General features: G+C 39.6%; 60 protein-coding genes and 2 tRNA genes (2 of these 62 running past the window's edge). 6 read left to right on the top strand and 56 right to left on the bottom strand.

Annotated elements, in window-relative coordinates; all coding sequences use genetic code 11:
• From atpB to ACXYSN_RS01725, 6 genes are all read right to left on the bottom strand, one after another.
• Positions 1 to 293, bottom strand: partial view of a F0F1 ATP synthase subunit A gene (gene atpB, locus ACXYSN_RS01750; protein WP_178894902.1) — the 5' portion only. Its footprint begins 424 nt before the window's first position; the window shows 293 of its 717 coding nt (coding positions 1-293); the start codon lies at positions 291 to 293; its stop codon lies beyond the left edge, outside the window.
• Between the two features lie 32 nt (positions 294 to 325).
• Positions 326 to 526, bottom strand: a complete 201-nt coding sequence (locus ACXYSN_RS01745) for a F0F1 ATP synthase subunit C (protein WP_001054551.1) — start codon at positions 524 to 526, stop codon at positions 326 to 328.
• 229 nt (positions 527 to 755) lie between these two features.
• A complete protein-coding gene (locus ACXYSN_RS01740) occupies positions 756 to 1067 on the bottom strand; it encodes a CHY zinc finger protein (RefSeq protein WP_458635944.1) in 312 nt (103 codons plus the stop codon).
• A 14-nt stretch (positions 1068 to 1081) separates the two neighbouring features.
• The gene (locus ACXYSN_RS01735; RefSeq protein ID WP_006150948.1) at positions 1082 to 2368 is read right to left on the bottom strand and encodes a peptidase U32 family protein; all 1287 of its coding nucleotides are present in this window, start codon (positions 2366 to 2368) and stop codon (positions 1082 to 1084) included.
• Positions 2369 to 2491: 123 nt separating this feature from the next.
• Entirely contained in the window at positions 2492 to 4702 is a 2211-nt protein-coding gene (locus ACXYSN_RS01730) for a ComEC/Rec2 family competence protein (protein ID WP_458635943.1), read from the bottom strand.
• Positions 4686 to 5327: a helix-hairpin-helix domain-containing protein gene (locus ACXYSN_RS01725; protein ID WP_458635942.1), complete on the bottom strand. Its 642-nt coding sequence runs from the start codon at positions 5325 to 5327 to the stop codon at positions 4686 to 4688. The genes ACXYSN_RS01730 and ACXYSN_RS01725 overlap by 17 nt, the downstream gene beginning before the upstream one ends.
• 225 nt (positions 5328 to 5552) lie before the next feature.
• Between ACXYSN_RS01725 and ald the strand changes: the two genes are divergently transcribed.
• Positions 5553 to 6665: an alanine dehydrogenase gene (ald, locus tag ACXYSN_RS01720; RefSeq protein ID WP_458635941.1), complete on the top strand. Its 1113-nt coding sequence runs from the start codon at positions 5553 to 5555 to the stop codon at positions 6663 to 6665.
• 51 nt (positions 6666 to 6716) lie between these two features.
• Here ald and ACXYSN_RS01715 read toward each other — a convergent pair whose 3' ends face one another.
• The 13 genes from ACXYSN_RS01715 to ACXYSN_RS01655 form a co-directional block, all read right to left on the bottom strand.
• A complete protein-coding gene (locus ACXYSN_RS01715; protein WP_458635940.1) occupies positions 6717 to 7703 on the bottom strand; it encodes a PhoH family protein in 987 nt (328 codons plus the stop codon).
• Positions 7704 to 7787: 84 nt separating this feature from the next.
• Positions 7788 to 8003 (bottom strand): YozE family protein, encoded by a 216-nt coding sequence (locus ACXYSN_RS01710; protein ID WP_001232087.1) that lies wholly within the window; start codon positions 8001 to 8003, stop codon positions 7788 to 7790.
• Between the two features lie 8 nt (positions 8004 to 8011).
• Positions 8012 to 8866: an RNA-binding virulence regulatory protein CvfB gene (gene cvfB / locus ACXYSN_RS01705; protein WP_458635939.1), complete on the bottom strand. Its 855-nt coding sequence runs from the start codon at positions 8864 to 8866 to the stop codon at positions 8012 to 8014.
• 60 nt (positions 8867 to 8926) lie between these two features.
• Entirely contained in the window at positions 8927 to 9484 is a 558-nt protein-coding gene (gene frr / locus ACXYSN_RS01700; RefSeq protein WP_006152642.1) for a ribosome recycling factor, read from the bottom strand.
• An 8-nt stretch (positions 9485 to 9492) separates the two neighbouring features.
• Positions 9493 to 10230 carry a UMP kinase gene (gene pyrH, locus ACXYSN_RS01695; protein ID WP_254725695.1) on the bottom strand — a complete coding sequence of 246 codons (738 nt, stop codon included), beginning with the start codon at positions 10228 to 10230 and terminating at the stop codon, positions 9493 to 9495.
• A gap of 83 nt (positions 10231 to 10313) precedes the next feature.
• Positions 10314 to 11648 (bottom strand): methylenetetrahydrofolate--tRNA-(uracil(54)-C(5))-methyltransferase (FADH(2)-oxidizing) TrmFO, encoded by a 1335-nt coding sequence (gene trmFO / locus ACXYSN_RS01690; RefSeq protein WP_458635938.1) that lies wholly within the window; start codon positions 11646 to 11648, stop codon positions 10314 to 10316.
• A 157-nt stretch (positions 11649 to 11805) separates the two neighbouring features.
• On the bottom strand, positions 11806 to 12762 hold the full coding sequence (locus ACXYSN_RS01685; RefSeq protein ID WP_458635937.1) for a hypothetical protein: 957 nt from the start codon (positions 12760 to 12762) through the stop codon (positions 11806 to 11808).
• Between the two features lie 78 nt (positions 12763 to 12840).
• Positions 12841 to 13719 carry a 16S rRNA (cytidine(1402)-2'-O)-methyltransferase gene (rsmI, locus tag ACXYSN_RS01680; protein ID WP_458635936.1) on the bottom strand — a complete coding sequence of 293 codons (879 nt, stop codon included), beginning with the start codon at positions 13717 to 13719 and terminating at the stop codon, positions 12841 to 12843.
• Between the two features lie 2 nt (positions 13720 to 13721).
• Positions 13722 to 14039 (bottom strand): DNA replication initiation control protein YabA, encoded by a 318-nt coding sequence (gene yabA / locus ACXYSN_RS01675; RefSeq protein ID WP_016465702.1) that lies wholly within the window; start codon positions 14037 to 14039, stop codon positions 13722 to 13724.
• Positions 14040 to 14074: 35 nt separating this feature from the next.
• A complete protein-coding gene (locus ACXYSN_RS01670; RefSeq protein ID WP_458635935.1) occupies positions 14075 to 14959 on the bottom strand; it encodes a DNA polymerase III subunit delta' in 885 nt (294 codons plus the stop codon).
• The gene (gene tmk, locus ACXYSN_RS01665) at positions 14956 to 15594 is read right to left on the bottom strand and encodes a dTMP kinase (protein WP_458635934.1); all 639 of its coding nucleotides are present in this window, start codon (positions 15592 to 15594) and stop codon (positions 14956 to 14958) included. Before tmk ends, ACXYSN_RS01670 begins: the two co-directional genes overlap by 4 nt.
• 270 nt (positions 15595 to 15864) lie before the next feature.
• Positions 15865 to 17061, bottom strand: a complete 1197-nt coding sequence (tuf, locus tag ACXYSN_RS01660) for an elongation factor Tu (RefSeq protein ID WP_458635933.1) — start codon at positions 17059 to 17061, stop codon at positions 15865 to 15867.
• A gap of 204 nt (positions 17062 to 17265) precedes the next feature.
• On the bottom strand, positions 17266 to 18366 hold the full coding sequence (locus tag ACXYSN_RS01655; protein ID WP_458635932.1) for an AI-2E family transporter: 1101 nt from the start codon (positions 18364 to 18366) through the stop codon (positions 17266 to 17268).
• A gap of 105 nt (positions 18367 to 18471) precedes the next feature.
• Between ACXYSN_RS01655 and pbp3 the strand changes: the two genes are divergently transcribed.
• Positions 18472 to 19713 (top strand): D-alanyl-D-alanine carboxypeptidase PBP3, encoded by a 1242-nt coding sequence (gene pbp3 / locus ACXYSN_RS01650; RefSeq protein ID WP_458635931.1) that lies wholly within the window; start codon positions 18472 to 18474, stop codon positions 19711 to 19713.
• 27 nt (positions 19714 to 19740) lie between these two features.
• On the opposite strand, the gene ACXYSN_RS01645 is transcribed toward pbp3, so the two are convergent.
• The 26 genes from ACXYSN_RS01645 to ACXYSN_RS01520 all read right to left on the bottom strand — a co-directional run bounded on the left by ACXYSN_RS01645 (position 19741) and on the right by ACXYSN_RS01520 (position 45364).
• Positions 19741 to 21138, bottom strand: a complete 1398-nt coding sequence (locus tag ACXYSN_RS01645; RefSeq protein WP_458635930.1) for an APC family permease — start codon at positions 21136 to 21138, stop codon at positions 19741 to 19743.
• Positions 21139 to 21276: 138 nt separating this feature from the next.
• Positions 21277 to 21846, bottom strand: coding sequence for a hypothetical protein (locus ACXYSN_RS01640; protein WP_458635929.1), 570 nt, complete (start codon positions 21844 to 21846; stop codon positions 21277 to 21279).
• Between the two features lie 19 nt (positions 21847 to 21865).
• Positions 21866 to 23278: a Fe-S cluster assembly protein SufB gene (gene sufB, locus ACXYSN_RS01635; protein ID WP_458635928.1), complete on the bottom strand. Its 1413-nt coding sequence runs from the start codon at positions 23276 to 23278 to the stop codon at positions 21866 to 21868.
• A 53-nt stretch (positions 23279 to 23331) separates the two neighbouring features.
• Complete coding sequence (gene sufU / locus ACXYSN_RS01630) at positions 23332 to 23772, bottom strand: Fe-S cluster assembly sulfur transfer protein SufU (protein ID WP_458635927.1); 441 nt, start codon at positions 23770 to 23772, stop codon at positions 23332 to 23334.
• The gene (locus ACXYSN_RS01625; RefSeq protein WP_458635926.1) at positions 23759 to 24985 is read right to left on the bottom strand and encodes a cysteine desulfurase; all 1227 of its coding nucleotides are present in this window, start codon (positions 24983 to 24985) and stop codon (positions 23759 to 23761) included. The genes sufU and ACXYSN_RS01625 overlap by 14 nt, the downstream gene beginning before the upstream one ends.
• Before the next feature lie 10 nt (positions 24986 to 24995).
• The gene (sufD, locus tag ACXYSN_RS01620; protein WP_458635925.1) at positions 24996 to 26258 is read right to left on the bottom strand and encodes a Fe-S cluster assembly protein SufD; all 1263 of its coding nucleotides are present in this window, start codon (positions 26256 to 26258) and stop codon (positions 24996 to 24998) included.
• Positions 26259 to 26285: 27 nt separating this feature from the next.
• Positions 26286 to 27056 (bottom strand): Fe-S cluster assembly ATPase SufC, encoded by a 771-nt coding sequence (gene sufC, locus ACXYSN_RS01615; protein ID WP_000114489.1) that lies wholly within the window; start codon positions 27054 to 27056, stop codon positions 26286 to 26288.
• A gap of 151 nt (positions 27057 to 27207) precedes the next feature.
• A complete protein-coding gene (locus ACXYSN_RS01610) occupies positions 27208 to 27402 on the bottom strand; it encodes a DUF3272 family protein (RefSeq protein ID WP_006153320.1) in 195 nt (64 codons plus the stop codon).
• Positions 27403 to 27424: 22 nt separating this feature from the next.
• Entirely contained in the window at positions 27425 to 29089 is a 1665-nt protein-coding gene (gene dnaX / locus ACXYSN_RS01605; protein WP_458635924.1) for a DNA polymerase III subunit gamma/tau, read from the bottom strand.
• Positions 29089 to 29586 (bottom strand): GAF domain-containing protein, encoded by a 498-nt coding sequence (locus tag ACXYSN_RS01600; RefSeq protein WP_458635923.1) that lies wholly within the window; start codon positions 29584 to 29586, stop codon positions 29089 to 29091. Before ACXYSN_RS01600 ends, dnaX begins: the two co-directional genes overlap by 1 nt.
• An 84-nt stretch (positions 29587 to 29670) precedes the next feature.
• Positions 29671 to 30873 (bottom strand): 30S ribosomal protein S1, encoded by a 1203-nt coding sequence (rpsA, locus tag ACXYSN_RS01595; RefSeq protein WP_458635922.1) that lies wholly within the window; start codon positions 30871 to 30873, stop codon positions 29671 to 29673.
• A gap of 158 nt (positions 30874 to 31031) precedes the next feature.
• Positions 31032 to 31103: transfer RNA gene (locus ACXYSN_RS01590), tRNA-Gln, on the bottom strand.
• Between the two features lie 9 nt (positions 31104 to 31112).
• Positions 31113 to 31193 (bottom strand) — tRNA-Tyr (locus ACXYSN_RS01585).
• A 49-nt stretch (positions 31194 to 31242) separates the two neighbouring features.
• Positions 31243 to 31473 carry a DUF2969 domain-containing protein gene (locus tag ACXYSN_RS01580; protein ID WP_178894876.1) on the bottom strand — a complete coding sequence of 77 codons (231 nt, stop codon included), beginning with the start codon at positions 31471 to 31473 and terminating at the stop codon, positions 31243 to 31245.
• A gap of 134 nt (positions 31474 to 31607) precedes the next feature.
• Positions 31608 to 32252 carry a pyroglutamyl-peptidase I gene (gene pcp / locus ACXYSN_RS01575; RefSeq protein WP_458635921.1) on the bottom strand — a complete coding sequence of 215 codons (645 nt, stop codon included), beginning with the start codon at positions 32250 to 32252 and terminating at the stop codon, positions 31608 to 31610.
• A 13-nt stretch (positions 32253 to 32265) separates the two neighbouring features.
• Positions 32266 to 33189 carry a DUF979 domain-containing protein gene (locus ACXYSN_RS01570; RefSeq protein ID WP_458635920.1) on the bottom strand — a complete coding sequence of 308 codons (924 nt, stop codon included), beginning with the start codon at positions 33187 to 33189 and terminating at the stop codon, positions 32266 to 32268.
• Positions 33186 to 33875 carry a 5-oxoproline transporter, DUF969 family subunit gene (locus tag ACXYSN_RS01565; RefSeq protein WP_458635919.1) on the bottom strand — a complete coding sequence of 230 codons (690 nt, stop codon included), beginning with the start codon at positions 33873 to 33875 and terminating at the stop codon, positions 33186 to 33188. Before ACXYSN_RS01565 ends, ACXYSN_RS01570 begins: the two co-directional genes overlap by 4 nt.
• 31 nt (positions 33876 to 33906) lie before the next feature.
• Positions 33907 to 35874: a peptide ABC transporter substrate-binding protein gene (locus ACXYSN_RS01560; protein ID WP_458635918.1), complete on the bottom strand. Its 1968-nt coding sequence runs from the start codon at positions 35872 to 35874 to the stop codon at positions 33907 to 33909.
• Between the two features lie 21 nt (positions 35875 to 35895).
• On the bottom strand, positions 35896 to 36918 hold the full coding sequence (locus ACXYSN_RS01555; RefSeq protein ID WP_458635917.1) for a branched-chain amino acid aminotransferase: 1023 nt from the start codon (positions 36916 to 36918) through the stop codon (positions 35896 to 35898).
• 124 nt (positions 36919 to 37042) lie between these two features.
• Complete coding sequence (gene parC / locus ACXYSN_RS01550) at positions 37043 to 39520, bottom strand: DNA topoisomerase IV subunit A (protein WP_458635916.1); 2478 nt, start codon at positions 39518 to 39520, stop codon at positions 37043 to 37045.
• A 221-nt stretch (positions 39521 to 39741) separates the two neighbouring features.
• Positions 39742 to 40560, bottom strand: coding sequence for an aminoglycoside 6-adenylyltransferase (locus tag ACXYSN_RS01545; protein ID WP_458635915.1), 819 nt, complete (start codon positions 40558 to 40560; stop codon positions 39742 to 39744).
• A complete protein-coding gene (locus tag ACXYSN_RS01540) occupies positions 40550 to 41092 on the bottom strand; it encodes a hypothetical protein (protein ID WP_458635914.1) in 543 nt (180 codons plus the stop codon). The genes ACXYSN_RS01545 and ACXYSN_RS01540 overlap by 11 nt, the downstream gene beginning before the upstream one ends.
• 49 nt (positions 41093 to 41141) lie before the next feature.
• Entirely contained in the window at positions 41142 to 43085 is a 1944-nt protein-coding gene (gene parE, locus ACXYSN_RS01535) for a DNA topoisomerase IV subunit B (RefSeq protein ID WP_458635913.1), read from the bottom strand.
• Positions 43086 to 43230: 145 nt separating this feature from the next.
• Entirely contained in the window at positions 43231 to 44073 is an 843-nt protein-coding gene (locus ACXYSN_RS01530; RefSeq protein ID WP_458635912.1) for an amino acid ABC transporter substrate-binding protein, read from the bottom strand.
• A 9-nt stretch (positions 44074 to 44082) separates the two neighbouring features.
• Positions 44083 to 44712, bottom strand: coding sequence for an amino acid ABC transporter ATP-binding protein (locus tag ACXYSN_RS01525; RefSeq protein WP_254725635.1), 630 nt, complete (start codon positions 44710 to 44712; stop codon positions 44083 to 44085).
• A 10-nt stretch (positions 44713 to 44722) separates the two neighbouring features.
• Positions 44723 to 45364 (bottom strand): amino acid ABC transporter permease, encoded by a 642-nt coding sequence (locus tag ACXYSN_RS01520; protein WP_458635911.1) that lies wholly within the window; start codon positions 45362 to 45364, stop codon positions 44723 to 44725.
• A 217-nt stretch (positions 45365 to 45581) separates the two neighbouring features.
• Between ACXYSN_RS01520 and plsY the strand changes: the two genes are divergently transcribed.
• Entirely contained in the window at positions 45582 to 46223 is a 642-nt protein-coding gene (gene plsY / locus ACXYSN_RS01515; RefSeq protein ID WP_458635910.1) for a glycerol-3-phosphate 1-O-acyltransferase PlsY, read from the top strand.
• A gap of 30 nt (positions 46224 to 46253) precedes the next feature.
• On the opposite strand, the gene ACXYSN_RS01510 is transcribed toward plsY, so the two are convergent.
• The 9 genes from ACXYSN_RS01510 to ACXYSN_RS01470 form a co-directional block, all read right to left on the bottom strand.
• Positions 46254 to 47210 carry an ABC transporter permease gene (locus ACXYSN_RS01510; RefSeq protein ID WP_458635909.1) on the bottom strand — a complete coding sequence of 319 codons (957 nt, stop codon included), beginning with the start codon at positions 47208 to 47210 and terminating at the stop codon, positions 46254 to 46256.
• A gap of 2 nt (positions 47211 to 47212) precedes the next feature.
• Complete coding sequence (locus ACXYSN_RS01505) at positions 47213 to 48271, bottom strand: ABC transporter permease (protein ID WP_458635908.1); 1059 nt, start codon at positions 48269 to 48271, stop codon at positions 47213 to 47215.
• Positions 48264 to 49799 carry an ABC transporter ATP-binding protein gene (locus ACXYSN_RS01500; RefSeq protein ID WP_458635907.1) on the bottom strand — a complete coding sequence of 512 codons (1536 nt, stop codon included), beginning with the start codon at positions 49797 to 49799 and terminating at the stop codon, positions 48264 to 48266. The genes ACXYSN_RS01505 and ACXYSN_RS01500 overlap by 8 nt, the downstream gene beginning before the upstream one ends.
• Positions 49800 to 49939: 140 nt before the next feature.
• Positions 49940 to 50995 carry a BMP family lipoprotein gene (locus tag ACXYSN_RS01495; RefSeq protein ID WP_458635906.1) on the bottom strand — a complete coding sequence of 352 codons (1056 nt, stop codon included), beginning with the start codon at positions 50993 to 50995 and terminating at the stop codon, positions 49940 to 49942.
• Positions 50996 to 51085: 90 nt separating this feature from the next.
• Positions 51086 to 51475: a cytidine deaminase gene (locus tag ACXYSN_RS01490; RefSeq protein WP_004253174.1), complete on the bottom strand. Its 390-nt coding sequence runs from the start codon at positions 51473 to 51475 to the stop codon at positions 51086 to 51088.
• Positions 51462 to 52124 (bottom strand): deoxyribose-phosphate aldolase, encoded by a 663-nt coding sequence (gene deoC, locus ACXYSN_RS01485; protein ID WP_458635905.1) that lies wholly within the window; start codon positions 52122 to 52124, stop codon positions 51462 to 51464. Before deoC ends, ACXYSN_RS01490 begins: the two co-directional genes overlap by 14 nt.
• A gap of 17 nt (positions 52125 to 52141) precedes the next feature.
• A complete protein-coding gene (locus ACXYSN_RS01480) occupies positions 52142 to 53425 on the bottom strand; it encodes a pyrimidine-nucleoside phosphorylase (protein ID WP_458635904.1) in 1284 nt (427 codons plus the stop codon).
• Entirely contained in the window at positions 53422 to 54012 is a 591-nt protein-coding gene (locus ACXYSN_RS01475) for a class I SAM-dependent methyltransferase (RefSeq protein WP_458635903.1), read from the bottom strand. Before ACXYSN_RS01475 ends, ACXYSN_RS01480 begins: the two co-directional genes overlap by 4 nt.
• 57 nt (positions 54013 to 54069) lie before the next feature.
• Positions 54070 to 54348 (bottom strand): 1,4-dihydroxy-2-naphthoate prenyltransferase, encoded by a 279-nt coding sequence (locus ACXYSN_RS01470; RefSeq protein WP_373113171.1) that lies wholly within the window; start codon positions 54346 to 54348, stop codon positions 54070 to 54072.
• 126 nt (positions 54349 to 54474) lie between these two features.
• Here ACXYSN_RS01470 and coaA point away from each other — a divergent pair, with 126 nt between their 5' ends.
• The 3 genes from coaA to ACXYSN_RS01455 all read left to right on the top strand — a co-directional run bounded on the left by coaA (position 54475) and on the right by ACXYSN_RS01455 (position 56267).
• Positions 54475 to 55395, top strand: a complete 921-nt coding sequence (coaA, locus tag ACXYSN_RS01465) for a type I pantothenate kinase (protein WP_441348073.1) — start codon at positions 54475 to 54477, stop codon at positions 55393 to 55395.
• Positions 55396 to 55447: 52 nt separating this feature from the next.
• Positions 55448 to 55696 carry a 30S ribosomal protein S20 gene (gene rpsT, locus ACXYSN_RS01460; RefSeq protein WP_458635902.1) on the top strand — a complete coding sequence of 83 codons (249 nt, stop codon included), beginning with the start codon at positions 55448 to 55450 and terminating at the stop codon, positions 55694 to 55696.
• 64 nt (positions 55697 to 55760) lie between these two features.
• A complete protein-coding gene (locus ACXYSN_RS01455; protein WP_006151234.1) occupies positions 55761 to 56267 on the top strand; it encodes a DNA topology modulation protein in 507 nt (168 codons plus the stop codon).
• A 45-nt stretch (positions 56268 to 56312) separates the two neighbouring features.
• On the opposite strand, the gene ACXYSN_RS01450 is transcribed toward ACXYSN_RS01455, so the two are convergent.
• On the bottom strand, positions 56313 to 57044 hold the full coding sequence (locus ACXYSN_RS01450) for an NAD-dependent protein deacylase (RefSeq protein ID WP_458635901.1): 732 nt from the start codon (positions 57042 to 57044) through the stop codon (positions 56313 to 56315).
• A 151-nt stretch (positions 57045 to 57195) separates the two neighbouring features.
• A protein-coding gene (deoD, locus tag ACXYSN_RS01445) for a purine-nucleoside phosphorylase (protein WP_458635900.1) crosses the window boundary here: on the bottom strand, positions 57196 to 57671 show its 3' portion. 235 nt of this gene lie beyond the right edge of the window; only the last 476 of its 711 coding nucleotides appear in the window; the start codon falls outside the window, past its right edge; its stop codon occupies positions 57196 to 57198.

Raw genomic sequence — 57671 nt, 5'->3', positions numbered from 1 at the left:
TTTGCCATTAAGCCAATATTATTGGCAACCAAGATAAACAGAAATAGAGAAAACAGAAACAAGGAATAATCCTTAATGTATGATTCTCCAATGTTTGGTTTGGTAAAACCAATCACAAAGTCATAAATCATCTCAAGAGCATTTTGTTTGCCCTTTGGACGGATGGTCATTTCACGACTTGCCCAGTAGACAAAGGCAAAAACCATCAAAACAGTTACAAGAGACATGGCAAGCAGGGTCAAATCAAAGGATATTGGTCCAATATTAACGGTTGGATTCAAACTTTCTTCCATGGTTTGACACCTCCATTTCTAAATAGAGTTGTCTATTTAATGACAAATGACATCGCCAAGGTTACAAAGAATGTTCCTTCGATAAAGGCAATCCCCATGATCATCAAACTACGCAATTGTGGGATGATATCTGGTTGGCGTGCTGCAGATTTGAACAAACCGTTCATCAAAAATCCTTCTGCAAGAGATACACCCATACAGGCAAGACAAAGTCCGAAAAATGTTAAATTCATGACGAATTCTCCTTTTTTAAATTAAATTTACCTCCCTAGTTTAGTCCTAAAATTTGCTTTTGTCAACTTTTTACTAGGAATGGAAGCGTTTTGAATCATTTATTTCCAATTTTACGATTTTCAAGACAATTATATAGAAAATTTCATTCCCATTTCATGACCCTTTCACCATCTTTCTTTGTTTTCTGAAAACAAAAATCCGAGCTTTACAACTCGGATGTATCATTTTTTATCTGAAATAAATTAAGTGATGATTTTGACAAGCTGGATTAAATGCAGCTTTACAAAATGGACAAGTTCCTTTCTCGGTATACTCGACATACGTTAGTGTATTCCCGCAGGATCCACATAAGATGGGTCTATCCTCTTTCAGATTTAAAGGATAAGGACAAAATGTATGTGCTTCTATAGCATTGTGACACTGATAACAGGCGTAGTATTTCTTACAATCATAGCACTGAAGTGCTACGATATCTTTGTCACTATGGTAATGAACACATCTGCTTTCATCATCAACTAGTAAGCCCTGAGTTTGAACCATTATCTAATCCTTTTCTAGGCACGAACTGTGACGCTTGTCCCATCTTCTTTGTATAGATTAATCAGACCTTCTTTCAAAGCACGGACCATATCGCCAGCTTGTACTGGTTGAGGAACCTTGATGGTCAAAAGTTCCATTGGGTTTGGTGCACGGTCGATTTTATTTCCTTTTGAGTCATGAAGGTCTTCGATGTAGGTTTCAAAATGACGGAAACCTGGACCGTAAAATTCGACTTGGTCACCTTCATTGATAACATTACGTTGACGAATAGTTGCTGTTTGAGTCGCATCATCATAAGCTACTACTTCAGCAACAAACTTGTATTCTGGAATCTTACGGCGTGCTCCGAATAGTTGTTCGTTTTCAGATGGTGTTCCATAGTAGAAACCTGTAGCCAATTCACGTTGGGCAACCTTCCACATTTCATCAATCAAGTCTTGCTTGATTGCTTCAAACTTTTCAGGGCTCTCAAGGTAAGCATCGACTGCAGCCTTGTAGCAGTTTGTTACTGTTGAAACGTAATGAATAGACTTCATACGACCTTCAATCTTCAAACTGTCCACTCCGTTTTCAATCATATCTGGAATATGGTCAATCATAGACATATCAACCGCAGACATGGAGAATTCTTCAGGAATTTCTCCCTTGAGGCTCTTACGTTCTTTACCAAATGGCATATCATAAAGGTCATATTTCCAACGACAAGACTGTGAACATCCACCACGGTTGGCATCGCGCATACTCATATGGTTTGAAAGAGTACAACGACCAGAGTAAGAAATACACATCGCACCATGTACAAACGCTTCGATTTCTACATCTGTACGTTTGCGGATTTCTGCCAACTCTTCCATAGAAACCTCACGCGCCAAAACGACACGCGTCAATCCAAGTTCTTTCCAGAATTCTAGTGTTTCATAGTTAGTCGCACTAGCTTGTGTCGAAAGGTGGATTTCAAGACCTGGTGCTTCAGTTGCCGCAATCATAATCAAGGCTGGGTCAGATACGATGACCGCTGCAATTCCGATATCACGCAATTTACGGAACCATTCTCCAGCACCTTCTTCATTTCCCTCGTGCATAACCATATTAGCCGCTACATAAACCTTAGCGCCATACTTAGCCGCAAACTGAACTCCTTCTTCCATTTGTTCGAAAGTAAAGTTCCCTGCACGGCTACGAAGACCATAGGCCTGACCACCGATAAAGACAGCATCTGCTCCGTATTGAACAGCTACTTTTAGTTTTTCTAGTGTTCCTGCAGGTGATAGAACCTCAGGACGTTTCAAAGTTTTTGTCATGTTTTCTCCTATTTGCAATATAAAAGTTTGACACTAATCTTTACCATTTTATAGCAAAAAGGTTCTAAAATCAAGTTTTGATTGATTGTTTAGACAATTTTAATGTTATTCTCGTTCATGAGTTCAGCGAACTGTTTCTATTCGCCAAGAACTCCAACCTTTGAAACGAATGGCACCCTTTTGGTCCGTTTTATAAATCGAATTCCCAAGTTCTTGGTTACTTTCCTCATTTTTTTCTTTGAATTTTTTCTTCTTGTCTACCGACATGACAGTGATTTTAGGTTGTAAGGTTTTGAGGATTTCTACATCTGTCTTTTTATTTGATGCTTGCTGATGAGTTATCACAATATCTGCTTGGAGTTTTGGATAAGACTTGGTTAAGAACTTATCCTCTATATCTCCAGTAACTAGAAAAGTTTGGTTTAGTAGCTTTCCATACAAGACCATTGAATCCTTTTTATCGCTATTTTGGCTAGTGATTACTTCCAAACCACTCCCAAAAATAAACAACTGCTGTCCTGTTTTGATAGCAGCTACCTTGACTTTGCTTTTCTTCAGCTTATCCATAAATTCTCTTTTAGATAAAGTTTCTTCAGTTACTAGAATCTCTTCAAGCTCGAAGGCTTTACTGATTTCTAACACATGATCTAACTGCTTAGTATCACTAGTCGTTAGCACAAGCTGATCAATCTTTGCAACTCCTCGACTTTTTAGATAAGGGATTAAACTCCGTTCGGCATTACTAGAGGAAATCCTCTCCTGCCAGGCTTCTTTCTTGTCACGTTCAGATTTTTCTCCGACATCCAGTAGTATGGTCTTTCCTGTCATGTCTCTTAGGAAAATGCTCCGCCCCTGTTCCATATCTAGGACTGTGATTTCATTCTCCAGTGGATGTTTGGTTACTAAAAAGAGCGAGATAGCAACTATGACAAGCATAGATATTTTTTTCAAATTCTTTCGATAATCGTAGATGAGAACTAAAGTAATCAAAAGAAGGATTAAAATCCAAAGACTCGGCTGACCAAAAACAAGAGGCCTCGTAGATAGCTGAGAAATATAGCGAATGATGTTTTCAAGCCATTCAAAGAGAAAGTTGAACTGGGTGATAGGATATATAAATGACAGACAGAAGAGAATCGATAAGAGCGGTAACAGGACCATATCAAATAAGAATGAAAAGAAAAATGTCAAGAGAATGGACCACGGTTGAAATTCTGAAAAATAAAATGATAAAATTGGCAGAATTCCCAAGGAAATAATACAACTCTCTCTAACCAGACCTTTTATCCCTGCTACTTCCTCACCAGTCATAGTCAGGATAAAGGCATAAGCACAGGAAAGAACTCCCCCAGCAGTTAAGAAAAAGTTCGGCATGATAAGAAATAGAATAAGAATCGTTAAAGCAAAATTATCCAGTGACTTAAAGCCATGCTGAGCCAATAGCTTTTGTAGAAGACTACGAATAACAGAGGCTGAAAATCCTGTCAAACCTGCATAGACTAAGGAGAAGGGGTAGGCTAGCCATTTGAACTTCTCTTGCGTCAAACCCAAACGCAAAAGTAACTTCTTGAAAGCATTCATGAAAAATCCGACTTGCATTCCAGATAAAGCAAAAAGGTGAATAATCCCCAGACTCGAGTAGAGTTCATTCATTTCCTCAAAATCTGTGTCCAAATGCCCCAATAAAAGACCGGTCATATAGCTGCGCATGGGATCGGGAAAATTCCTTTTTATCCAGACAACTGCTTTTCTCCTCAAGCTTGATAGATTTTCTCCGATATCCCAACTACTTGTTTGCTTTAGCCCAACAATTTCGGATATAGTTAATGTCTGATAAATTCCTTGCGTTTTGAGATAGTTTCGATAATCAAAACCAGCAAAATTGTTTGCCCCTTGAGGACTAGCTAACTTGCCTTTCACAGCCATTTCATGTAGTTCAGACAACTCTTGAAATTTTTCCTTTTCAGCTTCTGACTGGAGTTTATAATAGATCTGAAAGAGTCTACCATCAGCCTTGCCACGAAAAGTCAAGCTATCACCATTAACCTTGATGGTATCAGGCAAGATTCGAACTGTATCAACCGTGTTGACTAGATGTTGACTCGCTTCTTCTTGCTGCCATTTTTGAAATACAAACCAACTCCCAAATAGGCTGCAAACCAATAGGACTTTGGTCACAGTCTTCCATGGAAATTGGAAAAAAAGGCAGACTAGTAAAAAGACAAAGCCAAAAAGTGCTAAGAAATTTGCTGAAAAGATTGCATAGTAGAGCCATAGCAAAAGAAAACTAAGATAGATTTTTGGGATGGGAAAACGATTAATCCACTGTGACATATTCTTTTAACTTTTCTATCGTTTTTGCACCAATACCAGAAACCTTTTTGAGATCATCAACTGACTTGAACTTACCGTTGGACTCACGATGGTCAATAATATCTTGCGCACGTTTCGCACCTAAACCTTTGACTTGTTTAAGTTCCTCTACACTGGCTTTATTGAGATTGACTTTCTTATTTTCCTTGTTGTTAGAAGCACTTGATGGCATTTCTTGACTGGTAGCTTCTTCCTTAGTTGGAACATAGACAAGCGCTTCGTCACTAATTCTCTGGGCAAGATTGATAGACTTACTATCAGCATTATCTGTCAGTCCACCAGCTTTTTGAACAGCATCATTGATACGACTTCCAACTGGCAAATCGTAAATCCCTGGCGATTTAACAGCCCCTTTGACATCGACAGTAATTAGATCTTGCTCTACCACTTCTTCCTTCTGATTCCCATCCTCCTTTTCATCCGTCGAATTCTTCGAAACAGTTGTAAATTCTGTCTGCAAATTACTTTCTTTAGCAGGTGTTTGAGCGACTGGTTTTAAGAGGAAAAATCCACCCAGGATCAAACCCAAACTAACACAGATGACGATGATTTTATATTCTTTTATTTTATCGATAAATACTTCCATATTTTCTCCTCTCTTAGCTTATTCGTAAGAGAAAGAAAAAACAGTCGAAAAATCTTTTCAACTGCTTACTTATTTGCAAAATAGTCTTCCTTGTCAAGATTTCTGAAAATAAGTTTACATGTTTTTCTTGCAATTTAAAGCGGTTTCATATACAATAAAATCATCACAAAAACTCAAAAATGTGATATCTAAACTGAATCGTCTGATAGAAAGTGAGTTATATCTATGTTAATTGGAATTCCTAAGGAAATTAAAAATAATGAAAATCGTGTTGCTTTGACACCTGCTGGTGTACAGAGTCTTGTTGGTCGTGGTCACCGTGTCCTTATCGAAACAAATGCTGGGCTTGGTTCAGGATTTACAGATGCCAACTATGAAAAACAAGGTGCTGAGATTGTCGCTACAGCTGCTGAAGCCTGGGCTGCAGATTTGGTTGTTAAAGTGAAAGAACCACTTGCTACTGAATATCAATACTTGCGTGAGGATTTGCTTCTTTTCACCTACTTGCACATGGCTACTGCTCCTGAATTGGCAGATGCTATGTTAGCAGCGAAAACAACTGGTGTCGCTTATGAAACTGTTCGTGATACTGAAGGACAACTACCTCTTCTCGTTCCAATGAGTGAGGTTGCAGGACGTATGGCAGTACAAATCGGAGCGCATTTCTTAACGAAACAAGCGGGTGGTTCAGGGGTCTTACTCGGTGGTGTTCCTGGTGTTCCTAAAGGAAAAGTAACCATCATCGGTGGTGGTGTGGTTGGTACACACGCTGCTCGTATTGCTCTTGGTTTGGGAGCTCAAGTAACTATTCTTGATATCAGCGCCAAACGTCTAGCATTCCTAGAAGACGTCTTTGGTCACCAAATCCAAACTTTGATGTCTAACCCATTTAATATTGAAGCAAGTGTGCGTGAAGCAGACGTTGTTATCGGTGCAGTCCTAATTCCTGGTGCTAAAGCTCCAAAATTAGTGACAGATGACATGGTTCAACAAATGCGTCCTGGTTCTGTCATCGTAGACGTTGCTGTAGACCAAGGTGGTGTTATTGCAACAGCTGACCGTGTGACAACCCACGATGAGCCTGTCTATGAAAAACATGGGGTTCTTCACTATGCCGTTGCCAACATTCCTGGTGCAGTTGCCCGTACATCTACCATCGCCCTCACAAATGTGACACTTCCTTATATTGAAGCCTTGGCAGGAAAAGGCTTCAAGAAAGCGATTCTTGAAGATGATGGTTTACGTGAAGGTGTTACAACTTATCAAGGTCAATTGACTAGTCAACCAGTTGCGGAAGGCTTAGATCGTGACTACACTTCAATCAGTGAACTTATTTAATCAGAAATTTTATAAAAAAATTAAGAGCAGTTTTTCAACTGCTCTTTTTCTTTATTCTGTTTCTTCTTGATTTTCTTCAGCTTTGACAGGTCGAGGTTCATAGGCTCTGATAATTTGAGCTACAACTGGGTGACGAACCACATCCTTGGCTGAGAAATGTACAAAGTCAATCTGGTGAATGTTCTTGAGTTTTTCCTGGGCATCAATCAAACCTGACTTAACATTCCGCGGCAAATCAATCTGACTGATATCCCCATTGACAATCATTTTAGAATTGAATCCTAAACGTGTCAAAAACATTTTCATCTGCATGATGGTCGTATTTTGCGCTTCGTCCAAGATGACAAAGGCATCATCCAAAGTACGCCCACGCATATAGGCAAGTGGGGCGATTTCAATGATTTCACGTTCCATGAGACGAGTCGTTTGGTCTTTTCCTAGAATCTGGTACAAGGCATCGTAAACAGGACGAAGGTAAGGATCTACCTTTTCCTTCAAATCACCTGGAAGAAATCCTAGACTCTCGCCCGCTTCCACTGCTGGTCGAGTCAAGATAATACGTTTAACTTGTCCACGTTTCAGAGCTGTTACGGCTAAAGTCACTGCTAGGAAGGTCTTACCTGTACCTGCCGGGCCAATCCCAAAGGTTACATCATGGTGCTTCACACTATCGACATATAGTTTTTGCCCCAAAGTCTTTACACGAATTGGTTTACCTGTATTATCCTTGATAATTTCTTCTTCGTAAAGGGCGACAAATTTATCAATTTCATGATTTCGAACCATATTGATAGCTGTCACAACGTCAGGAGTTCCGACAGTCATCCCACGATTCACCAAAACCATCAAGGCTTGAATTACTTGCCGTGCTTCCTCACAAGCAGACTCCTCTCCCAAGACTTGAACAATCTCTGTACGGGCATGGATGATGACATCTAACTCATTCTCCATCAAGCGAAGATGGCGTTCATTAGAACCAAAAAGGTGAAACAAGTCATCTGGATGACTCAGCTGAATATCTATTGAATGTTCCTTCAAATAGAGAACCTCTCTCATACTTTAATTTCTTTTTATTATAACAAAGGCTTTTAGAAATTGCTATCCCTAACATCCCTAACAAGATTAATGTTCTAAATATTCCTGCCAGATGCGATCGAAGTCTCCCATATTAAAAGAAAAACTGGCATGTTCTTCTAAAAATCGACTCACCTGATCGAAATCATCCGTATGTTTTGGGAAGGCTGACTCCTCAAAGGCAAGATCCGCTAAAATGGCTTTGGGACTATTACTTTTAGGATTTCGTTCTGTCATAAGCCAGGTATAAAATGATTTTCTCATAGGCCTCCCTAAATCAACTCTGTACCAAACTGGTCTTGTTTAACTTTGCCAGCTTTCATTAATCCGCCGAGAGCTTTTTTAAACTGCCCTTTTGAAATACCAAAAGTAGCCTTGATATCGTCAGGTGATGACTTATCGTTCAAGGTCATGAAGCCACCATTACTTTCCAAGTAAGTCAAGATCATCTGGGCATCATTTTCTAACATCTCAAAAGATCGTGGTTTTAAAGAGAGATTAAGCGTTCGATCAACCTCACGGAAACCAATAACTCGCGCATCTAACACTTGTCCCAAACGTGGTTCTGCATAGCGCTCACTTGGATGGATAAATCCAAGCATGTTGTTCTCTGGTAGATAGACAAAAGTTCCTGATAGCTTAAGACGATAAACGATTGCGGGCCAGTTCTGATTTTGCATGTTGTTGTATGCTGGACGTGCCAAACGTTGGAAGTCTTCCTGATAAGCTAAGATTCCCCAGATACGGTCTTTCTTATCGACTTCTAAACGAATATAAAGTTTATCGCCCTTTTTAGGCCATAGCTCTTTCAGTTCAGGCAGGATATCAAGTGACACAACGATTTCCTTGTCAGGTAATCCTGTATCAACAAAAACACCCAAGTCCTTACGCACTTCTGTGACAGTTCCCCAACCAAATTGATCCTGAGTTGCAGTCACTTCTTGAGTTGTCAAGCGAAGTTTTTGCTTCATATCTGTGTAGGCAAAACCTTTAACAGTATCACCAACTGTATGCTGACCTTCTTCCTTAGCAAGAGCGTATGTTTGACCATCCTTTTGAACGAAGTAAAAACGGTCATTTTCATCGATGATAAGTCCAACGATAAAACTTGCAAGATTTGTATTCATGTTTCCTTCTTTCGAATAAAACTCAGCCAGCAATGCCAACTGAGTTTTTCTGTTTATTTCTTAGACTTCCAAGATTTCTTTTTCTTTATTGGCAGTCATGTCGTCGATGTGTTTAACAGCATCGTCTGTCGCTTTTTGAATATCTTTTTCAAGAGTCTTCAATTCATCTTCAGTTATTTCTTTAGCTTTTTCTTGTTTCTTAGCTTCATCCATAGCGTCACGACGGATATTACGGATAGCTACTTTAGCATTTTCACCAACTTTTTTCACTTCTTTAGCGAGGTCGCGACGAGTTTCTTCTGTAAGAGCTGGGATTACCAAACGAATAACAGATCCGTCGTTAGCTGGTGTAATACCAAGATCTGAAGCGTTCAAGGCACGTTCGATATCCTTCAATGATGATTTATCAAACGGTGTTACCAACAAAACACGCGCTTCAGGAATTGTAATTGAAGCGATTTGATTCAGAGGTGTTTCGACACCATAGTATTCAACAGTAATACGGTCCAGCAAGCTTGCATTTGCACGACCTGCGCGGATACCACCAAATTCACGAGCAAGAGAGTGGTGAGATTGAGTCATTCTCTCTTTAGCTTTTTCTACAATTGCGTTAGCCATAATTTTTCCTATTCCTTTTCTTCGATATTGTTTGAAACTGTTGTACCGATATTTTCACCAAATACAACACGTTTGATATTACCAGGTTGGTTCATATTAAAGACTACCAAGTCGATGTCATTATCCATTGACAGTGTTGAAGCCGTTGAGTCCATGATACGAAGACCTTTATTGATGACATCACGGTGAGTCAATTCTTCAAATTTAACAGCAGTCTTATCTTTCTTAGGATCAGCATTGTAGACACCGTCTACACCATTCTTAGCCATCAAAATAGCGTCTGCTTCAATTTCAGCTGCACGAAGAGCTGCTGTAGTATCTGTTGAGAAATATGGTGAACCGATTCCTGCACCAAAGATAACAATACGATCTTTTTCAAGGTGACGAAGGGCACGTCCACGAATATAAGGTTCTGCCACTTGTTGCATAGCAATAGCTGTTTGTACACGAGTATCAACCCCTACTTGTTGCAATGAGTCTGCCATCACAAGTGCATTCATAACTGTCCCAAGCATTCCAGTATAATCCGCTTGTACACGATCCATACCAGCTTCTGCTGCAGGTTCTCCACGCCAAAGGTTTCCACCTCCGATAACCAAGGCAATTTCAATTCCTAGTTCGTGAACTTCCTTGATTTCTTGGGCCATACTTTGGACAGTTTTGATATCAATCCCGACACCACGTTCGCCAGCAAGGGCTTCACCAGATAGCTTGATTAAGATACGTTTATACTTAGGTTCTACCATTTTCTCTCTCCTTTTTTTATCCTACCTATTTTATCACAATTTCAAAGATTTTTATAGTATCATGAGCAATTCTTTCAAAAAAATCAGACAGATAAAAATTTCTCTAAATCAGACAAGGCACGTTCCGCAATTTTTTCATAACGAGTCTTCTTATCACGGATTCGTTCACCTTCTAATTCTTTGATAATGCCGAAATTGACATTCATAGGTTGGAAGTGTTTGCTATCAGCATGGGTGATATAATGAGCTAAACTACCAATAGCTGTAGTCTCTGGGAAAATAGCTTCGCTTTCTCCCTTGAAAAGACGAGCTGCGTTTATACCTGCTACTAACCCTGATGCTGCTGATTCAACATATCCTTCTACACCTGTCATTTGCCCGGAAAAGAATAGATTTGGCTGTTTCTTCGAACGGTAGGTCTGCTCAAGAAGATTTGGAGAGTCCATGTAGGAATTACGGTGCATGACTCCATAGCGAACAAACTCAGCGTTTTCAAGGCCTGGAATCATTTGGAAGACACGCTTCTGCTCTCCCCATTTGAGGTGAGTCTGGAAACCGACGATATTATAGAGACTTCCAGCCGCATTATCTTGACGAAGCTGAACGACTGCATAAGGAGTTTTAAAGTCTCCATCACGAAGCCCCTTGTAATCTTCTGGATATTCTAGTCCAACTGGTTTCATAGGACCATAGAGCATAGTTTTAATGCCACGTTTGGCCATGACTTCAATTGGCATACAGCCTTCAAAGTACTTTTCTTTTTCAAAAGAGTTAAGAGGTGCTTCTTCTGCATTGACCAAGGCTTCATGGAAATCCATAAATTCTTGTTTGGTCATCGGAGCATTGAGATAAGCTGCTTCTCCCTTATCATATCGAGATTTGAGATAAACCTTGTTCATATCGATTGTATTGACATCCACAATAGGCGCTGCAGCATCGTAGAAATAAAAACCATCTCCTCCATTAAGTGCATGAATTTTCTCAGCAAGAGCATCACTTGTCAAAGGACCAGTTGCTACAACTGTGATGGCATCTGTTGGCAATTCGGTGATTTCGTCACGAACGACCTCAATCAAAGGATGATTGGCAATCTTTTCAGTGACCATTTGAGAGAAACCATCACGGTCAACCGCGAGAGCACCACCAGCAGGAACACGCGTTGCTTCTGCTGATTCCAAGATAAGAGAACCTAAGCGACGCATTTCTTCCTTGAGGAGACCTACAGCATTTGTAAGAGCATCTCCACGCAAGGAGTTTGAGCAAACCAACTCAGCAAAATTGTCTGTTTTATGCTGAGGTGTTGATTTGATACCACGCATTTCATAAAGTTTAACAGGAATACCTCGTTCTGCGATTTGGTAGGCTGCTTCCGAACCTGCTAAACCCGCACCAATAACATTGATATAAGATTGAGACATGACACTAATACCTCTTTGGGTGCAAACTAAGTCCAAATCAAAACAAGCTACTAGATTGTTTGACACCCACAAATCTTTCTAAATTAATACTTGGTCCATTATACCAAAAAGCGTAGTAAAAAGACAAACAGGAGGACTCCTGAATGTCTTTCCAAAATTATTGTTTATGGAAACTGAAAGATTTAAAAGCATACCGATTACTTTTGTCTTTGTAAGTTATGCCAAAACCTACTTCTGTATTTCTAGGCAAGTTTTCAATTTCAACTATTTGAGCAAGTAAATATTGAAAATCAGAATCAGTCCAATTGTCAATATCCTCATTAGCTAATTGAAGGTTTTGTCTTCGTACCTGCTCTATGTCAATATCTATGTCAATACTAAAGGTCGAACGATTGTCTGCAACCCTTTTTAACAGTAAATCTCGATTGCGAACAAGCGTCTCTTCATCAAGATTGTTGACTCTACTTGGGTCTAGGTGCTCAATTAAGGGAGTGAGTTCTTCTACATCCGTCTTCAAAATTGCTTCTCTTTTCTCTCTCTCTTCAAGACGGGTTTTGGGGTTGCCACTATATTCTTCTTTCGGTTCCAAAGAATAATAGGATTCAAAGGAGTCCAATTCAACTGATTTTTTAATATAAAGCTCCCTAAGCTTATTATCCTTTAAATATGTTGAAGTCAAACTACCACTTTGAAGTATCGTATTGTAAGCTTCTTTAAGTCGGTCATAGTTCCTATCTTCAGAAACATACTCCATTTCTAAACGGTAAACTGTTTTTTTGGAAAAACCAAAGAAAATTTTCTTTTCAACTTCTTTAAGCTTCGGATTGTATTTAAGGACTGGAGTTTTCTCAACATAATCTTTTTCAAAATCTACATAAACATCAACAAATTTCTTATTTCCTTTTATGTAAAATGGAAAACCATAGTATCCAAAAGTATCAGCAGTCGAGTATCCTTCTGCTTCTAACCCTGCAGCTTCTACTACGGAACGAATGTTTGAAATAGCTGTTTTAGCTAAATCACGATCGACTCTATTGTTACTTGCTGACAATATAAATAATGTGAGAATAGGCAACAGTAGGCCAATTACTTTCTTCAACACTTTGCTTTTCATCACCCCTCCAATTAAGCATTCGTAGTAAAATGCTTATGATTGTTAGATTCACTTCAGGAAGAAGGAAAACTTCCCTGTTTAGTCATTAGATTGATTCTCTTCCCACTCATGGTAGGCAGCGTAGAGCTGGCTTTTGTTCCACTGATAAATTTTAGCGACTTCCTTAATGGCTTGATTTTTCTTCATGCCTTGCTGGATCCAATTTTGTATTTCAGAGAATAAATCTTCTTCATCCTTATCTTCTACTTCTTGACTAGCACCCTCTACAATGAGAAGACACTCGCCCTTGAGAGGTGTTTGAGAAATGCTTTCTAGTAACTCTGTAATCTGACCCCGTTGATATTCTTCATAAATCTTGGTCAATTCTCGAACCAAGACCACCGAACGATTTCCGTATACTTCTAGCATATTTTCTAGCGTATCGGCCACACGATGGGGCGATTCGTAGAAAATCTGCGTTTCAGGATAACCTTTCTTCGATTCGAAAAATTGCTTTTGTTGACCTGATTTTCTTGGTAAGAAACCATAAAAAGTATGAGGTTGTGGTGCCAACCCGCTAGCTATTAAGGCAGAAATTCCTGCACTAGCCCCTGGAACTGTGATAACTGCGATATCCTCTTCAATTGCAGCCTTAACCAAATCGTGACCTGGATCTGAAATACTAGGAAGTCCTGCATCGGAAACTTGAGCAATACTTTGACCGTCTTTTAAAAGTCGAATCAAATCAGGAATCTTTTCCTTAGCGTTGTGCTCATGAAAACTGATTTGTTTGGTCGGAATATCAAAATGCTTGAGTAAAAGCCCAGTATTTCGAGTATCCTCAGCAGCAATCCAGTCCACTTCTTTCAAAGTCTGAATGGCACGATAGGTCATATCCTCAAGATTTCCAATCGGCGTTGCAACAAGATATAGCTTACCATAAGGTGACTGACCTTTAAAACTTTTTTGAATTTGCATGCTTACTCCCTAAACAACAACTCATCACAGAACATACATTCCGCATCTTGTTCACGACGCTGTCCATAAAAATCGCGACACACATGAAAACCATCTTCGTAGATTCGACGAACATTTTCTCGAACATGCTTGGTCTTTGCAGGAGCAGAATCCTCTTCTTCTCCTAAGCGCTCTCTCAGTTTATCATTTTCCAAACGAAGAGCTGTATTCTCTTCTACTACACTTTTGAGATTTTTTTTGATGGCTTCGACATCTGCTAAGGTTGCCAACAACTGTTGAGAAAAATCGTCTAAAGCATCAAATAATTCTTTTTTGTTCATAGACAGCCCTTTCTTTTTCTGTTTTCATCTTCATATTATTGTAAAACGAGGTTTTCCAAAGCATTTTGGAAGGAAACATTTGCCTTCCACATTCTTCTAGCTTCGACGAGATTTTGCAAGATTCTACGAGCAGAATTTTTTAGAATCTCTTGTCCCGCGATTACTTCTAGAATTCTAAATACCTGGTCTTGCTTTTCTTTGTCGTCTGCTAAACTAGCTAATTTTGCCACCTGCAAATACGCTTCCTTTTTCCCAGTTTCTAACCATGCAAAGAAACGCTCACTTTCTTCTACCAAAGTCCAAAAACTAGGTTGATTGATCAGTTTTTCGGCTTCTGCTTGCGATTGGCTGAACTCGGCTAAGAGTCTTGCTTTATTTTTGACCAATCCTGCTTTTTCGAGTTCAACCATTAGATTTGCCACTTGTTTCTTAAATTGGAAAATCTGCGTGCGACTTCGAATGGTTGGTAAAATCTGCTCTTGATCATTGGTTAAGAAGAAAATATAGATTTCACTTTGAGGTTCTTCGATAACCTTAAGAAGTGAATTAGCAGCATTAACATGCATTTTTTCAGCTTGTTCAATGATAAAAACCTGACGTTGATTTTCAATCCCTGATTGAGAAAACTGACTAACTAGTTCTCTAATTCTTTCTGTTTTTATAATCTGATTAATGGGGCGAATAATTGTGACATCAGGAAATTCTTCTTGGTCAATCAACTTACAATTTCGACAAGACTCGCAGGGTAAGACCCCCTGTTTTTCAGTACAAAACAAACTCTTAGACAGAAATAAAGCCATCTCCATACTTCCAAAAAAGCCTGAAAAGAGATAAGCATGATTGAGCTGTTTTTGTTCTAAGATATGAACAAAACGTTCAAATTGTTGTGGTTGACAAGCTTTTAATTGCTCTTGATTCATTCTTGCAGCCCCATTCTGTCAAATAAGACTTTCTTAGTATTCTCAACAACTTGATCTAGTGGTAAGCTGGCATCAATCTTAACAATGCGATCACCTTCTTTTTCAAGAAGGGAGAGATATCCTTGACGGACTTTGCGATGCAAGTCTAAACCTTCCAAGTCTAAACGATTCACTTCACGATTACTATTTGCTGCGATTCGTTCAAGACCTTTCTCAACATCAATATCAAAATAAAGTGTCAAGTCAGGCTTTAACCCATCTGTAGCATATTGGTTGAGCCATTCAATAGCATCGATGTCCAAACCACGACCAAAGCCTTGATAAGCAACCGAGCTATCAATAAAACGATCCATAATAACCAGTTTACCGGCTACAAGGGCTGGCAATACTTTTTCCACTAAATGCTGTCTACGACTAGCAATATAAAGAAGAAGCTCTGTCTTGGCATCCATTTGAGTATGACTTGGGTCTAGAATAACTTCACGAATCTTTTCACCAATCAACACGCCACCTGGTTCACGTGTCGTTAAGACCCCAATATTTTTTTCTTCTAACACAGGAAGGATAGCTTCAAGTACACTCGTTTTACCAGCTCCCTCTGGCCCCTCAAGAGAGACTAAAAATCCTTTTGACATGACTAACTCATTTCTTTTTTTCTTCCTTCTATTTTATCAAAAAAAGAGGCATTTGTGAAAAGCTTTTTAACCTAATAAAAATTTATTCTGAAAAACTAGGATATACATTCTTTAATAAAGTAGATAATTATTTAATTAACTTTCTATATTCGTAATCAACTACCATACTGTCTTATTTTGTCTTTGTATAGCTAGAAAAAAAGAACCTTGCATAACAAGATTCTTTTAATGTCTGACTTAAATAATTGTTCTTCTGGGAACTAAATCGAATTAAGCTTCGATTTCTGTAACCATACCTGAACCAACAGTACGTCCACCCTCACGGATAGAGAATGTAGTACCTTGTTCTACGGCGATTGGGTGGATCAACTCAACGTCGATTGTCACGTTATCACCTGGCATTACCATTTCAGTACCTGCTGGAAGTTCGATTGAACCTGTAACGTCAGTAGTACGGAAGTAGAATTGTGGGCGGTAGTTGTTGAAGAATGGAGTGTGACGTCCACCTTCTTCTTTAGTAAGGATGTAAACTTCACCTTTGAATTTAGTGTGTGGGTTGATTGAACCTGGTTTAGCAATAACTTGTCCACGTTCGATTTCATCACGTTGGATACCACGAAGAAGCACACCTACGTTGTCTCCTGCAAGACCTTCATCAAGTTGTTTACGGAACATTTCAACACCAGTAACAACTGCTTTTTGGATTTTTTCTTTGATACCAACGATTTCGATTTCGTCGTTGACACGAACGACACCACGGTCGATACGTCCTGAAGCAACAGTACCACGTCCAGTGATTGAGAATACGTCTTCGACAGGAAGAAGCAATGGTTTGTCAGTGTCACGTTCTGGTTCTGGAATGTACTCATCAACTGTGTTCATCAATTCCATAACGATATCTTCGTATTTAGTGTCACCTTCAAGGGCTTTAAGAGCTGAACCTTGGATAACTGGAAGATCGTCACCTGGGAAATCGTATTCTGAAAGAAGGTCACGAATTTCCATTTCAACCAATTCAAGCAATTCTTCGTCGTCAACCAAGTCAACTTTGTTCATGAAGACGATAAGGTGTTTAACACCAACCTGACGTGAAAGAAGGATGTGCTCACGAGTTTGTGGCATTGGTCCGTCAGTTGAAGCTACTACAAGGATAGCTCCGTCCATTTGAGCGGCACCAGTGATCATGTTTTTAACGTAGTCCGCGTGTCCTGGAGCGTCGATGTGAGCGTAGTGACGTTTTTCAGTTTCGTACTCAACGTGCGCAGTGTTGATAGTGATACCGCGTTCGCGTTCTTCTGGAGCAGCATCGATAGACGCATAGTCTTTTGGTTGGTTAACTGATGAAGGCAAGCGACGTGCCAAAACAGTTGTGATAGCTGCAGTTAGGGTAGTTTTACCGTGGTCAACGTGTCCGATAGTACCAATGTTAACGTGTGGTTTACTACGATCGTATTTTTCTTTTGCCATTTGAGTAAAAGCCTCCAATAAAATATATTTTATAGATAGACAGTAGGCAATACAGTCTAACTTTCCTTACTATTTTATCAAATTTCAGCTAAATTGCAAGTGTTTTACAAAGATTTTGTGAATTATTCTTATACTTATTCGAAGTCCTTGATTTATTAATAAAAAAATAGAGAAACAGTTAAATCTGTTTCTCTATTAATATCGTTACATTTTTTTAACTTCTTGTACTTCTTTGTGTTTTTCGTAAAGTTGTACAAGGAATTTGGATATTTCTTTTAATATAGAATAAGTTGGGACGGCAACAATCATACCAATAACACCATAGATATTACTTGACAATAGTAACAGAACCAGGATAGTAATTGGATGAACTTTCATAACACCACCAACAATTCGAGGATAGAGGATATTGCCATCCACTTGTTGGATAATCAACATATAGATGACAGCAATAATCATCTTTTGTGGATCCGTAAATAGATTTGAAATAACCATTGGAACCAAACCGATACTTGGACCAACATAAGGTATCAAATTCGCCAAACCAGAGAAAATAGCAAAAACCAATGCATACTTGAGTCCAATGACACTATATCCGATAAAGGCCAGACATCCGATTATGAATGCATCAATTGATACACCGCTAATATAACGGGAAATAGTCGCATTCAAGTTTGTTAATAAACCAGAAATATTCAGTCTATCTCTTTTTAAAACAGTTCTTTCTAACATCGGTAAGAACTTATGCCCATCTAGTAGGAAGTATACCAAGAAAACTGGCGTCATAATGATAATTAAAACTGTACTTACTAATGCTGACAGAACACTACCGACACTGTTTGTTACGCTATTTAAGATATTTTGCAGAATATCAACATAAGAAAGATTTAATTGTCGGATTGTTTGTTGAATATCAAGCTCTTGGAAAGTAGGATATTTTGATAATTCTATTACTAAATCTTGGAGTCGACCATAGATTCCTTGACTAGATATAATCAAGCTACTCAACTGGTTGATTAAAATCGGTAAGAGATAGACAACACCAATGACAAGTGACCCAAAGAGAACAAATAGGGTCAACAAAATTCCGATGATGCGGTTAATCTTGCACTCTTTCTCTAAAAAGATAACAATTGGGTTGGTCAAATAGTATAAAAATCCTCCTAATAAAAAGGGAATCATGATGGTATTAACGACACTTACAAATGGTGTAATAATTGCCCCCATTTCCCTCCATAGGTAGAAAATTAAGGTTATTAATAAAATCTCAGTTGTCCAGAAGAATAATTTATTTCTTCGAAACATAGGCCACCTCCTCTTTTTCCTATTTTACCATAATTCGAAAAAGATTGATAACCTTCATCATAAAAATAAGAATATTTTTTGTCTTTATGATAGAATAAAGTTACTATGAAGAAATTATTTTTAACATTAATCACACTTATTTCATTTGGTTCTGCTACTACTGCTTTTGCTCAGGATTTTGATGTCGCCGCAAAACATGCCATCGCTGTTGAAGCGACTACTGGTAAGATTTTATATGAAAAAGATGCGACTCAACCTGTTGAAATTGCTTCTATTAGTAAGCTACTTACTGTTTACCTAGTCTATGAAGCACTGGAACAAGGAAAAATCACTCTTTCCACTCCGGTAGAAATTTCAGATTACCCATATCAGCTCACAACCAACTCCGAAGCAAGTAACGTTCCTATGGAAGCTCGTAACTATACTGTTGAAGAGTTACTAGAAGCAACATTGGTATCTAGTGCCAATAGTGCAGCTATCGCTTTGTCCGAAAAGATTGCGGGATCTGAAAAAGACTTTGTAGATATGATGAAGGCCAAACTTCTTGAATGGGGAATCCAAGATGCTACCCTAGTCAATACAACCGGTCTCAACAATGAAACTCTTGGAAACAATATCTATCCAGGTTCTAAGAAAGACGATGAAAATAAATTGAGCGCCTATGATGTAGCTGTCGTCGCTCGTAATCTTATCCTCAAGTACCCTCAGGTCTTAGAAATTACCAAGAAACCTTCCTCTACTTTCGGAGGAATGACCATTACTTCTACTAACTATATGTTGGAAGGAATGCCTGCCTACCGAGGTGGTGTCGATGGTCTTAAAACGGGAACAACTGATAAAGCAGGTGCTTCTTTTGTCGGTACGACTGTAGAAAAAGGAATGCGTATTATTACTGTTGTCCTTAACGCTGACAACCAAGATACCAATCCTTACGCTCGTTTTACAGCAACTTCAGCTCTTCTAGACTATATCTCATCTAATTTTGCTCTCCAAACAATCGTTAAGCAGGGGGAAAGCTACCAAGATAGCAAATCTCCAGTTTATGACGGAAAGCAAGATACGGTTACAGCAGTCGCTAAGGAAGATATAAAAATCGTTCAACGTCTTGGAAGTCGAGCTCAGTCATCTGTCACCTACACGCCTGATACTTCTGAACATACCGCTCCACTTGAAGCAGGTACTGTGGTTGGTCATCTAACCTATGAAGATAAAGACTTAGTTGGTCAAGGCTATATTACCTCTGACAAACCAAGCTTCGAAATGGTTTCTGATAAAAATGTAGAGAAAGCCTTTTTCTTAAAAGTATGGTGGAATCGCTTCGTTCGATTTGTAAATGAAAAATTATAAAAAAATCGCGATTACTCGCGATTTTTTTTATTTTCTTTTTGATAAAGTTGAGTGTTTATAGCCATAAGTAAAGTAAATAATAACTCCTATTATTAAGGCTAAACCAAATGCTATCCATGTTTCAAGAGTATATTGTAGCATAAAGGATAGACAAATAAGAATCGATAGAATTGGTAGAAAGGGAACCAGGGGTGTTTTAAATTCTCCCTCTTTAGGCTCTCCCTTATCTTTTCTTAGCTTGATAATTCCATAAGCTAGGAGAATGAGATAAGCTAAAGTACAGATGTTTAGAAAGGCAGCGATACTTGATAGAGGGAAAATCCCAGCTGCTATGGCTGAAACAAGACCTGTTAAGATGGTCGCATTCTTTGGAACACGACTTGTCTTAGTCACTTCTTTAAAAGTCTTAGGCAACAACCCATCACGTGCCAAACTATAAATCATGCGAGATAAGGCATAAGTCATTGAAATACATACTGTAATCAAGGTAAAAATAGCAACAATAGAAACATAGTTTGCTGCCCATCCTATACCAATATTTCTAAGAGCAAAAGCAACCGCATCATCGACATTGAGCTTGCTATAGTGGACAACACCTGTTAAAACTAAGGTTACCAAGGCATAAAGGATGGTTACGATCATCAAGGATAAGACAATTCCACGAGGGATGTTCTTTTGCGGTCGTTGAATTTCATCAACTGCCATAGAAATGGACTCAAAACCTAAGAATCCAAAGAACATGAGGGAAGCTCCAGCCATAATCCCTGTACTTCCACCATAAATCTGACCAAAACCAAATGGAGCAAAATTGGACCAGTTCTCAGGTTTAATATACCAAATTCCAACTAAGATAAATAAGGCAAGAGCAGAAAATTTTAAAACAACAAGAATCGAATTAAAACGAAGAGCAGTTTTCGAATTCAATAGAACAACACCTGTAACAAGGATAATCACTAAAATTGGTAAAAGATCAATATAAGTACCATTTTCTTGGTTAAATGTCCCGTTTAAGGTTTGTGGCAAGGAAATTCCATAATGACTAAGCAAACCTTTAAAATAGGCTGCCCATCCAGAAGCGACACCAGAGACTGCTGTCATAAATTCCATAATAGTTAACCAACCGGCAATCCAAGCAGGAAATTCTCCCAAAATTGCATATAGATAACTATAAGCGCCACCAGTTGCTGGAACACGAGAAGCAAATTCCGCAAAAAAGAGTGCCGATAAGGAAACACAGATAGCTGAGATAACGATAGAAACAACAAGGGCTGGACCTGCTAATGTAGCTGCAGCTGTTCCTGTAATGGTAAAGATACCTGTTCCCACCATGGCTCCAATTCCCAAGAGAATTAAATCCCATAATTTCAGATGACGATGCATCTCTGTTTTTCCTAGACTTACGTCTTTCGTTCTAAAAATATTCATAATTGATCTCCACTAACAATTATTGTTTTATTTTACCACAAATAATGGATTTTGTGAATATTTATAAAATTGTATATTAAAAAACTGAACAAATTAGTATTTGCTCAGTTTTTATTTCTAGTTAAAATTCGACAGTTATTAGAGTTCATAGTATGGGAACGGACGGTCACTATCTAAAGGGCTATTTGGAATTTCTTGTTCCAAAATAGCGCGCCATCCAGATACTAATTCTTCAAAAGTTAATTTGGCTTCTGGAGAAGTTATTGTAATCTTCCGACCAAACCAAGCCATGGTTGCAGTTTCAAACTGAAGCATAGCGTACTGGATTACTGGTACATTTGCCTCTTCATAATTTTTATTTACCGCACGCGCTACTTCTGCTGCTTGCGGAAGGAGTTGATTACTAATCTTATCGACAACTGCTGCATCCATCTCTCTCCAAGAAAGTAATTGACCATCCACCTGATAAAAGAGCTCAAAGGTTTCTTGATTTTTCTTAAAATTGGTAAGAACAAAAGCACGTTCCACTGCCTCTGGACCACCAACAGCCTTGACAGCGTTTATAAGGAGATTTTCTTCCATTTGTCTCCAATAATCATCAGCTTCTTCTACTAAATCAACTGTAAAAGGTGGAACAATTTCCTCGGCAGAAATTTCGCCTTTATTCGCTTTTTCGATATTACCAAATAACTTTTTTAAGAATCCCATTTGCTTCTCCTTTTGGGTTTTATCCGACAGATCCTTCCATTTCATAGCTAATCAAGCGGTTAAGCTCAACAGCATATTCCATTGGAAGTTCTTTGGTGAAGGGCTCTACAAATCCCATGACAATCATCTCGGTTGCTTCTGATTCTGACAAGCCACGACTCATAAGGTAATAGAGTTGTTCTTCTGAAATTTTAGAAACCTTGGCTTCGTGTTCCAAAGCTACTTGTGAGTTGTGGATTTCATTAAACGGAATAGTATCTGATGCTGACAAGTCATCCATAATAATGGTATCACACTCGATGTGAGAAACAGATTTCTTAGAGTTCTTATTAAAGGTCACTTGTCCACGGTAGTCAACCTTTCCTCCGCCTTTAGCGATGGATTTAGATACGATAGATGAGCTTGTATGCGGTGCGTTGTGGATCATCTTGGCACCAGTATCCTGATGTTGCCCTGCATTAGCAAAGGCAATAGAAAGCATGGTCCCACGCGCACCCTCTCCATCAAGGTAAACAGATGGGTATTTCATAGTTGTTTTAGCGCCCAAGTTCCCATCAATCCATTCAACTGTCGCATCTTTCAAAGCTTTGGCACGTTTTGTTACCAAGTTATAGACGTTATCTGACCAGTTTTGGATAGTCGTATAACGCATATAAGCTCCGTCCAAAGCAAAGATTTCTACAATAGCAGCATGCAGACTGTTACTTGAATAAGTTGGCGCTGTACATCCTTCTACATAGTGGACGCTTGCCCCCTCATCAACAATAATCAAGGTACGTTCAAACTGACCAGTATTTTCGTTATTGATACGGAAGTAAGTTTGAAGTGGAATATCCACTTTAACTCCTTTTGGTACATAGATAAAGGTTCCACCTGACCATACTGCTGAGTTGAGGGCAGCTAACTTGTTATCTGTCGGCGGTACTAACTTAGCAAAGTATTGTTTAAACAAATCTGGGTATTCCTTGAGGGCAGAATCTGTATCTGTAAAGATAATTCCTAACTTCTCAAATTCTTCCTTCATGTTATGGTAAACCACTTCTGACTCATACTGGGCAGAAGCTCCAGCTAGATAAGCACGCTCAGCTTCAGGAATCCCAATACGTTCAAAGGTTTCTTTGATTTTTTCAGGAACTTCATCCCAAGAACGAGCTGGTTTATCAGATGGTTTTTGGTAGTAAATCAAGTCATCAAAATCAATCTCTGACAAGTCTGCTCCCCATGTTTGCATGGGCATTTTTTTGAAGGTTTCATAAGATTTCAAACGGAATTCTAACATCCACTCAGGCTCACCCTTAGCAGCGGACAATTCACGAATAACCTCTTCGTTCAATCCTTTACCTGTTGATAAGATTGGTTGCACATCATCATGGAAACCAAATTTATATTCACCAAGGTCAATTGGTTTTGGTTCTACTCTTTCTTCAGCCATAATATCCTTTCTTTCTTCATTTCTAATGATTTATAAGACAAAGGAAACTTGTCTTACTTGTTTTCTTGATTTTCAATTGTTTTCTTAAGGGCGTTCCAAGCTAGGGTTGCACATTTGATTCGTTGAGGAAATTTAGCAACACCTGACAAGAAAGCGGCATCGCCAAGACTATCTTGTCTTTCATCTTTTTGACCTTGAACCATTTCAGAAAAGATGGTGGCAAGCTCTAGGATTTCTTGCTTGGACTTTCCTAAGACTACATCTGTCATCATACTAGCAGAGGCAGTTGAAATCGTACAACCAGAGTTTAGAAAAGCGATATCTTCCAAACGATCATCTGCATCAAACTTGACAGAGAGATTGATGACATCACCACAAGTCGGATTGTTAAGACTAATTTGTTCAGCATCTTCCAACCTACCTTGGTGATGGGGATTTTTCGAATGGTCCGCTACCACTGCCATATAAAGGCTATCTAGTTTAGAAAGTGCCATTGAAAAACTCCTTTGTCTTTTGTAAAGCATCGACTAACTTGTCGCAATCTGCCTTGGTATTGTAGATATAAAAACTTGCACGAGCTGTTGCTGGAACTTCTAAATACTGGAGCAAAGGTTGAGCACAATGGTGACCGGCACGAACCGCTACTCCTTCATAATCCAGAGCTGTCGCAAGGTCGTGAGGATGAAGGTCTCCTAGATTAAAGGCAATAACACCTGAACGTTGAGTCAAATCTTGCGAACCGTAAATGGTCAATCCTTCAATGGCCCGCAATTTTGGAAAGACATATGCGATCAAATCCTGTTCATGAGTTTCAATCGCATCCATCCCAAGATTTTCAAGATAATCTACTGCAGCTGCAAGTCCGATCGCACCTGCCATATTGGGAGTTCCGGCCTCGAATTTCCAAGGCAATTCTTTCCAACTAGCAGATTGCTCATATACGAAATCAATCATCTCGCCGCCAAACTCAACTGGTGACATTTGTTCCAGATACTTTTCTTTGCCATAAAGAACACCGATGCCTGTCGGACCAGCCATCTTGTGACCTGAGAAGACAAAGAAGTCTACATCCAAGTCCTGAACATCAATCTTCATATGAGGTGTAGACTGAGCACCATCTACAACCATAATAGCTCCAACTTTATGAGCCATTTGCGTGATTTCTTTGATAGGATTGACCACTCCAAGAACGTTGGAAGCATGGGCTAGTGAAACAAATTTTACCTTGTCAGTCAATTTAGAACGCAAATCATCCATATCTAGAGCTCCATCCTTGAGATAAACATAGACAAGCTCAGCCCCAGTCTTGCGGCAAGCCTCCTGCCAAGGAATGATATTGGAATGGTGTTCCATGACAGAAATCAAAACCTGGTCTCCCTCAGTCAGGATTTCTTCCGCATAACGCGCTAGCCAGTTAAGACTAGTTGTCGTACCTCTAGTAAAGAGAACTTCCTTTGTAGAGCCTGCATTGATAAACTTAGCAATAGTTTCACGGGCAGCTTCATAAGATGCTGTCGCACGCTCAGCCAAGGTGTGAACCCCTCGGTGAACATTGGCATTATCCTGCTTATAGTAGCGATTAATAGCTTCCAGAACTGCTAGTGGTTTTTGTGTCGTCGCAGCATTGTCCAAATAGACCAAAGGTTCATCGTTGACGATCTGGTCTAAAATTGGAAAATCCTTGCGAATCACTTCTACATCTAACATAGGCGTCCCCTTAGCGTTTTGACAATTTTTCTTCAATGGTTGCAATCATTTCATCACGAACTTCTTTGACTGGAATCTCAACGATAACAGAGCCAAGGAAGCCACGAACAACCAAGCGTTCTGCGGTTGCCTTATCCAAACCACGGCTCATGAGGTAGTACATGTCTTCAGGATCTACCTGACCGATAGAAGCTGCGTGACCTGCTGTAACATCATTTTCATCAATCAAAAGAATTGGGTTGGCATCTGAACGAGCCTGATCTGAAAGCATGAGAACACGACTTTCTTGCTGAGCATCCGCTCCCTTAGCTCCCTTGATGATGTGGCCAATACCATTGAAGGTCAAGGTTGCTTTTTCAAGGATAACCCCGTGTTGAAGGATATTACCGATAGAGTTGCAACCATAGTTTGTTACGCGAGTGTCAATTCCCTGTACCTGACGACCGCTTGAAAGAGCTACGACCTTGAGGTCTGCATGGCTACCATTTCCAAGCAAGTCACTATCAAAGTCAGCAACAACGTTTCCTTCGTTCATGACACCGATAGCCCAGTCAATGCTTGCATCATTGCCTAATTTTCCACGACGACTAATATAGGCAGTGACGTTCTCACCTAGACGATCAATCGCAGCAAACTTGACTTGCGCACCAGAACGTGCAATCACTTCAACGGTGATATTGGCAGTTGCCTTAGCACTACCTCCACCACGTGACTCTAGACGCTCCAGATAACTAATCTTAGAGTTCTTACCAGCAATGATCAGAATATGCTTGTTAAATGGCACATCACTATCACTATCTTGGTAGAAAATCCCTTCGATTGGTTCTGTGATTTCTACGTTATCAGGAATGTAGAGAACCGCACCACTGTTAAAGTAGGCTGTGTGGTAGGCTGCTAATTTGTCATCATCGTACTTGACAGATGACATGAAGAATTCTTCTACGAGTTCTGGAATTTCTTCTAAAGCTGAATGGAAGTCTGTAAAGACAACTCCTTGTTCCGCCAACTCAACTGGAATTTGTTCAAAAACTGTTTGAGTTCCTACTTGAACCAACTTCAAGTGATTATCAAGAGCTGTGAAGTCAGGAACATTTGCTGACGGTTCACTTTCTGTAATGGTTCCATCTCCCAGATTCCAACGGTGGAATTTGACACGCTCAATGACTGGTAATTCCAAAGTCTCAATCTTATCAAAAGCTTTTTGACGGAGGTCAGCTAACCAGCTTGGTTCAGCGTGCATTTCTGAAAAAAGTTTAATAGTTTCTTTAGTCATTTACTTCTCCTAAAAGATACGAGGGAATTACAATTCTTCCTTGTAGTCATAGCCAAGTTCTTCAGCTAGTTTTGCGTATCCTTCACGTTCCAAACGTGCAGCTAATTCTGGACCACCAGAAAGAACAACACGACCTTCCATCATCACATGTACCACGTCTGGTGTGATATAGTTCAAAAGACGTTGGTAGTGAGTAATGATCATAGCACCGAAGCCTTCACCACGCATGGCATTAACACCCTTAGAAACAACTTTAAGAGCGTCAATATCAAGACCAGAGTCAATTTCATCCAGAAGGGCGAAAGTTGGTTCCAACATCAAAAGCTGAAGAATTTCATTGCGTTTTTTCTCACCACCAGAGAAACCTTCATTGAGGTAACGCTCTGCCATTTCTTCTTTCATGTTAAGCAATTCCATCTTCTCGTCTAGTTTAGTGATAAACTCACGAACTGAAATCTTCTCATCATCTTCTTTACCAGCATTCATTGCTGCACGAAGAAATTCGGCATTAGTAATTCCAGGAATTTCTGATGGGTATTGCATCGCAAGGAAAAGCCCCATACGCGCACGCTCATCCACTTCCAATTCAAGGATATTTACACCGTCAAACAAGACTTCACCTTTAGTGACTTCATAGTTCGGGTTTCCCATAATAGCTGCTGAAAGAGTAGACTTTCCGGTACCATTTGGTCCCATGATAGCTGCAATTTCTCCTGTTTTAAGGGTCAAATTAACCCCTTTTAAAATTTCTTTTCCTTCAATTTCTACGTGAAGATCTTTGATCTCTAATACTGACATGATAGTTCCTTTCTTTTCATCCTTTTTACAGTACCCACTAAAATTCAACTTTTTAAAGTCTTAGAAAATACGGTAAAATGTTAATAAATATACCTTTATAGTATAACAAAAAAAAGCCTAAAAGGCTTTGATTTTGTCTAGAAGCTAGGAGCTACTTCTTCCCTTGAAAATGATCATCTATAGCGCTCACAATTTTACCCATGATATAGCTCACGCGAAAATTTCTCAGGATCAAAATAGCCCAAAGCAAGGCCACGATATACCGTTGCTCCATGATGGATTCATTAAAGAAATAAGTCTCAGCAGCAGTAAAGAAGGCCATGATAATAAATTGTTGTCTGTTCATAGTCTACTACCACCAATTCCTTCTAGTCTTCTGTTATAGTCACTTTATCTGCTAAAAATTCAAAACCTTGAGGGAGTATTGACTCCTCAGCCTCTTCCTTAACGACTTGTTCTTGAGACCCTTTCGTTCTGCTTGAAAATGCAGCTCGAACTTCCTTCCACTCTTCCATAGAAATAGCAAGAATCTCTGGAGAAAATCCAGCAGCTCGGCTAAGAATATTGCCAAACATGGTGTTGAGATTGTCTCGTTTCATAGTTTGACCAGCATTGAAATTCGATTCAAAAGCCAAAATCGCATGGTGTTCATTAGCAGCAACTGGTTGAGAACCAGCTAAAAGTGCCTTGTCTGGTCCTGATAAGCTCTCAATAACTTCACCCCAAGCATTCTGAAGACGAATTAGGTTTTGACGAGCCAAGTCTGGATTTTCTACTGCTTCTTGAAGAATAGACTGCACCTTATTTCGGTCTACACGATAGATGGACTTACTGTTCGTCGGACGACTCGGTGTCGAAACAGATTGTTTTGGGGTAGATTCTACATTAGCAAGAGCTTGTTTCAACCGTGCAACTTCTTCTCGAAGAGAAGACAGTTCCTCAGCCACTTCACCTGAAAGTTCTGGTTGGGTATCAATTTCTGCTAAACGAATGGTCATCATTTCAGCATAAATCTTAGGCTGTAAGCTAGCCTTAATATCAGCCAGACTTTTAGTAGCAAGACTAATCATCTCAAACAAGATATCCTGCGGAAGGTCTAAATTTCTCTCAAATACATCACTATGGTGAGTATTCTCTCCACCTGCTTGAACAATTAAGATATCACGTAAGTATTGTAGTAAATCCACTACAAACCGTGTCATGCTCTTCCCATTCTCAAAAATCAGATCAAGTTGTTCCAAAGCACCTGTTACATTCTTTTGAGCTAAAGCAGCAACATAATCGTCCAAAGCACTTAAACTAATGGTCCCAGTGATTTCCTCAGAAACAGCTGTTGTAAGAGTAGTTTCTTGTGTTAAGCTTAATGCTTGGTCTAGAATTGACAAAGCATCCCGCATCCCGCCTTCAGCTCGTCGAGCAATAATTTCAACAGCTTCTGTTTCGTAATCAATTCCTTCTTTTTCCAAAATCTGGAAGATATGATCACGAATATCCTGCGTCTTAATAGACTTAAACTCGAAGCGTTGAACGCGAGACAAGATAGTTGCAGGAATTTTATGCAACTCTGTCGTTGCCAGAATAAAAACGACATTTGGAGTAGGTTCTTCCAATGTTTTCAAAAGGGCATTAAAGGCACCTGTTGAAAGCATATGGACCTCGTCAATGATATAGACCTTGTACTGAGCTATACTCGGAGCATAAGTTGATTTATCACGGATATCACGGATTTCATCAACTCCATTATTAGAAGCCGCATCCATCTCGATAACATCTTCCAAACTTCCTTCTATGACAGCTTGACAGATATAACAGTTATTGCAAGGTTCTCCCCCTTTTTGATTCGGACAGTTCATAGCCTTGGCAAATATTTTGGCTACACTGGTTTTACCAGTTCCACGAGGCCCTGAAAATAGGTAGGCGTGACTAATCTTATCCTGCTCCACAGCCTGTTTAAGTGTTCGAGCAATAACATCCTGGCCCACTAACTGTGAAAAATTTTGACTTCTATATTTTCGATAAAGCGCCTGATACATTATGCTTTCTCCTCAAACATTGAAAATTTCCATTCTGTCTTATCTAGTAAAATGGACACAAACTCTTCTAAATAGCGTTGATCAATTTCATCATAATCATCTACATGAGATGAGTCCAAATCTAATACACCCAGAAGCTGTCCATTTTTTACCATGGGAAGTACGATCTCGCTACGAGCACTACTATCACAAGAAATATAGTTGGGATAGGTCTTCACATCACCAACGATAACCGTTTGACAACTAGCCGCAGACTCTCCACAAACGCCTTTCCCAAGTGGGATTCTAACACATGAAACTCCACCTTGAAAAGGCCCTAAAATAAGCTCATTTCCGTCATATAAATAGAAACCTGCAAAGACAGTACGAGGAAAGTTCATTTTTAAGAGAGCGCTGGCATTTGATAGATTAGCCAACACATTGGTCTCACCTTCTAAAAGTGCAGTGAGCTGAGCATTGACCATTTGATAAATTGATTCTTTTTCGGAATGTAACATAAATCCATTATATCAAAAAATACTAGTTGAAAAAAGAAAAATCCCTTGTTTTACAACAAAGGATTTATAATTAGTTCTGATTGATTAAAGTTCGATGTCTCCGAACAAGTCAGCCATTGAGAATCCTGTTTGAGTTTCAGGAAGTTCAAAGTCACGTTTTTCTTGACGTTTTGGACGACGTGGACGTGGAGCACGTTTTTCTTCGTTTTGTCCTTCTTCTTGAGCTGGACGTTCTTCAAGAGCTTTGATAGAAAGTGATACACGTTCTGCATCAGCATTAACATCAAGAACTTTAACAGTAACTTCTTGACCAACTGTAAGAGCTTCTTTTGGATTTTCAATACGTTTGTGTGAAATTTGTGATACGTGAACAAGTCCATCGATACCTGGCAATACTTCAACAAATGCACCGAAGTCAGTCAAACGTTTAACTGTACCTTCTACAACGTCACCCTTGGCCAATTTTTGTTCAACGCCATCCCATGGTCCAGGTGTTGTTGCTTTAAGTGAAAGTGATACACGTCCTTCTTCTTCGTTAAGATCAAGGATTTTCACTTCAACTTCTTCACCAACAGTTACAACTGATTTAGGTGAAACGTTACGTTCGTGTGACAATTCAGTCAAGTGAACCAATCCATCAACACCACCAAGGTCGATGAAAGCACCGAAGCTTGTGATACGAGCAACTTTACCAGTTACTACATCACCAGCAGCCAATTTACCGAATACTTCTGCACGAGCTGCTGCAGCAGCTGCTTCAACAACTTCACGACGTGAAAGGATGAAGCGGTTTTCTTTAGGATCAACTTCTTTGATTTTAGCTTCAAATTCTTGACCTACAAAACGCTCAGTGTTACGTACGAAACGAGTATCCAACATTGAAGCTGGGATAAATCCACGCAAACCTTCAAATTCTACTGAAAGTCCACCTTTAACAGCGCGAGTTCCTTTAACTGTAACAACTTCTTCTTCGCGTCCTACAAGTTTGTCCCATGCTTTGCGAGCTTCAAGGCGTTTTTTAGATACAAGGTATGTTACTGTATCAGTATCTTTACCAACTACTTGACGAAGTACAAGAACGTCAAATACTTCACCTACTTTTACAAAGTCATTGATATCTGCATCGCGATCGTTTGTCAATTCGCGAAGAGTCAAGACACCTTCAACACCAGTTCCTGAGATTGCAACGTTAGCTTGATTAGCATCAACTGTCAATACTTCAGCACTAACAACATCACCAGGTTCAACTTGGCTAACGCTATTTAGCAAATCTTCAAATTCATTCATCTAAAAAATCCTCCAACAATCAAGTTTTTTAACTTGACATACTTATAATTTTTTTCCTAAGCACCCGCAACGACATGAACATCTCGAACGTCCTTCAATTATAAAAATAAAATACCCTAAGATATTTTTCTTTTCATCTTGAATTTATTACCTAAGAACTGGGGTAGCTGGATTCGAACCAACGCATGAGGGAGTCAAAGTCCCTTGCCTTACCGCTTGGCTATACCCCAAAAGTGAAATGGAGAGAGAGGGATTCGAACCCCCGAACCCGAAGGAGCGGATTTACAGTCCGCCGCGTTTAGCCTCTTCGCTATCTCTCCGATAATGAACAAAACCTATTATATCATGAAAAATTGCAAAAAACAAGCATTATTTTGCTAAATTATAGTTTTCAATCAATATTTCCACAGCTTTTTCAAGATTCTTGTAAAAACTATCGACATTCCCATTCTTTATGATTGCAAATTGGTTGTCTAGTTCGGCAATTTCACCGATTAACTTTTTACCAATCATTAAGGTATAACCATCGTAGTTATCTTTTCCAACTGCTACTTTAGCATCTGACAACTGAATCTCAATTTTTTTATCTTTTTTACTCATACCATACCTCTTTTCACTTTCTCTATTTTACAAGAAATTCCCTGATCTCGCAAGAAAAAACTCTCTACCAAGCTAATCTTGGTAAAGAGTTCCTTGAATCGTCTAGAGAAATTTTTCCCTTGAATTTTAGTCAATTAATGGGTTGCTCCACCAACTATTTTCAAGTCCTTATCTTTGTAGTCTACGATAGCACCAATCGCAGCTTCAATACCTCGGACAATATCTCTTAAGCACATGGATGCAGTATTAGGCTTATTTACCACTTGTTCGGTCATATAGGGAATATGCATAAAACCTGCTCTCATATTGGGAAATTTCTTATCCGCTAAATAGAGAACCTGATACATCAAATGGTTGCAAACAAAGGTTCCAGCTGTATTGGATACTGTAGCTGGCAGCCCTACCTCTTTTATGGCTTGTACCATTGCTTTGATAGGGAGCGTGCTAAAATAGGCAGCTTCTCCATCTAGGCGAATAGGTGTGTCAATCGGTTGATTCCCTTGGTTATCTGGAATTCTTGCATCATCTTGATTGATGGCAACTCGTTCAGGAGTTAAACCAGCTCTACCTCCTGCTTGTCCGATGCAGAGTACAACATCTGGTTGATAACGGACAATTTCTGCTTCTAAAACCTCTGCTGATTTATAAAAGACTGTTGGGATTTCTACCCAATGAATCTCGGCTCCATGAATTACAGACGGTAATGATTTAACAGCTTCCAGAGCTGGATTGACCTTTTCACCACCAAAAGGATCAAAACCTGTAACTAATATTTTCATTTTATTTCCTTTGCTAAAACGCCAAATAGTACATTAAAAATACATGTAGGATTATCATGATAACAGCTACTCCTACTTGCGCTTTGATAACGCCATTTGGATCTTTCATCTCCAAAAGTGCTGCCGGTAATGCATTAAAGTTAGCAGCCATTGGAGTCAGTAAGGTCCCACAGCAACCTGCTGTCATTGCTAGAGCAGCGGCTACGATTGGATCAGCTCCCAAGGCAAATACAAAGGGAACACCAATCCCAGCTGTAATGACTGTGAAAGCAGCAAATGCATTCCCCATTATCATGGAAAATAGAACCATACCAAGGACATAAGCTACCACACCCATAAAGCGACTACCCGAAGGCACTAGACCACTTATCAAATGAGAAATCAAGTCTCCCACTCCTGCTACGGTAAAAATCGCACCCAAAGCACCTAAAAGCTGAGGAACAATCCCACTAGTTGAAACTTGTTGAACCATGCGATTATTTTCTGCTAACAAACTTCTAGGAGAACTCTTAGTAATCAATAAGAGAGAGATGGTTGCAAAAAATGCTGCAAGGCTGATAGCTATCTTACTAAACTCAAGAATTACTTTTGCTAATACTAAAGCAATCAAAGCCATTAACATGACTGGGATAAAAATTTTATTCTTTAATCGTTTGGATTCAATATTTGCCTTGACTTCATCCAGAGTCGGTAAGGTTCCGATACGAACCTGTTTAAAGAGAGTTAGTAGGGCCAATAACACTACAATAACACCAATCAAGATCGATGGTAAATAGGAACCACCAATAAAACTGATACCCAATAAAGCCCAAAACCCAGCTGTTCCATATCGAACTGGGTTTGTTTTGTCTTTATAGCTACAATAAGCCGTATGAAGGAATTGACAACCAATCACAATATAGGTCAACTCTAATAACTGTCTTGCTAGATTGGTCATTCTTCTTTCCCTTTACTAAGCTTATTAGCTAGCAGTTTTTTATCAAACAAGTAATTGTAAATCCCTACTACAAGAAGGGCAACTCCTGCAATAATAAGTGAAGCCGAAGCGATGCCTGCATAATTACTTTCGTAACCTAATTGGTCCAGAGTGCCCCCAACTAAGAGGACACCACCTGCACCAACGAAAGTATTCTGAGCAAAGAAATTTGCAAAATTATCATTTGCTGCTGCACGCGCTTTTAGCGCTTCGCTTTCCTGCTCTGTTAATTTTCTACCTAATTGTGACTCTGCTGCTGCTTGTCCCATGGGTTGAACCAAGGGTCTCACAAACTGCGGATGTCCTCCGATACGAATGGCAAAGAAACCATCGAGTTCCCGAAAAAAGAAATACACTGTATAAAAACTTCCTACGGTCAGCCCCTTTATCCTTTGGATCAAGTCAATCGACCGTTGCTTGAGGCCAAAAGTTTCAGATAATCCTACCAGGGGTAAGGTTACCATAAAAATCGTCAGAACTCGTTGATTGCTAAATTCTCTTCCTAAAATTTCCAAGAACTCAACAAGAGAAACTCCAGAAACTAGAGCTGTAACTAAACTAGCTAAGACTACCGTTGCAATGGTATCTAACTTATAGATAAAACCAATCACAATGATAACTATTCCTATTAGTTTAATCCATTCCATATAGGCCCCTTTTCCAAAATACTAGTATGGTTTATTTGACATGACTTTCTAGTTCTTTTTGGTATTTATTGTTTGATTCCAATTTCTCTTTTTGCCATTTTTCAAGAGCTGCTTGATATTCTTTAGCCGTTACAATCTCTTTTTGCAATTTCATGCCCTTGAAGATATATGGATCACCCTTGATACCTACTTGTGAGTATGGTTTAGAGAATGGAACGACGTTGCTGACTACTGGTGAGCCTCCTGATGAAGCTGTCGGCATCAAGAGAGAACTATCAGTAAGCCATGCTTGAGCTTTGGCATATTTTTCATATCTCTTGTCCAAGTCATTTGTCTCAGAAACTGCATCATCCAAGAGTTTCTTATATTCATCCAAACCAAGTTGAGCTACTACTTCCTTGTCTTTACCTTTCGTAATACCAAGGTGTTTCATAGCAGAACCAGTTTTAGGATCCATGATATTTAGATAACTTGCTGGGTCTTGATAGCTTGGAGCCCAACCAGTGCTATTCAAGTCATAGTCTTTCTGAGCAGGAACACGTGCTTGAGATGTAATACTTTCCTTCTCGTTGTCAGTCATCTGAAGGACATCAATCACGACATTTTCAGAACCAAGAGTTGACTCGATTGATTGTTTAAAGGAATTGCTTTGTTGAACGGCAATGGTATCTGTCTGTTCAACTGGAACATCCAAGTGAATTGGGAAGGTTACACCTTTTGCTTCCAATTCTTTCTTAGCTTTCTCAAATGAAGCTTTTGCTTTATCAGGGTTGTAGATGGTATCTTTTCCGTCTACAAGCTCAACGCCTTTCCATTGGTCGCCGTAGTTAACCAATTCTGCTTGAGCGATATCACCAAAGTTTTTGCCACCAGATTGTACAAAGTTATCCGGAACTAGGCTGTTACGAATAATCTTATCCGCACCATCTTCACCATTGAGCTGTGCAGCATAAGAATGACGGTTGAAGGCAAAGTTGATTGCTTGACGGAAGTCCTTGTTCAACATTGCTTCTTTTGTAGAAGTTTTCTGTTCTTCACTTGTTTTCGCTGTCTTATTATATGATTGACGGTTTACGTTAAACGTGAAGTAATAACTAGTTGAATCCTGTGGACTGTATGTGATTTTATCTCCGTATTGTTCTAAAGTAGAAGCAAAGTTTGAGCTACTTGGGAAGATACGAGCTGTTGTATAAACACCTGAAGAGAAACTACGGATTAATGATTCTTGGTCTGAACCATCATAGTAAGTCAATTTAACCTTCTCGATTTTAACCTTCTCTTTATCCCAATAATTTGGATTCTTTTCGTATTCGATTAAAGATTTTGAAGTCAAAGTCTTCAAGATATATGGACCGTTATAAAGGATACCTGATGGGCTAACAGCTCCGTAATTTTTACCTGAAGCTTTGAGGAATTCTTCATTTACAGGTAACATAGTTGCTGAAGTCACTTTTGAATTCCAGAAACTTTCAGGTGTATTAAGAGTGTACTGGACTGTGTAATCGTCCAACGCCTTAACTCCAACTGTTGAGAAGTCGTTAGTCTCACCAGTCATATATTCATTCAAGCCCTTGATGGAGTTTTGAATAAGAGTGACACCGTCTGATTTACCATCTGCAACGTGTTTCAATCCTGTAACAAAGTCATGCGCAGTTACTTCAGCGTATTCTTCACCCTCTGAAGTATACCATTTAACTCCTTTACGAAGTTTATAAGTATAAGTTAAACCGTCTTGTGAGACGCTCCAATCCTCAGCTAGAGATGGAACCAAATTTCCGTATTCGTCATTTTCCAACAAACCATCAACAACGTTACCAATGATATCCGTTGTTGAAGTACGAGTTGCGATACTGTAGTCCAAAGATGATGGGTCTACTCCATAGACGTAAGAGAAGGTTGTAGGTGCGTCTGCTTCCTTGTCAGCTTTACCACAAGCCACAAGAAGAACTGCTGTACTCAGGACGACTCCTGCTGTTAACATCCACTTTTTCGTTTTCATAAAGATCTCCTTTAATAATGTTTAATCTACTTTTACAATCCAGCCTTCTGGTGCTTCAATGTCACCAAATTGGATACCTGTCAATTCATCGTATAGTTTACGAGTTACTGGACCAACCTCTGTTTCACTGTAGAAAACATGGAAGTCGTCACCGTGTTGGATTCCCCCAATAGGTGAAATTACGGCTGCAGTACCACAGGCACCTGCTTCTACAAATCGATCCAGACTATCAATTGGTACATCCCCCTCAACAGGTTTCAAGCCCAAACGATGCTCTGCCAAGTAAAGTAATGAGTACTTGGTAATGGATGGCAAGATTGATGGACTCAATGGCGTTACAAACTCATTATCAGCTGTAATCCCAAAGAAGTTTGCTGAACCGACTTCTTCAATCTTGGTGTGGGTTGAGGGATCTAGGTAAATAACATCTGAGAAATGGCGGGATTTAGCCATTTTTCCCGGTAAAAGACTGGCTGCATAGTTCCCACCGACCTTGGCAGCTCCTGTTCCATTTGGTGCAGCACGGTCATACTCATCTTGAATCAAGAAATTTGTTGGAACCAAACCACCCTTAAAGTAATTTCCAACGGGCATGGCAAAGATGGTAAAAATATACTCCTCTGCTGGTTTTACCCCAATGATATCTCCGACACCAATCAAGAGCGGACGGAGGTAGAGGGTTCCACCGGTTCCATAAGGTGGTACGTATTCTTCATTGGCACGAACAACTGCTTTACATGCTTCTACAAACATTTCTGTTGGAACTTGAGGCATCAAGAGACGATCACAGGTGCGTTGCAGACGTTTGGCATTTTCATCTGGACGAAAGAGTTGAATACGGCCATCCTTGGTACGATAAGCTTTTAATCCTTCAAATGCTTGTTGTCCATAGTGAAGACTTGGAGATGATTCTGAAATGTGAAGAGTTGAGTCTTCGGTTAATTCTCCTTGTGTCCATTGTCCATCTTTAAAATAAGCGATATAACGATAAGGTAGTTTCATATAGGAAAAACCGAGATTTTCCCAATCAATCGTAACGGTCATGACAATCTCCTTTATTCTAATCAGGCTTTGTGTTCTATTCTACACTATTCTCCTAAAAATTCAAGTATTATTTGTAATTTTCTGAAAATTTTGCTTATAAAAAATCAGTCACTAGGACTGATTTTTAATTTTCTTTATCTTCTTTAAAGACTTCTTTGAGGTAGGCATCAAAAACTTCTTCATCAGAAATAGTATCTGAGATAAAGCTTCCATTACTTGTACGCTCTGATAGATTCAAATCTTGTAGGATTGCTTCGTAAATCGTTCCATTATTTGATTGAATGACAAGCGTTTGTTCGCCATCTTCTACTTCTGTACTGAAGAGATCTCCGATAAATCCTTGTTCAGAAACCGCACCAGCCACAAATACGCGATGTGGTTTGCTCTTCAATTCTCTCAGAACCTGAAGGCCACGCTTAGCACGACTGGTTGCTGGAATTTCCTCTGTTGAAACACGTTTCAAGCTTCCACGTTGGGTTAACAGATAGAAGGATGAAGTACTGCAGATAAAGGCAGATTGAAGTTCATCATCTGCTTTCAGATTCATAGCTTTGACCCCTGCAGCCTTGGCTCCGACAACTGGAACCTCTTCGATATTAAAGCGAAGAGCGTAGCCATTCTTACTGATTAATAGGACGTCATCTAGCTTGATTGGTGCTACTGCTACAATCTGGTCACTATCGTCCTTCAACTTAGCATACTTGACAGACTTAGAACGATAAGTTCTCCATGGAGAGAATTCTTTGCGTTCTACTCGTTTGATTTGTCCAAGGCGAGTTGCTGCAAAGTAGGTCGTCGCATCGTCAAACTGATCCACCACTTCGACGTAAAGTACTTCTTCAGTGGTTTCAAAGTTTGTAATAGACTGGCTCAGATGCTCCCCGATATCCTTCCAACGAATGTCTGCTAATTCATGGACAGGGCGGTAAATGACATTCCCAAGCGTTGTAAAGATTAAGAGATGCTGAGTAGTTTTGACAGATTGAACGAATAGCAAGCGGTCGTCATCCCGTTTACCAATTTCTTCTAAGGTCGAAGCTGCGAAAGAACGAGGACTAGTACGCTTAATGTAACCTGCCTTAGTCACGCTGACGTAAGTATCTTCTTCAGCAATCAGACTAGCTGTATCAATCTCGATGACTTTTGCTGTATCTTCTAAAGTACTCAAACGTGGAGTCGCAAACTTCTTCTTGACCTCACGAAGTTCTTTCTTCATGAGATTGTACATGGTTCGTTCATCACCGATGATAGCCGCAAGCATAGCAATCTTCTCACGAAGTTCTGCTTCTTCTTCCTGCAAGACAACCACGTCAGTATTGGTCAAACGATACAGTTGCAAGGTAACGATAGCTTCTGCCTGTTCTTCCGTAAATTCATAGCTAACCTTGAGGTTTTCCTTAGCGTCAGCCTTGTTCTCAGAAGCACGGATAAGGGCAATAACTTCATCCAGGATGGAGATGACACGAATCAAACCTTCCACGATATGGAGACGTTTTTCAGCCTTTTCCTTGTCAAAGCGAGAACGTGCCAAGATTACCTCACGACGGTGGGCAATATAGCTAGATAAGATAGGCACAATCCCAACCTGACGAGGGGTGAAATTGTCAATCGCCACCATGTTGAAGTTGTAGTTGATTTGCAAGTCAGTATACTTGAAAAGGTAGTTGAGAACAAGTTCCGTGTTCGCATCTTTTTTGAGTTCTATAGCGATGCGAAGACCGTCACGGTCAGACTCATCACGAACCTCAGCGATACCTGCCACCTTGTTATTGACACGGACTTCATCAATTTTCTTAACCAAGTTAGCCTTATTGATTTCATAAGGAATCTCAGTGATAACGATTTGTTCCTTACCACCTTTTAGCTTCTCAATTTCAGTCTTGGAACGAACGACCACGCGCCCCTTACCAGTTTCATAGGCCTTCTTGATTTCGTCACGACCTTGGATGATAGCTCCTGTAGGAAAGTCTGGCCCAGGCAAGAATTCCATCAACTTATCAACCTTAGCAGTTGGGTGATCAATCATGTAGACTGTCGCATCAATAACTTCAGCCAAATTATGAGGTGGAATATCTGTGGCATAGCCAGCTGAAATACCTGTTGAACCATTGACTAAGAGGTTTGGAAAGGCTGCTGGTAAGACAGTTGGCTCTTTCTCGGTATCGTCAAAGTTCCAAGCAAAGGGAACTGTCTTTTTATCTATATCTTGAAGAAGGTAGCCTGCAATCTCAGATAAACGAGCTTCCGTATAACGCATAGCCGCAGGCGGATCTCCGTCCATAGAACCATTGTTACCGTGCATTTCAACTAGAATCTCACGGTTCTTCCAGTCCTGAGACATACGGACCATGGCATCATAGATAGAAGAATCCCCGTGTGGGTGGAAATTACCCATGATGTTCCCGACAGACTTGGCCGACTTACGGTAGCTCTTATCAAAAGTATTGCCATCCTTATTCATCGAATAAAGAATACGGCGTTGAACCGGCTTCAATCCATCACGAATGTCTGGCAAAGCCCGGTCTTGAATGATGTATTTGGAGTAGCGCCCAAAGCGCTCTCCCATGATGTCCTCTAAGGACATGTTTTGGATATTACTCATATAGGATACAAAGCCCGTAAAATGCAAAGTGAAATTAGGAAATTCTTGCAGTGATCGATGCTCACAAGAGAATTTATCTTTTTCACACAGTATTTAGGGCGTGTTCAACTCCTTTCAAAGAATGTAGAGTAGTTTTTTTTATAGACAAAGGTGTTCAGTTACTATAAATAACCAAACTATCCTTGCTATAGTTTAAATTGATAAATAGAGTTCTTTATTTCTTAGTAATTAGGAAGTTTTGACTCAGCATACTGAATCATCTTCTCAGCTACTTCCCTATCGTATTCAAAGCCCATCTTTTGGGAAAGACTTTGAGCTTCTTGATGAAAAATTTGCATCGTAGCCAATAAAGACTGAATGATTTTGTCTAAACTCGAGAAATCAAGTAGATTTGAGAATTCCTTCTCTTTCTCTGTAGGTAAATACTGGAAAAGATACTTGTAGTTCTTACCGATGTCGACTACTTCTCTATCTCTAGCGACCTGCCAAGCCAATACTTTTAACAATTCTTGCTGACAAATACCGTAGAGATGGTCAGTCGCATAGATGATTTTCTTACGACAAATTCCTTTGACCACGTAAGCTGACACCCACCAAAATTCATTACAAGTTTTTTCAAAATCCATCTCACTAGCTGGATGTATCCAGAAACGTTCTGGCCTGGGAGAATAAGACTCAAACAAACCCTTAGAATCCTCTAGTACCGTGAAATCCGCTTCGTTTTCTACCCACTCTTGAATTTGGTCTTTGGGGCAGAGGGTTAAATCAATCCGATTGCCATCTTCAAATAGCATGAGATAGAGACGACGGTTGCCTAGGATATTATGTTGCTCAATGATACGTGTTCCAAACTGGTCCAACCAAGCAAGGTCACACGTTAAATTATCTAAGTCGTCCACAACATAGACTACGTCGTAATCCTGAAACTCATCTTTTGGTGCTTTTGTATCAGTACGTGAACCAGATAGTGCCACAGCATCAACCTGTAACTTTTTAGCTGTTCCTAAAATCAGTCCAAGCATTTCCTGGTCAGTTCTCATGTGGTTCTTCCTCAGTGGTCTCTATGTTCTGAATAACAGCATCTTCATTTCTTTGCTTAAGAAGTTTCTGAACTCTTTTTCTCTCTATCTCTCCGACTATAAATTGAATGATAGAACTGATTCCAAAAAGTGGTAATAGAAATAGAATTCCCATTTCTTCCGTCAGCATTAAAAAGAGGAAGTTAATAACTGAAAATATTTCTAAAAACCAAGCATTTATCTTAAGAAATTTTGAGTAACCACTAGGATAATGTTTGATATGTTTATTGCTCTTATAAATAGCTGTGAATCCAAAAGCAAGGCTCACTGGTGTGAAAATATAAAAGTCAAAAACATAGAAGAGCAAACCTGCATAAGGATTAGACCTTAAAGGATTATCAAATAAAAAGACACCTGTGGTTACTATAGTTAATAGTAAAAATTCAAGAAAGCGAATTTTCTCAGGTTTTCCTGATTTAGCAATCATATACGTAACTGCGCCTAGTACCAGGACAATCACAAGAAAAGGAGTATCGGACAATAAACTAATCATGATGTACACCTCTTTTAGAGAGCTAAGATTTTGAAAAAGGAAGATTTACTTAAAATACTGTTGCTTCCTCCAGCGTAAACTTCACGTTATCCTCAATCCACTTGCGGCGTGGTTCGACCTTGTCCCCCATGAGGACATTGACACGACGTTCTGCGCGTGCTAGATCTTCGATTGTGACACGGATGAGGGTACGAGTTTCTGGATTCATAGTTGTTTCCCATAGTTGGTCCGCATTCATCTCACCAAGTCCCTTGTAGCGTTGGAGGGTAGCACCTTTACCAAACTGCTTACGTAGTTCTTCTAGCTCACCATCTGTCCAAGCGTAGGCCACTTCTTCTTTCTTACCTTTCCCTTTTGACATCTTGTAAAGAGGTGGAAGGGCGATATAAACATGACCTGCCTCAACCAGCGGACGCATATAGCGGTAAAAGAAGGTTAAGAGAAGTGTTTGAATGTGGGCACCGTCGGTATCCGCATCGGTCATGATAATGATTTTGTCATAGTTGGCATCTTCAAGCGAGAAGTCTGCCCCAACACCAGCACCGATGGTATAAATCATGGTATTGATTTCTTCATTTTTCAGGATATCTGCCATTTTAGCCTTGGCTGTATTGATAACCTTACCACGAAGAGGCAAGATAGCTTGGAACTTGCGGTCACGACCTTTCTTAGCAGAACCACCGGCAGAGTCACCCTCGACTAGGTAGAGTTCGTTCTTAGCTGGATTTTTAGACTGGGCTGGGGTTAATTTCCCAGAAAGCAAGCCCTTGTCTTTCTTATTTTTCTTACCATTACGACTCTCATCACGCGCCTTACGTGCTGCTTCACGAGCATCGCGCGCCTTGATAGCCTTGCGAATCAGGTTAGAAGCTAGTTCTCCATTTTCCATGAGGAAGAAGGTCAACTTATCAGCCACAATCCCATCTACAACTGGACGAGCAAGGGGACTTCCTAGTTTATCCTTAGTCTGTCCTTCAAACTGCAAGTGTTCTTCAGGGACTAGAATAGAAAGAACAGCTGCTAATCCTTCACGGTAATCGGACCCTTCAAGATTTTTATCCTTTTCCTTGAGAAGACCTGTCTTACGGGCGTAGTCATTCATGACTTTGGTAATAGCAGACTTAAGTCCTGTCTCATGCGTTCCACCGTCCTTAGTGCGAACGTTATTGACAAAGGACAGGATGTTATCTGAAAATCCATCATTATACTGAAGGGCTACTTCTACTTGGAAACCATTGTCTTCACCTTCAAAGTAGAGAACTGGTGTCAGGGTTTCCTTGTCTTCGTTGAGGTAGGAAACAAAGTCCTGAACCCCATTCTCATAGTGGAACTCGATTGACTCGTCTGTTCGCTTGTCCGTTAATGACAAGGTTACATTTTTCAAGAGAAAAGCAGACTCATTGAGACGCTCTGAAATGGTATTGTACTTGAAATCAGTCGTAGAAAAGATACTAGCATCCGGCATGAAGGTCACTTTTGTACCTGTCTTAGATTTTGGTGCCGTTCCAACTTTTTCAAGAGTTGTTACTGGCTTCCCACCATTTTCAAAGCGTTGCTTGTAAACAGCACCATCACGCGTAATTTCTACTTCAAGCCAACTAGAGAGGGCGTTCACGACAGAAGAACCAACTCCGTGAAGACCACCAGAAGTCTTGTAACCACCTTGTCCGAATTTTCCCCCAGCATGAAGAATAGTAAAAATAACCTCAACTGTCGGAATCCCCATAGCGTGCATACCAGTTGGCATCCCACGCCCATGGTCTTGAACCGTTAAACTACCGTCTTTATTAATCGTCACATCGATGCGATCACCAAATCCAGATAAGGCTTCATCGACTGCATTGTCGACAATTTCCCAGACTAGATGATGGAGACCAGCACCATCGGTCGATCCGATATACATCCCTGGTCGTTTACGGACCGCATCCAACCCTTCTAGCACCTGAATGGCGTCATCATTATAATTATTAATATTGATTTCCTTTTTTGACACAAGGAACCTCCTATTTGTTCATCTTTTCTATTTTACAGGTTTTCTAGGGATTTTGCAAAGCTTTTCTAGTTAAAAAGCCTATTTCCAAGTCCTTTTTAGCAAAAAATCGTACATCTTCACCAAAAAAGAAACTAAGATATACATCCTAGTTTTCTTTTCCTTTAATTTGGCTTGTAGCCACATCTTCGCCAAACCATTTCTGGCTGATTTCTTGGAATTTCCCTTCTTGATAGAGTTCCTTAAAAGCTTTATTTAAATTGTCTAACAAGGTCTTATCAGCCGGTCTTACTCCAACCGCAAAGGATTCACTCTCAAAACCAGCTGGGAAAATCTCATACTGGTCTAAGATTCCTTCAGTTTTAAGATAATAGTTGGCATAAACACGGTCAATTAAAAGAGCATCTATCCGGTCATTTTGTAAGTCAATCAAGGCTTCATTAAAACTTTGATATTGGTTAGCCTTTTGATCTTTTACGATATTTTTCAAGAGTTCAGGCTGAGCTTCAAAATCTAGATAACCCGAAGAACCTGCCTGAGCACCTAAAACTTTACCTGCCATATCAGACACTGATTGGATATTTTGTGATTTCTTAGAGACAAGAACCTGCTGATTTTCCATGTAAGGGATGCTAAAAGCTACCTTCTCACGACGTTCATCTGTCGCAGAATAGCCGTTCCAAATAGCATCAATAGTTCCATTTTGAAGCTCTGTTTCCTTCATATCCCAATCAATGGGTTGAAACTGAACCTTGAACCCAAGTTTTTCAGAAACGGCTTGGGCTAAATCAATATCAAATCCAGCATATTGCCCATTCTTTTCTTCAAAGCCCATGGGAACAAAGGTATTGTCAAACCCGATGGTAATTGTACCCTGTTCTTGGTATTTGTCCCAATTATCGACTTTGGGATCACTAGCTTTTTGTGTGCATCCTACCAGGAAAAAAGCCAGAAAGAATACCAAAACAAGGCTGATTTTCTTTCGATTCATAGACACCTCCTACTTAGGCTCTACTTTGAGAATCTGATCAGCAATATTCTCTGCAAACTGGAGATCGTGGGTCACTACAATCTGAGTCATGCCTAAGTCTCGATTTTGTAAAATCAGTTTTTCAACCTCGAGGCGCAACTCTGGATCAAGAGCCGAAGTTGGTTCGTCATACCCAATCACTTCTGGATCTATCATCATAGCACGTGCTAAGGCAACACGTTGCTTTTGACCACCAGATAAGGAATAAGGATAGGCATCTGCATGAGCTTCGAGTCCCAGACGAGTGAGTAAGTCGATTGCCTTCTTCTTAGCATCTGCTTCAGACATCCCCATAGTCTTGATAGGTGACAAAATCAAATTTTCCATAACGGATAAATGAGGAAATAGCTGAAAATCTTGAAATACAAAACCTAACAAGTGACGCTTTTCAAGTTCATCCAATGGTAGAGATTCTCCATTATAAAAAATCTCTCCTGAATCAATGGTCTCTAGTCCAGCTAGCATTCTAAGCAAGGTTGTCTTTCCACCACCAGAAGGACCAACGATGGCCAAAATCTGTTTTTCAGGAATTGTTAAACTGAAATTTGTTAAAATTTCTTTTTTTCCAAATTTTTTGCTGATATTTCTTAACTCTAACATGGATGACCTCCTATCTATAGTAGCTGAACTTCTTCTCAAGTTTCTTAGCTAGGATTGTAACAATACCAATCATAAGCAGATAAATAGCTCCTGCTAGAAACATCGGAATCAAGCTAGCATCACGATTGGCTGCAGTTCGACTGGCTAGGATTAAATCTGAAATACCCAATGCATAGACCAAAGAAGTATCCTTAACTAAACTCATAACCTCGTTAAATACACTTGGTAAAACAATCTTAGTGACCTGTGGCAAGATAATATAGCGAATGGTATCGATAGGTTTGAATTTCAAAACCTTTGCTGCTTCATATTGCCCCTGAGGAATGGTTGCAATCCCTCCCCGGAATATTTCTGCAAAATAAGCTGCATAATTAAGCGTGAAGGCAATAATGGCTGCTGGTACTCGGTCGAGTCGAATTCCGATACTTGGCAGGACATAATAAATAAAAATCAACTGCAAAAGTAAGGGTGTTCCACGCATCACCCAGATATAAACATCAATCATGTAATGGAGGGGTTTCCAATGGACCTGTAAGCAAAAGGCAACCAAAATGCCTAAAGGGATTGAAAAGAGTAAGACCAGTGCAAAAACTTGTAAAGTCATTGTCGCACCGCTCAATAAACTTGGTAATATCTCGAATAAGTAAGACATACTCCACCTCCTAAAAATAATTGTTCCCATTATAGCATAAATAAACATAAATATAAAGCGTTTCTGAAACTTTCATGAATTTTTAAAACTTTTCCTTAGTTTTTGGATTAACCAAAGCGTTTATCTGAAAAATTTCTAGTTGCATAAAGTATCAGATGTCACAAACTTAGGAAAAATTTAGTTCGGATTCTCTCTCATTTCATGGTATAATAGAAACATGATCACAATAGTATTATTAATTTTAGCTTATTTATTAGGTTCAATCCCTTCAGGACTTTGGATTGGACAAGCCTTCTTTAATATCAATCTTAGAGAACATGGGTCCGGTAATACTGGAACGACCAATACCTTCCGAATCTTAGGAAAGAAAGCTGGTATGGTAACCTTTGCAATTGATTTCTTCAAAGGTACTTTGGCGACTCTACTTCCACTCATCTTCCATGTGCAGGGAGTTTCACCTATCGTCTTTGGACTCTTAGCAGTCATTGGACATACCTTCCCTATCTTTGCAAAATTTAAAGGTGGCAAGGCTGTTGCAACCAGTGCTGGAGTTATTTTTGGATTTGCTCCTCTCTTTTGCCTTTACCTTGCAGTCATTTTCTTTGGAATCCTTTATCTGGGAAGTATGATTTCTCTCTCTAGTATATCAGCTGCGATTGCTGCGATTATCGGTGTCCTTCTATTTCCTCTATTTGGATTTATTTTAACTAGTTATGATCTACTCTTCACTTTGATTATTATAGCTCTTGCGAGTCTGGTAATTGTGAGACATAAGGACAACATCAAACGGATCCAAAATAAAACAGAAAATCTAATTCCTTGGGGACTTAACATAACCCACCAAGAACCAAAAAAATAAAACGTCAGTTTCAACTGACGTTTTTTTATATTATTTAGACTTGATATAGTTGATCCCATCTGCCTTAGGTGCAACAGCTTTACCAAAGAAGGCTGCTAGTACGACAATGGTCAAGAGGTATGGCGCAATTTGCAAGTAAACAGCTGGAACTCCTTGCAAGAAAGGAAGTTGGGAACCGATAACTGCTAAACTTTGTGATAGTCCAAAGAAGAGACTTGAAAGCATAGCACCAACGGGATTCCATTTACCGAAGATCATAGCAGCAAGTGCGATAAATCCAGGTCCGACAATGGTTGTAACTGAGAAGTTAACGGAAATTGATTGAGCGTAAATAGCTCCACCGATTCCTCCAAGGAAACCTGAAATTACAACTCCCAGATATCTCATCTTGTAGACATTAATCCCCAAAGTGTCTGCTGCTTGTGGGTGTTCACCAACTGAACGAAGACGAAGTCCAAAGCGAGTCTTAAAGAGGATAAACCACGCTAAGAATGAGAAGGCAATTGCTAGGTAACCAAGTAAACTTGTTGACTTGAAGAAGATATCTCCGATAACTGGGATATTAGCCAAAAGAGGGAAATCAAAACGTCCAAAAGTTTGCGTTAAGTTGTCCGTTTGGCCCTTGTTATAAAGCACCTTCACCAAGAAGACTGCCAAAGCTGGAGCCATCAAGTTAAGTACGGTACCACTGACGACATGGTCAGCACGGAAATGAATTGTAGCTACTGCGTGAATGAGCGAGAAGACAGCTCCGACTAATCCACCAACTAGAAGAGCCAACCAAGGAGTTAGTGCTCCCAAATCTTGAGCAAATTCAAGGTTAAAAACAACTCCAGAAAAGGCACCCATGACCATGATTCCTTCAAGACCAACGTTAACAACTCCACCACGTTCGGAGAAAACTCCTCCGATACTTGTGAAAATAAGTGGTGCTGCATAAATCAACATTGAAGAAACCATAAGGGTTAACATTGTTGTAATCGACATCCTTATTTACCTCCTTTAAGTTGTTTTCTTGGTTTGACAAAGCGTTCGATGATGTAGTGAACGCTGACAAAGAAGATAATTGAGGCTGTAACGATACTTACAAGCTCAGATGGTACTTGTGCAGCATTCATACCAGGAGCACCTACTTGAAGAACACTGAAAAGGAAGGCTGCAAATAGAATTCCAACTGGTGAGTTTGAAGCAAGCAGACTTACCGCCATACCATTAAATCCAACTGCCAATGATGAACCTTGTACGTAGACGTTTTGGAAGGTACCAAGTCCTTCTACTGCTCCACCAAGTCCTGCAAGGGCACCAGAAATAATCATTGATAGAATAATGGTACGTTTCGCTGAAATACCTGCATACTCAGAAGCATTTGGATTGAGCCCAACAGCACGGATTTCAAAACCGAGAGTTGTCTTCTTAAGCAAGAACCAGATAACTGCAACTGCTATGATAGCAAAGAAAATCCCGATATTCATACGAGAGTTTCCTGTTAACTCAGCAAGCCAAGGTGTTTGATAGGTTGCGTTTGCACTTACTCGGATAGATGAGTCTGTACTTTGCATGATATCTTTTGGGAAAGAGTGGATAAAGGCGTTACTTGTATAGAGAACAATATAGTTCATCATGATGGTTACGATAACTTCAGATGTTCCCAGATAGGCCCTTAAAATACCAGGAATAGCACCAACGACACCTCCAGCGACTAGGGCAATCACAACTGTCGCAAGAATCAACAATGGACGTGGCAAGTCTGGATTAGAAAGAGCGAACCAACCACTCATAACCCAACCAGCGAGTGCTTGCCCTGGAAGACCAACGTTAAAGAAGCCAGCACGACTTGCAACTGCAAATCCTAGTGCAATCAAAACTAATGGCCCCATAGCACGGAAGATCTCACCAATCCCACGAACACTACCAAATGCTGTGTAGAATAACTCCTCATAACCCCAAATAGCATCGTAGCCAAAAATCCACATGACGATGGCTCCGAGTAAAATCCCTAAAATAACAGAAATCAAGGGAACCGAAATTTGTTGTATTTTTTTAGACATCACTCTTCTCCTTTTCCAATTCACCACCAGCCATCAAGACACCAAGCTCTTGCTTGTTGGTTGTTTCTGGCGTTACAATACCTTGAATCTTACCATCATGGATAACAGCGATTCTATCTGAGACATTTAGAATCTCATCTAGTTCAAAGCTGACAACAAGGACAGCTTTCCCATTATCACGTTCTTGAATCAAGCGTTTGTGAATGTACTCAATGGCACCGACGTCCAAACCACGAGTTGGTTGGCTGACGATGAGGAGATCAGGATTTCGATCAACTTCCCGAGCAATGATAGCTTTTTGTTGGTTCCCCCCTGAAAGAGCTGAAGCTGGTACAATCTCGCTAGCAGCACGAACATCGAACTCCTGCATTAATTTTTTCGCATAGTTAATGATGTTGGAATAATTTAAAATTCCCTTCTTACTAAGCGGTTCTTTGTAGTAAGTTTGAAGGGCAATGTTTTCAGAAATCATCATTTCTAAAACCAAACCATCACGGTGGCGATCTTCAGGAACGTGACCAACACTCATTTCTGTGATTTGGCGAGGGTGTAAACCTACAATGGATTGACCTTTCAATTCCACACTACCAGACTCAATTTTACGAAGACCTGTGATTGCTTGTATTAATTCTGATTGACCATTACCATCAATCCCAGCAATCCCGACAATCTCACCAGCTCGAACATCGAGTGAGAGATTTTTAACAGCAGGGACACCACGGTTTTCGTTTACTACCAAATCTTGAATCGATAGAACAACTTCTTTTGGTTGAGCTTCCTGTTTCTCAGTTTTAAAGGAAACAGAACGTCCTACCATCATCTCAGCTAAGTCAGCGTTAGTCGCACCAGCAATCTCCACTGTTTCGATAGATTTACCACGACGGATAACTGTAACACGGTCAGATACAGCACGAATCTCATCCAACTTATGGGTAATCAAGATAATGGATTTACCTTCTTTAACCAAGTTCTTCATGATAGCCATCAATTCATCAATTTCTGATGGCGTTAAAACGGCAGTTGGTTCGTCAAAGATAAGAATATCAGCTCCGCGATATAGTGTCTTTAGAATTTCGACACGTTGTTGAGCACCGACAGAGATGTCTGCTACTTTGGCGGTAGGATCCACAGCAAGACCATAACGATCCGATAGTTCGTTAATTTCTCGAGTTGCCCGAGCAATATCTAGGACACCATTTTTGGTTAATTCGCTTCCTAAAATGATATTTTCAGCAACAGTGAAAGCTTCTACCAACATAAAGTGCTGGTGAACCATTCCAATTCCTAGGCTAGCTGCTTTTGATGGCGAATCTAGTTTCACAGCTTGACCGTTAACCACAATTTCACCACTAGTTGGTTCTAGAAGCCCTGCTAGCATGTTCATAAGAGTGGACTTCCCAGCTCCATTTTCTCCTAAAAGTGCATGAATTTCACCTTTACGAAGTTCAAGGTTAATCTTGTCGTTAGCGACAAATTCACCAAAAACTTTGGTAATTTCACGCATTTCAATGACATTTTCGTGTGCCATGTGCTCTTCCTTTCAGAGTTTTATTTTGTTTCAATAAAACCTGCTAAAGAAACTTAGCAAGCTCTATTGAGACAAAACCATTTGTCTCAATTCTTAAAGAAGCGGCCACTGGCCGCTTCCTAAGAAATGACTTCCATCAATTATTTTTCAGGAACTTTGATGCTACCATCAAGGATTTTAGCTTTTGCATCTTCAACAGCTTTTTTACCTTCTTCAGAAAGGTTTGTCATTGCCAAGTCAACACCTTTATCCTTCAATGAGTAAACGATAACTTGACCGCCAGGGAATTCACCTTTTTCAGCTTTGTTGGCAAGGTCTTTTACAGCTGTACCAACTTGTTTCAAAGTAGAAGCAAGTACAAAGTTAGCTTCTTTACCATCTTTAGAAGTATATTTACCTTCATCTACTTGGTCACGGTCTACACCGATAACCCAAACTTTTTCACTTTCATTTTTGCTTTCATTCAAAGATTTAGCTTCTGAGAAAACACCTGCACCAGTACCACCAGCTGCTTGGTAGATAACGTCTGCACCTGCAGCGTATTGAGCTGCAGCGATTGTTTTACCTTTAGCAGCATCACCAAATGAACCAGCGTAGTCTACTTGAACTTTGATAGATGGGTCAACTGACTCAACACCAGCTTTGAAACCAGCTGCGAAACGAGAAATAACTTCAGATTCCATACCACCTACAAAACCAACTTGTTTTGTTTTAGTAGTTTTAGCTGCAGCGACACCTGCAAGGTATGCTGCTTCGTTATCAGCAAAAGTAGCACTTACAACATTTTTTTGATCTTTGATGACATCATCAATCAAAACATAGTTTATATCTGTATGTTCTTTGGCAGCATCAGCAACTGCATTTTTAAGTGCAAAACCAATACCATAGATCAAGTTGTAGTTTCCAGCTGCTTGTTGCAAGTTGTTTGCGTAGTCAGCTTCACTTGTTGATTGGAAGTAAGTATAACCTTTATCTTTTTCAAGGTTGTGTTCTTTACCCCAAGCTTGAAGACCTTCCCAAGCTGATTGGTTAAATGATTTATCATCAACACCACCAGTATCTGTAACGATAGCTGCTTTAGTCTTCACATCAGAAGAAGATGAAGCTGCGTTACGAGAAGAGCGATTACCACATGCAGCAAGTCCAAATGCTGCTACTGCAACTAGACCAAGGCCTAGCCATTGTTTCTTGTTCATTTCTGAACCTCCTAAATAAGATGCGCAACTAAGTTGCAAGTATGGATTGATTGGTCACAAGGACCCTTGCCACTCAGAGAGTGACACAGACTATTGCAAGTCTGTAAAAGAATATGGAAGTAATTCCCCGACCGTCATCTCGACCGTCGTTTTATCTTTGGCAACTAGAGTCACCTTTAGATCTGGTTTAAAAAATTCGACCATAACTTGGCGACAAGCACCGCAAGGCGAAATTGGTTTTTCAGTTTGACCATAGACAATCAATTCTGAAAAGTCTCGTTGTCCTTCAGAGACCGCCTTAAAGATTGCAGTTCTTTCGCCACAGTTGGTCAAGGGGTAGCTAGCATTTTCAATGTTAACCCCTGTATAGATACTTCCGTCCTTGGCTACCAAAACAGCGCCAATCGGAAAATGTGAGTAGGGAACGTAAGCTTTTTTACTAGTTTCAATCGCTAATTCAATCAACTCAGTAGTCGCCATCAGCTAATTCTCCTTTTAAGATTGCAACACCAGAAGATGTTCCAATTCGAGTAGCTCCTGCTTCAACAAAGGCAACTGCATCTGCATAAGAACGAGCTCCACCAGCAGCCTTAACACCCATATCAGGTCCAACTGTCTGACGCATTAACTGAACATCTGGCAAAGTCGCTCCACCTGTTGAGAAGCCTGTAGAAGTCTTGACAAAGTCTGCACCAGCTTTTTGAGCAAGTTGACAAGCCAAAACTTTTTCTTCATCCGTTAACAAACAAGCTTCAATAATAACTTTAACAAGTTTGTCTCCGCTTGCTTCAACAACAGTACGAATATCTGACTCGACTAATGCAGCATTTCCTGATTTGAGTGCGCCAACATTGATAACCATATCAATTTCGTCAGCACCATTTTGGATGGCTTCTTTGGTTTCATAGGCTTTGACAGCTGAAGTTGTAGCTCCAAGAGGAAAACCTACAACTGTACAAACCTTGACATCAGTATCTGTTAGACCAGCTTTTGCGTAAGAAACCCAGCAAGGATTCACACAAACACTGGCGAAATCATACTCTCTTGCTTCAGATAACAAAGAATCAATTTGTTCTACTGTCGCATCTTGCTTCAAAAGCGTATGATCAATGTATTTATTTAATTTCATATCATTTTTTCCTTAAATTAGGAGATAATTTCAATGATTTCACGTAATGTTAACGCTTCATCACTTACCTTAATTTTAACATATTTTTGGAAATCTGTAACTAGTTCCGGAGAAATTTTGCCATTTGCATATACTTTTGCGACAATTTCACCTTTTTTGACCGAATCTCCAACTTTCTTCTCAAAAACAATCCCTGTCTCATAGTCAAGAGCATCGGTTTTGACTGCACGACCAGCACCTAATCTCATGGCGAAAAGACCAAACTCCATGGCTGGCAGGGCCTCAATGACACCATCTTCCTGAGCAGGAATATCAACTATATAATCAACTGTTACAGGTCGATAAAGATTTTCTAAATCTCCACCTTGAGCGAGGACCATCTCTTCAAACTTCTTAAGTGCCTGACCATTTTCAAGATGTTGCCTTACTTCCTCGACTGTTTTTTCAACATTTGCCAAAGATAGCATAATCTGGGCTAACTCACAGATAAAGTGGCTGATATCCTCGCGTCCTTTACCCTGAAGGATTTCTAAAGCTTCTAGAATTTCCAAGCGGTTCCCAATGGCACGTCCCAAAGGTTGACTCATATCCGTAATGACTGCTACTGTCTTACGGCCAACAGCCTTACCAAGGTTTACCATGGTTTGAGCCAATTCACGCGCCTCATCAACTGTCTTCATAAAGGCACCTTCACCGACTGTTACATCCAGCAAAATAGCATCGGCTCCAGCAGCAATCTTTTTACTCATGACAGAACTAGCAATCAAAGGAATCGTATCAACTGTCGCAGTGACATCTCGTAGTGCATAGAGAAGTTTATCCGCTTTAACTAATTGATCAGACTGGCCAATAACTGAAACCCCAATATCCTGAACCTGTTTGATAAAGTCATCCTGACTGCGTTCAACTTGAAATCCTTTGATGGATTCTAATTTATCAATCGTACCACCAGTATGACCTAGACCTCTACCACTCATCTTGGCAACAGGCACACCAAAACTAGCGACTAAGGGAGCTAAAATCAAGGTAACCTTATCTCCTACTCCCCCGGTAGAGTGTTTATCAACTTTAATACCTTCAATAGCTGATAAATCAAATTCCTGACCTGTCTTGACCATATTCATGGTCAAGTCAGAAATCTCTCTAGTGGTCATGCCTTTAAAATAAACAGCCATAGCAAAGGCAGACATCTGGTAGTCAGGAACAGTTCCCGCGACATAGCCTTCAATCAGCCATTGGATTTCACTTGAACTCAGTTCTTGTCCATCTCTTTTTTTCTGGATTAGATCTACTGCTCTCATTCTTTCACACTTCTAAGGATATAATATCCCTTATCTTTTTTTACAACCTCGCAGTTGCCAAATACTTCTTCCATCTTGTTTTTGGCACTTGGAGCTCCTTGTTTTTTCTGGATAACAATGGTTAAATCTCCACCGTCTACAAGATAATCAATGCTTTTCTCGATAATTTCGTGTACTACTTGCTTACCAGCACGAATGGGCGGATTTGAAATGACATGGTCAAATTGTCCTTCTACTTGCTCATAAATATTGGACTGGAAAATAGTCGCTTGAACCTTGTTCTTTACTGCATTTTGTTGCGCCAAATCCAGGGCACGATTATTGATGTCTACCATGGTCGCTTGGGCACCATAAGCCTTGACTAAAGACAAGCCAATTGGCCCATAACCGCAACCAACATCAAGAATTTTTTCACCTTTTTCGATATCAAGACATCTTAATAATAACTGACTACCGAAATCAATCATTTTTTTGCTGAAGACACCGGCATCCGTCAAAAAGGTCATCTTTTCCCCAAGTAGTTCCACTCTTAATTCGTGAACATCATGGGCTGCATCTGGATTTTCTGCATAATACATTTTACTCATAGGATTATTTTACCATAAAATTTAGATATTTTAAATCGTTTACACGGTCTATACCAACTAAGGCCCTAAGAAGAGATAACCTAGGAACATACTAATAAAAAATGAAAATAGACAAGCTAGACCAATCAAAATCAGCCACCATTTCTTTAACAAAAATGCTAAGAAAATATAGAGAATGCCTAAAGCTGGTAATAGCTTAAAAAATACAAAATAGAGCCAGTTGATATTAAATTTTCCAATAGAAATATCAAAGTTCCATAAAATCGCCGATATCCATAAAAGGATGACTAATAAAATAGAGCCAGCCAATTTTTTATCAGTTAAAAATTTTGCCATAACCCCACACTCCTTTATCGGTATTTCTTAGCTTTATTTTAACAAAGAAAGCGCTCTGATTCAAATCTTTTATTCCCCCTTTAAATTAGAAATATGTTATACTAGGGGGGTTAATGAGGAAAAATTATGACGAACGAATTTTTGCATTATGAAAAAATCAGCCGAAGAACATGGCAATCTTTACATCGTAAAACAACTCCACCTTTGACTGAAGACGAATTGGATTCAATCAAGAGTTTTAATGACCAAATTAGCTTAGATGATGTAACAGACATTTATTTACCACTTGCGAATCTGATTCAAATCTACAAGCGTTCAAAAGAAGACCTTGCATTCTCTAAAAGTATTTTCCTTCAAAGAGAAAGTAAAATCCAGCCCTTTATCATTGGTGTATCAGGGAGTGTGGCTGTTGGAAAATCTACTACAAGTCGTCTTTTACAAATATTGCTTTCACGTATTGTTCCTGGAGCTACAGTAGAGTTAGTTACAACTGATGGTTTCCTATTTCCTAATGATACCTTAATCGAACGAGGTATTTTGACTAGGAAAGGTTTCCCAGAAAGTTATGACATGGAAGCTCTCATCAATTTCCTTGATCAACTTAAGAATGGTCAAGATGTTGATATCCCAGTCTACTCTCATGAAATCTACGATATCGTCCCAGAGCAAAAGCAACGAGTAGAAGCCGCTGATTTTGTAATTGTTGAAGGAATTAATGTTTTCCAAAATCCTCAAAATGCTCGTCTCTATATAACTGATTTCTTTGATTTTTCAATTTATGTTGACGCATCTGTAGAGGATATCGAGAGTTGGTATTTAGATAGATTCCTAAAATTATTAAGTTTGGCTCAGGATGATCCTGATAGCTACTACTATAGCTACACTCAGCTACCTTTAGGTGAAGTAAAGGATTTAGCTCACCAAGTTTGGACAAGTATTAATCTGATTAACCTCCAAAACTATATAGAACCGACACGAAATCGGGCTGAAGTTATTCTTCATAAGTCTAAAAATCACGAAATTGATGAAATTTATTTAAAAAAATGATTTCCCCTTGTCAAAATAACAGTTTTCAGATATAATGGTATAGTTAGTAAATATGGAGGTAAGAACATTGGCAAACATTAAATCAGCTATCAAACGCGCTGAATTGAACGTTAAACAAAACGAAAAAAACTCAGCACAAAAATCAGCTATGCGTACTGCTATCAAAGCTTTTGAAGCAAAACCATCTGAAGAACTTTACCGTGCTGCAAGCTCAGCTATCGATAAAGCAGAAACTAAAGGTTTGATCCACAAAAACAAAGCTAGCCGTGATAAAGCACGTCTTGCTGCTAAACTTGGTTAATCAAGACTAAAAACAAAATGAGCTCTACGGAGCTTTTTTTGTACCAAATTTTAGAGGGAATAACATGAAAATTTCTATAATTGGATACTCTGGGTCAGGAAAATCGACTCTAGCAGATAAACTTGCCACTTACTACTCCATTCCTAAACTCCATATAGATACTCTCCAATTTCAACCAGGATGGCAAGAAAGTAATCGAGATTGGATGCTAAAAGAAATGCAGACTTTTTTAGCGAAAAACGAGAACTGGGTTATTGATGGTAACTATACTTGGTGTTGCTATGAAGAAAGGATGGAAGAGGCTGACCAAATCATATTTCTTAATTTTTCGTCCTGGTCTTGTCTTTTTAGAGCCTTTAGACGCTATCTCAAATATAGAGGCAAAGTTAGAGAAAGCATGGCAGCTGGCTGCCCTGAACAATTCAACTGGGAGTTTATTCGCTGGATTCTCTGGGATGGTCGTAGCTCTGTACACAAAAATCAGTACAAAAGAATTTGTCTCGATTATACTCGAAAAATTACGATTATTAACAATCAAAGAGAACTAGATCAATTCTTAAATCAAAAATGAGGACTCAAAAATTGAGCCCTCATTTTATATATATTTTTGTATATTTTATTGTCTCAATTTAGAAAAGACTTCTCCAATTTTTCCCTCAATTACTAAATCAGCTTTACTGTCTTGAGGAGTACTTGACTTGTTTATAACAACAAGTTTTGAACCTGAGAAGTAATTAATCAAACTAGCTGCAGGATAAACAACCAAAGAAGTCCCACCAATAATCAATAAATCAGCTTTCTGGATAACTTGAGCCGCTTGACTAAAAACATCCATATCAAGAGGCTCCTCATAAAGGGTCACATCGGGTTTAACAACCTGGCCACAATCTAGGCAGTATGGAACAGGACCTTCGAGAGCCAAAAAACTATCTAAATTATAAAATCGATGACAACCGAGACAGTAATTACGGTCCACAGAACCATGTAGTTTCAAAACCTTCTGCGAACCTGCCATCTCGTGAAGACTATCGATATTTTGAGTTACAACAGCCTTCAGCTTACCGGCCTTTTCTAATGAAGCCAGATAATAATGGGCTAAATTTGGCTTAGCTTCTGGATATACGAGATGTTTTTTGTAAAAATCGAAAAATTCCTCTGGATAACGTACAAACATAGTATGAGAAACTAATTGTTCCGCAGAAAAATGCCTACCTAACTTAAGACTATATAAGCCATCTGAACTACGAAAATCAGGGATATTAGATTCAGTAGAAACCCCAGCTCCACCGAAAAAAACAATGCTTTGACTTTGGTCTATCAGTTCCTGTAATTGTTCAATTTTATCCATCTTACTTCTCCTTCAGTCTTCAGTTCGAAAAAAGTTGAAAACCATTAGCTATTACCAACTGGGCTTTCAACTTTATTTGATGATTATTGGATATCAAGCTCACAGCCATTAAAAATCGCAAGCAAGAAGATTAGCTTCAAAGCCAAGATTCTTATTCAGCAATCAATGTTTCCAAACCAACTTTCATCATATCTGTGAAAGTATTTTGACGTTCTTCAGCCGTTGTATCTTCATCTGGATTGACCAAGCTATCAGAAATGGTCATAATGGCAAGGGCATCCACATGATGTTGAGCAGCAAGGTAGTAGAGGGCTGCTGCTTCCATTTCTACAGCTTTCACACCCCATTTACCAAGCTCGATGTTCTTTTCAAAGTAGTTTGAATAGAAAACATCTGATGACAAGACATTCCCAACGTGGGTCGTCATGCCAAGGTCTTTGGCAATATGGTAGGCTTTATCTAGCAAATCAAAACTAGCGATTTGTGGGAAGTCGTATTGAGGCCAGTCGTTGCGGATGATGTTTGAGTTGGTTGCAGCAGCTTGCGCCAAGACCAATTCACGGACGTGAACATCCTCATTTAAAGAACCAGCAGTTCCGACACGAATCAATTTCTTCACGCCGTAGT

It is taken from the genome of Streptococcus sp. V869 (assembly GCF_054353515.1).
Note: the sequence above shows the minus strand (reverse complement) of the source record. Positions and strands in the feature narration are given on the sequence as shown.

Coding starts and splice junctions, on each gene's coding strand:
- ACXYSN_RS01745 (WP_001054551.1), bottom strand. CDS start 526: ATGAATTTAACATTTTTCGGACTTTGTCTTGCCTGTATGGGTGTATCT.
- ACXYSN_RS01740 (WP_458635944.1), bottom strand. CDS start 1,067: ATGGTTCAAACTCAGGGCTTACTAGTTGATGATGAAAGCAGATGTGTT.
- ACXYSN_RS01735 (WP_006150948.1), bottom strand. CDS start 2,368: ATGACAAAAACTTTGAAACGTCCTGAGGTTCTATCACCTGCAGGAACA.
- ACXYSN_RS01730 (WP_458635943.1), bottom strand. CDS start 4,702: ATGTCACAGTGGATTAATCGTTTTCCCATCCCAAAAATCTATCTTAGT.
- ACXYSN_RS01725 (WP_458635942.1), bottom strand. CDS start 5,327: ATGGAAGTATTTATCGATAAAATAAAAGAATATAAAATCATCGTCATC.
- ald (WP_458635941.1), top strand. CDS start 5,553: ATGTTAATTGGAATTCCTAAGGAAATTAAAAATAATGAAAATCGTGTT.
- ACXYSN_RS01710 (WP_001232087.1), bottom strand. CDS start 8,003: ATGAGAAAATCATTTTATACCTGGCTTATGACAGAACGAAATCCTAAA.
- cvfB (WP_458635939.1), bottom strand. CDS start 8,866: ATGAATACAAATCTTGCAAGTTTTATCGTTGGACTTATCATCGATGAA.
- frr (WP_006152642.1), bottom strand. CDS start 9,484: ATGGCTAACGCAATTGTAGAAAAAGCTAAAGAGAGAATGACTCAATCT.
- pyrH (WP_254725695.1), bottom strand. CDS start 10,230: ATGGTAGAACCTAAGTATAAACGTATCTTAATCAAGCTATCTGGTGAA.
- trmFO (WP_458635938.1), bottom strand. CDS start 11,648: ATGTCTCAATCTTATATCAATGTTATTGGTGCGGGTTTAGCAGGTTCG.
- ACXYSN_RS01685 (WP_458635937.1), bottom strand. CDS start 12,762: ATGAAAAGCAAAGTGTTGAAGAAAGTAATTGGCCTACTGTTGCCTATT.
- rsmI (WP_458635936.1), bottom strand. CDS start 13,719: ATGCAAATTCAAAAAAGTTTTAAAGGTCAGTCACCTTATGGTAAGCTA.
- yabA (WP_016465702.1), bottom strand. CDS start 14,039: ATGAACAAAAAAGAATTATTTGATGCTTTAGACGATTTTTCTCAACAG.
- ACXYSN_RS01670 (WP_458635935.1), bottom strand. CDS start 14,959: ATGAATCAAGAGCAATTAAAAGCTTGTCAACCACAACAATTTGAACGT.
- tmk (WP_458635934.1), bottom strand. CDS start 15,594: ATGTCAAAAGGATTTTTAGTCTCTCTTGAGGGGCCAGAGGGAGCTGGT.
- tuf (WP_458635933.1), bottom strand. CDS start 17,061: ATGGCAAAAGAAAAATACGATCGTAGTAAACCACACGTTAACATTGGT.
- ACXYSN_RS01655 (WP_458635932.1), bottom strand. CDS start 18,366: ATGTTTCGAAGAAATAAATTATTCTTCTGGACAACTGAGATTTTATTA.
- pbp3 (WP_458635931.1), top strand. CDS start 18,472: ATGAAGAAATTATTTTTAACATTAATCACACTTATTTCATTTGGTTCT.
- ACXYSN_RS01645 (WP_458635930.1), bottom strand. CDS start 21,138: ATGAATATTTTTAGAACGAAAGACGTAAGTCTAGGAAAAACAGAGATG.
- ACXYSN_RS01640 (WP_458635929.1), bottom strand. CDS start 21,846: ATGGGATTCTTAAAAAAGTTATTTGGTAATATCGAAAAAGCGAATAAA.
- sufB (WP_458635928.1), bottom strand. CDS start 23,278: ATGGCTGAAGAAAGAGTAGAACCAAAACCAATTGACCTTGGTGAATAT.
- sufU (WP_458635927.1), bottom strand. CDS start 23,772: ATGGCACTTTCTAAACTAGATAGCCTTTATATGGCAGTGGTAGCGGAC.
- ACXYSN_RS01625 (WP_458635926.1), bottom strand. CDS start 24,985: ATGTTAGATGTAGAAGTGATTCGCAAGGATTTTCCAATTTTAGACCAG.
- sufD (WP_458635925.1), bottom strand. CDS start 26,258: ATGACTAAAGAAACTATTAAACTTTTTTCAGAAATGCACGCTGAACCA.
- sufC (WP_000114489.1), bottom strand. CDS start 27,056: ATGTCAGTATTAGAGATCAAAGATCTTCACGTAGAAATTGAAGGAAAA.
- ACXYSN_RS01610 (WP_006153320.1), bottom strand. CDS start 27,402: ATGAACAGACAACAATTTATTATCATGGCCTTCTTTACTGCTGCTGAG.
- dnaX (WP_458635924.1), bottom strand. CDS start 29,089: ATGTATCAGGCGCTTTATCGAAAATATAGAAGTCAAAATTTTTCACAG.
- ACXYSN_RS01600 (WP_458635923.1), bottom strand. CDS start 29,586: ATGTTACATTCCGAAAAAGAATCAATTTATCAAATGGTCAATGCTCAG.
- rpsA (WP_458635922.1), bottom strand. CDS start 30,873: ATGAATGAATTTGAAGATTTGCTAAATAGCGTTAGCCAAGTTGAACCT.
- ACXYSN_RS01580 (WP_178894876.1), bottom strand. CDS start 31,473: ATGAGTAAAAAAGATAAAAAAATTGAGATTCAGTTGTCAGATGCTAAA.
- pcp (WP_458635921.1), bottom strand. CDS start 32,252: ATGAAAATATTAGTTACAGGTTTTGATCCTTTTGGTGGTGAAAAGGTC.
- ACXYSN_RS01570 (WP_458635920.1), bottom strand. CDS start 33,189: ATGACCAATCTAGCAAGACAGTTATTAGAGTTGACCTATATTGTGATT.
- ACXYSN_RS01565 (WP_458635919.1), bottom strand. CDS start 33,875: ATGGAATGGATTAAACTAATAGGAATAGTTATCATTGTGATTGGTTTT.
- ACXYSN_RS01560 (WP_458635918.1), bottom strand. CDS start 35,874: ATGAAAACGAAAAAGTGGATGTTAACAGCAGGAGTCGTCCTGAGTACA.
- ACXYSN_RS01555 (WP_458635917.1), bottom strand. CDS start 36,918: ATGACCGTTACGATTGATTGGGAAAATCTCGGTTTTTCCTATATGAAA.
- parC (WP_458635916.1), bottom strand. CDS start 39,520: ATGAGTAATATCCAAAACATGTCCTTAGAGGACATCATGGGAGAGCGC.
- ACXYSN_RS01545 (WP_458635915.1), bottom strand. CDS start 40,560: ATGAGAACTGACCAGGAAATGCTTGGACTGATTTTAGGAACAGCTAAA.
- ACXYSN_RS01540 (WP_458635914.1), bottom strand. CDS start 41,092: ATGATTAGTTTATTGTCCGATACTCCTTTTCTTGTGATTGTCCTGGTA.
- ACXYSN_RS01530 (WP_458635912.1), bottom strand. CDS start 44,073: ATGAATCGAAAGAAAATCAGCCTTGTTTTGGTATTCTTTCTGGCTTTT.
- ACXYSN_RS01525 (WP_254725635.1), bottom strand. CDS start 44,712: ATGTTAGAGTTAAGAAATATCAGCAAAAAATTTGGAAAAAAAGAAATT.
- ACXYSN_RS01520 (WP_458635911.1), bottom strand. CDS start 45,364: ATGTCTTACTTATTCGAGATATTACCAAGTTTATTGAGCGGTGCGACA.
- plsY (WP_458635910.1), top strand. CDS start 45,582: ATGATCACAATAGTATTATTAATTTTAGCTTATTTATTAGGTTCAATC.
- ACXYSN_RS01510 (WP_458635909.1), bottom strand. CDS start 47,210: ATGTCGATTACAACAATGTTAACCCTTATGGTTTCTTCAATGTTGATT.
- ACXYSN_RS01505 (WP_458635908.1), bottom strand. CDS start 48,271: ATGTCTAAAAAAATACAACAAATTTCGGTTCCCTTGATTTCTGTTATT.
- ACXYSN_RS01500 (WP_458635907.1), bottom strand. CDS start 49,799: ATGGCACACGAAAATGTCATTGAAATGCGTGAAATTACCAAAGTTTTT.
- ACXYSN_RS01495 (WP_458635906.1), bottom strand. CDS start 50,995: ATGAACAAGAAACAATGGCTAGGCCTTGGTCTAGTTGCAGTAGCAGCA.
- ACXYSN_RS01490 (WP_004253174.1), bottom strand. CDS start 51,475: ATGGCGACTACTGAGTTGATTGAATTAGCGATTGAAACTAGTAAAAAA.
- deoC (WP_458635905.1), bottom strand. CDS start 52,124: ATGAAATTAAATAAATACATTGATCATACGCTTTTGAAGCAAGATGCG.
- ACXYSN_RS01480 (WP_458635904.1), bottom strand. CDS start 53,425: ATGAGAGCAGTAGATCTAATCCAGAAAAAAAGAGATGGACAAGAACTG.
- ACXYSN_RS01475 (WP_458635903.1), bottom strand. CDS start 54,012: ATGAGTAAAATGTATTATGCAGAAAATCCAGATGCAGCCCATGATGTT.
- ACXYSN_RS01470 (WP_373113171.1), bottom strand. CDS start 54,348: ATGGCAAAATTTTTAACTGATAAAAAATTGGCTGGCTCTATTTTATTA.
- coaA (WP_441348073.1), top strand. CDS start 54,475: ATGACGAACGAATTTTTGCATTATGAAAAAATCAGCCGAAGAACATGG.
- rpsT (WP_458635902.1), top strand. CDS start 55,448: ATGGAGGTAAGAACATTGGCAAACATTAAATCAGCTATCAAACGCGCT.
- ACXYSN_RS01455 (WP_006151234.1), top strand. CDS start 55,761: ATGAAAATTTCTATAATTGGATACTCTGGGTCAGGAAAATCGACTCTA.
- ACXYSN_RS01450 (WP_458635901.1), bottom strand. CDS start 57,044: ATGGATAAAATTGAACAATTACAGGAACTGATAGACCAAAGTCAAAGC.